Source organism: Catellatospora tritici, from assembly GCF_019083965.1.
Taxonomy (GTDB): Bacteria; Actinomycetota; Actinomycetes; order Mycobacteriales; family Micromonosporaceae; genus Catellatospora; species Catellatospora tritici.
In genome coordinates this window covers 1-57671 of record NZ_JAHRCY010000026.1, presented here as the reverse complement: position 1 = coordinate 57671, position 57671 = coordinate 1, and the positions used below count along the sequence as shown (strand labels likewise).

Here is a 57671-nt window from a genome sequence, read left to right as displayed (position 1 = left end):
AGCGTACGGCGGGAGGTCCAGGTCTTGACCTCGCCGTTGGCGGTGGCCCAGAGCCGGATGCGCTCGGTGTCGCCGTCCTGCTCCACCTGCTCGATGTGCACGGTGGGCGGGAACACCCGGGGCCAGTTGGTCACGTCGGCGAGCAGGTTGTAAACGATCTTCGCGGGGGCGTCGACGGTGATCTCGTGGACGGTGTTGCGTACCTGGTGGGACATGGTGCTCCTTCGACTGTGTCAGTAGTTGCCCAGGCCGCCGCAGACGTTGAGCGCCTGCGCGGTGATGGAGGCCGCGGTCGGCGTGACCAGGTAGCCGACCAGCCCCGCGACCTCCTCCGGGGTCGAGTAGCGGCCGAGCGGGATCTTGGCCTGGAACCGGGTCAAGACGTCGTCGGAGGTGGTGTCCCAGACCTGGGCGTACCCGTCGCGGACCCGCTGGGCCATCGGCGTCTCCACGTAACCCGGGCAGACCGCGTTGACGGTGATGCCCGACTTCGCCAGCTCCAGGCCCAGGGCCTTGGTGAAGCCGACCACCCCGTGCTTGGAGGCCGAGTACGGCGCCCCGAGCACCACACCCTGCTTGCCCCCGGTCGAGGCGATGTTGATGATCCGACCCTTGCCCCGGGCCAGCATCCCGCCGGAGTTGAGCACCTCCCGGGTGACCCGGAAGACGGCGTTGAGGTTGGTCTCCACCACGTCGTTCCACAGTTCGTCGGTGATACCCGCCGTCGCGCCGCCGCCGCTGCGCCCGGCGTTGTTGACCAGGACCGAGATGGGCCCGAACCGCTCCACCGCCGACGCCACCAACCGGCGTACGTCCTCGGGCGAGCGCACATCGGCCTCGGTACCGTCGACGTCCAGGTGCTCGCCGGTCAGCTCCGCCACCGTCTTGGCCACCCGGTCGCCCTCGCGGCCGCAGATGAACACCGCGTGCCTGGACTCGGCGAGGCTGCGCGCGATCGCCAGCCCGATGCCGCTCGTCCCGCCGGTGACCAGGGCCACCTCTCTTCCACCGTGCGTCATCGACACTCCTTGATCTATCGCTGTGCTGACTGCGGACGGATCGAGGGTCACAACCCGGGCTATAGCTGCGTTGGAGCCCTGCTCGACAGTCGCTGGGACGCCGGTCGTGCCGTACCGGCGATCGAGCCGGACCTGAGCGGCTCTCCAGCGGCGCCCGGCACCATCGGCCCCGGGTGGATATCCGAAGGAGGCGCCGATGGGAAGCACCGAACTCGTCGAGCCGCTGCGCGGCGTGGACACGCTCGCGGCGCTGGCCGCCAAGCAGGCGCTCGACGCCGAGGAACGGCGACGGCTGCCCGCCGAGACCGTGGCGGCGCTGGTGGACGCAGGATTCGCCCGGTACTTCGTGCCGCCCGCCTACCTGCCGGTGCCCGAGCGGGACCGTCTGGCGACGTGGGAGCAGCTGGCCCGTGCGGTCGCCGCGGTGGCCGAGGGCTGTGCGTCGACCGCTTGGATCGCCTCGATCCTGGCCAGTGTCGGGCGGATGGCGGCGTACCTGCCGGAGGAGGGGCGCGACGAGTTCTGGGCCACCGGCCCGGACACCGTGGGCGTCGGCGCGCTGGTGCCGACCGGGCGGGCCACGCCCGTCTCCGGTGGCTGGCGAGTGACCGGCGAGTGGGCGCTGACCAGCGGCATCGACCACGCGGACTGGGTGCTGGCCTGCGCGCGGGTGGTCAGTGGCGAGTTGCGGTTCTTCGCCCTGCCCAGCGGCGGCTTCACGATCCTGGACACCTGGTTCAACGTGGGCATGCGCGGCACCGGCAGCAACACCATGGTGGTCGAGGACCTGTTCGTGCCGGAGCACCGGACGTTTCGCCACAGCACGCTGATGGCCGGTCACGATGCCGTACCAGGCGTCCGCGGGTACGACCTGCCGCTGCCGGCGGTCAGTCCGCTGCTGTTCGCCGCGCCTGCGCTGGGCGCCGCCATGGGCCTGCTGCGCTGGTGGACGGCGTGGACGGGCCAGCGTAGTGACCCGTTCGGGGTCGCCCTGCGCGGCAAGCCGGGTCCGCAGCAGCTGCTGGCCCGGGTCGCGGGGGAGCTGGATGCCGCCGCGCTGCTGCTGGACCGGGTGGCGCGTACCGCCGACGGGGGCGGAGTGGACGCGCTGACCGCCGCCCGCAGTGCGCGGGACTGCGCGCTGGCGGTGGAGTCCATCGTGGGCGTGGTCGACCGGCTGTTCCACGCCTGCGGCACCCGCGGCCAGGCGACGAACAGCCCGGCGCAGCGGGTGTGGCGCGACGTGCACAGCATCGCCGCGCATGTCGGCCTGCAGGTCGAGCTGACCGGTGCGGCGTACGCGGCCAAGGTGTGGCCGCCGGCGCCCCCGGGCTGAGGACCGAACCGTCCGCGTCCGCGGGCGGTGGCGAATCGTCCGCGCGCGCGGACAGGAAACAGGAGGATGCGTGCTGCTCAAAGGTAAAGTGGCCGTGATCACCGGGGGCACGCGTGGGCTGGGCCGCCAGATCGCCGCCGCGTTCCTGGCCGAGGGGAGCCAGGTGGTCATCGCCGGGCGCGATCCGGCGCCGGCCCGGGAACTGCTGGACGAGTACGGCGACGCCGTCGCCTTCCAGGAGACCGACGTTCGCCGGGTGGACTCCGTGGCCGAGCTGATGGCCCAGGCCGTGTCCCGGTTTGGCGGGCTGGACATCGTGGTCGCCAACGCGGGCATCAGCAATCCGGGCCAGGCGGCCGCCATCGATCCGCGGAAGTGGTCGGAGACTCTCGACACCAATGTGAACGGGGTCTTCCACTGCACCCACGCGGCGGTTCCGCATCTGGTTCAGCGTGGCGGTGGCAAGATCATAAACTTGTCGTCGGCGCTGGCCACCCGGATCACGCCCGGCGCCTCGGCGTACTGCGCCTCCAAGGCGGCGGTGGAGATGTTCACCCGGGTCACCGCGGTGGAACTGGCGCCGCAGGGCATCACCGCCAACTGCCTGTCACCCGGGCTCATCGACGAGGGTATGGGCAAGGCGCTGGCCGCCAACGAGCCGGTATGGGCTAGATACAAGCCGAAGCTGGCCATGGGTCGGCTGGGCCGACCGGACGAGGTGGTGGGTGCCGCGCTGTTCCTGGCCGGGCCGGACAGCTCCTATGTCAACGGCCACGTGCTGGAGGTCAACGGGGGACTGCAGTGGTGAGCGCGGCCGCGGCGGGACAGGTCACGACGGCACGGCCGGACGTCGCGCTCCACGCCGCGGTGCACGCGTTCTACGCACGGCAGATCCACCTGCTGGATCACGGTGACGTGGACGGGTTCGCCGCCACGTTCACGGCCGACGGCCGGTTCTTCCACCATCCGAACGGGCGGCTGGAGCCGGGGCGGGACAACATCGCCACCGCGATGCGCGGCTTCCTGGCCCGCGCGGCCGCAGCCGGGGTGGTGCGCCACCACTGGTTCGGCATGTTCCAGATCGATCCTGGGGCGGACGGGACCATCGTGGTCACGTACTACTCGCTGGTCAGCCATACCGACGCCGAGCGCAAGGTGACCTTGGAACCGACCGGGGTGGTGCAGGACGTACTGGTCGAGGTCGACGGGGTGCTGCTCAACAGTTCCCGCACGGTCAAGCCGGACACCCTGCGCCTGCGGTGACCGTGCGGCATCGCCGGCCTTCGGCGGGATGGTCCCTCCGAAGGCCGGCGGTCACACCACCTCGAACGTCGACATCATCGCCATGTCCTCGTGTTCGAGGTTGTGGCAGTGCAGGACGTAACGGCCGCGATACCCGGTGAACCGGGCGATGACCGAAACCTTCTCGGCGCCGTTGACGAACACGGTGTCCTTCCAGCCGACGTCGTAGCGGCCGGGCGGTCCGCCGTCGCGGGAGACGACCTGGAAGCTGACCAGGTGCACGTGCACCGGGTGGTGGTAGTCCGAGGTGAACGTCCACAGCTCGGTGTCGCCCAGCTTCGGTGTCGCCTCGGGCTTGGTCGGGTCGAAGAAACGGCCGTTGATGAACCAGCCCTCGTCCCCGGCCCGGTGGAAGTCGAACGACCGCTCCCGGACCGCCTCGGCCGGGTCGATCCGCTCGAAGTCCGACAGCTTGGCGGGCACGCTGCTGTCGTCGGAGGCCGTCCGGGTGACCCGGAACGCCATCACGTTCACGGTGGGGCCGGTGCCCGCCAGGTTGGTCAGCTTCACCAGGTCGCCCGGGCGGTATCGGGAGAAGTCGATGACGACGTCGAAGCGCTGGGCCGGGGCGACCGACAGGGTCCGGTGTGCGACCGGCTCGCCCAGCAGTCCTCCGTCCGAGCCGATCTGGACCAGCGGGACGTCGCCGTCGGGCGCCCGGTCCAGGGCCAGCTCGTACGACCGGGCGTTCGAGGCGTTGAGGATCCGGAACCGGTACCGGACCGCCTCGACCTCCAGCACCGGCCACGGCACCCCGTTGACCAGGATCACGTCCCCCATCACGCCCTGCATGTACGCCTGCTCCACCCCTGGCATCACGGTGAGGCTGGGGTCGAGCGAGGGGTACTTCAGCGAGCCGTCCGCCGCGAACGCGCGGTCGGCGATCATCAGCGGGATCTCCCGGTCGCCGCCGGGCAGGGGCAGCGCGTCCTCGACGTCGTCGCGGACGAGGTGGAACCCGGCCAGACCGCGCCACACGCTCGGGCCGGTGTAGTCCATCCGGTGGTCGTGGTACCACAGCGTCGCCGCCCGCTGGTCCATCGGATAGGTGTAGTCGCGGCTGAGCTTGACGACGTGGGCGGCGGGGTCGGCGACCGGCGCGTGATGGGTCATGCCGGGCGGCATCGGCTTGACCGAGGCCCGCGGGTTCTTGGGGACACGGGTCGGATCGGGCAGCACCAGGTCGGTGGGGAAGCCGTCGCTGCCGGGTGGGGTGTGGCCGCCGTGCAGGTGCACCACCGTGGGCACGGGCAGTTCGTTGCGGTGTCGGACGACCGTCGGCCGACCCCGGCGGGACACGAGGGTCGGCCCGGGAAAGACGCCGTTGTAGCCCCAGATCTCGGTCTGCAGGCCGGGCAGGATCTCCTGCTTGGCGACCTGCTGCACCAATTCGTACGTGTCGGCGCCGCCGCTGGGGACCGGGGTGAGGACCGGCGGGACGACCAGCGGCAGTTTGAAGGGCTGGGGCAGGGCGAGGTCACTGGTGAGCACGTTGATGTTGCTGATCAGGGGATGCTCACCGACGGGCTCGGGCTCGCCCGCGTGGTCGCGCCCCCAGGCGCGGATGGACAGGCCGGCACCGACGGCCACGCCCGCGCCGAGCAGGCCGACCAGGGCCACCCGGCGGTTGACTGTGCGATTCACGTTCTCTCCTCGGCCACAGGGTGAGGGGCTGCCTGGACGACGGTGGCCGGCGCTGCCCAAACGGCGCGGCTGCGGACGGCAGGCGCCGCCCGCAGCCGCGGACTGTGTGGTATCGGTTTCGGCCCGTGACTGCGGACCGGGCGGCGGTCGACCCGACGGCCTTCGATCAGGACTTGATCAGCGTCCCGTTGAGGTTGACCTCGAAGGACTTGGTCTTGTTGCCCTTGAGGTCGTACAGCGTCGAGATGCCCTTGGACGTGTAGGTGCCGTCCTTGAGCGTGGCGGTCTGCTCGCCGCGGATGGTGCCGATGATGTTCTCCTTGGTGGCGTCGGCCAGCGGGATGACCACCTGGAAGGTGATCTTTCCGTCGGTCGACTTCTGCCAGAAGCCGGTGCCCGGGAGGGTGTCGGTCCCGTCCTGGACCAGCGTGCCGTCCGCGTTGAAGGTGATCTTCGCCTCGCCACTGGAGGGCAGGCTGGTCTGCACCTTCGTCTGCCAGGCGCCGACCGGCGACGGGGCTTCCTCCGAACAGGCCGTGGCCAGCGACAACGTGGCCACGACCGCCAGGGCGATCGCCGCGCCACGCCGTGCTCCGTGCCGGAAGGTCTCAATCACAATGCTCATCTCGTACGTCCCTCGTGGATCGTGCGGCTATCCGTGAGTTGTCGGCGGACAGCGTTATCGGGCCCACTCGAATGACGCTCGAGTATCGCTTGAGTCTCGCTTGAGAATCCGTATTCTCCAGGCGCCATGTCCATCCGCGACAGTCGGTGCGGAGACAATCCCGGAACGCGGATTGACGTTCTCGCAATCGGTGTGTTCCCGTATTGGCCAACGCCGTGCGACCGGGGCGCGATCCCTCCGATCCTCTCGCGGACAGTGACGTCAGTCAATCACCGATTAATTGTTCATTTCTTCGATCGTGCTGAATGGAGGACCGGGCAGATGGCGAAGCGAACCGCTGCCGCCCCGGACGCGACAGCGGACCTGGACACCGCCCCGGCGGCGCATCCGCTCGGCGGGACGGACCCCGACGACGTGTCCGGCCTGCCGGTGGCCCGCAACCTGCGTCCCGGGCGGTGGGCCGCCGTCGCGGTGGTCCTGGTGCTGCTGGCGATGGCCGGACACATGCTGGTGACGAATCCGGCCTGGGACTGGCCGATCGTCGGGCAGTACCTGTTCTCCGAGACGGTGGTGGAGGCTGTCTGGCTGACGCTGCGACTGACCGCGCTGGGCCTGGTCCTCGGCTTCGCGCTGGGCACCGTCCTGGCCCTGATGCGGATGTCGGGCAATCCGCTGCTGTCGGGGGCGGCGTGGGGCTACGTGTGGCTGTTCCGCTCGGTGCCGCTGATCCTGCAGCTGCTGTTCTGGTACAACCTGGCGCTGCTCTACAAGCACATCAGTTTCGGCGTTCCGTTCGGCCCGTCGTTCTTCGAGATCGGGACGATGGACCTGATCGGACCGATGACCGCGGCGACCCTCGGGCTCGCCCTGCACCAGGCCGCCTACGCCAGTGAGATCGTCCGCTCCGGACTGATCTCGGTCGACCAGGGCCAGCTGGAGGCGGCCGCCTCGCTCGGCCTGCCCCGGTTCCACCAGCTGCGCCGGATCGTGCTGCCGCAGGCGATGCGCGCGATCATCCCCAACGCCGGAAACGAATTGATCGGCCTGGTCAAGGGCACGTCCGTGGTCTACATCATGGCGCTGCCGGAGCTGTTCTACCAGGTACAGGTGATCTACAACCGCAACGGCCGGGTCATCGCCCTGCTGTTGGTCGCCGCCGTCTGGTATCTGATCCTCACCACCATCCTGTCGATCGTCCAGCACTACATCGAGCGGTTCTACGCCCGGGGCGCGCTGCGCAACCCGCCGCCGACACTGCGGTCGCGGCTGCGGGCGACACTCGCCGGATCCGCGACCGGTGCCCGGACCGCGCTGCCCGGAGGTTCGCGATGACCCGGCCCATGGTGCAGGCACGCGGCATCCACAAGAGTTTCGGCACCCTGGAGGTGCTGCGCGGGGTGGACCTGGAGGTCATGCCCGGCCGGGTGACCGCGATCATCGGACCGTCCGGCTCCGGCAAGTCCACGCTGCTGCGGGTGCTCAACCACCTGGAGCGGGCCGATCACGGCTATGTGCGCATCGACGGCGAGCTGGTCGGCTACCGCAGAGTCGGCGACCGGTTGCGCACCTTGCGGCCGATCCAGATCCTGCGCCAGCGCACCAACATCGGGTTCGTCTTCCAGAACTTCAACCTGTTTCCGCACCTCACCGTGCTCGACAACGTGACCCTGGCGCCGGTGGCGGCACAGGGTCGTCCCCGGACCGAGGTGCGCGAGCTCGCGCTCGAACTGCTCGACCAGGTCGGGCTGGCCGACAAGGTGCACGTCTACCCCCGTCAGCTCTCCGGTGGGCAGCAGCAGCGAGTGGCCATCGCGCGGGCGCTGGCGCTGCGGCCCAAGGTGCTGCTGTTCGACGAGCCCACCTCCGCGCTGGACCCCGAGCTGGTGGGCGAGGTGCTCGACACCATCAACGGCCTGGCCGGGACCGGCACCACGATGATCCTGGTCAGCCATGAGATCGGCTTCGTCCGGGAGGTCGCCGACGCGGTGCTCTTCGTGGACGAGGGGATCGTCGTCGAGCAGGGCCCGCCCGGTCAGGTGCTCGACAACCCGGTCCAGGAGCGCACCCGCGCCTTCCTCAGCAAGGTGCTCTGACCTTCCTTCCCACAGTCCCCCGTGCCGGCGGCGCCGCTGCCGCCCCGGCTCGGCTCCGCACACCCTCGTCCGGCAATACCGATACCCAAGGAGTGAAATCGTGTCTTCGCTTTCGCGCCGGGTCAGACCCGTTCTGGCCGCGCTCTCCATAGCGGTGCTCGCGCTCACCGCCGCCTGCGCCAACCCCGAGGACGGCGGTCGCGCCGCCGACCCCAGCGCCGCCACGAAGATCAATACCGCGCCGGAGCAGAACCGGGTGCGGGCCGAGAGGGTGCAGGCGATCGCGGACCTGGTCCCGGCCGCCATCAGCGGCAAGGGCGAGCTGGCGGTCGGCACGATCAGCAACGGCGTGCCCCCGCTGGCCTTCCTCGCCGACGACGACAAGACCGTGGTCGGCGTCGAGATCGACATTGCGCAGCTGGTCGCCGACACGCTCGGCCTCAAGCTGACGGTGACCCAGTCGTCGTGGGAGAACCTCTTCCTGTCGATCCGCTCCGGCAAGTACGACGTGGGCTTCTCGAACATCACGGTGACCGAGGAGCGCAAGGACATCTACGACTTCGCCACGTACCGGGCGGACAGCCTGACCTGGGAGGTTGCGGCGGACAGCAAGATCACAAAGATCGAGAAGCCGGCCGACGTCGCCGGTCTGACCGTCGGGGTCGGCTCGGGGTCCAACCAGGAGAAGGTACTGCTGGCCTGGCTGGACGAGAACAAGGCGGCCAAGCTGCCCGAGACGAAGATCCAGTACTACCAGACCCAGACCGACTACTGGCTGGCCCTCAAGTCCGGCCGGATCGAGGCGTTCTTCGGGCCGCACTCGCTGTCGGCCTACCACGTGCAGGTGGCCAAGGAGAGCAAGTTGGTCGGCGACTACTACAGCCCCACTCCGGCGCTGATCGGCGCGATGACCGTCAAGGACAACGGACTGATCAAGGCGCTCAACGAGGCCTTGAACTCGATCATCGCCAACGGCAAGTACGCCGAGGTGCTGGCGCGTTGGGGTCTGGACCATGAGAAGGTGACCGGCTCCCTGATCAACCCGCCGGGCACGCCGCGCAAGAAGTGACCTGTCGCGGCGGGTCGACCGGGTGCCGCCGGTCGGCCCGCCCGAGTGTCATCGGCGGGGCTTGAGTTCGCCCGCCTCGACGGCGACGGGCAGCCGGTTCTCCGTCGGCGGCACCGGGCAGGTGGCGTGGTCGGTGAACGCGGCAGGCGGATTCGTCGCCCGGTTGAAGTCGACCAACAGCCGCCCGTCCGGACCGGGGACCGGGATGACCAGCGCCCGCGAGCCCCAGAAGGTGGTGTCTCCGCTGGTCGCGTCGTTGAACAGGATGACCAGGTTCGCTCCGCCCGCGAACGCGGTCAGCCGGTGCTCGACCCCGTCCACCTCGAACCGGACCACGCCGACGGCCGACGCGGGCTGGATCAGCCCCGCGACGACGGCACCCACGGTGACCTGCCGCGGCTCGTCGTAGGGCTCGTACACGCCGGGCACGGCCCAGCGGGGGTCGTAGTCGCGGGTGGGCACGCCGGTGAACCCGGTCAGGGCCGGGGACCGCGGGTCGCGCACCCGGACCGCCCAGCCGATGTTGTGGCCCATCACCTCGACCTGCCTGTCGCCCAGGACGATCTTCGGGGTCGACCGGTCGAGCCGGATCTCGCCGTGCACCGGTGCGCCGTCGGCGGTGAAGCCGTCCTCCGCCCGCGCCCGCAGCGTGACGCCGTCGCCGTCGGCGCTCCAGGAACCGGGCAGGTCGTCGAAGCCGGTCGGCTGGTCCGTCAGCCAGTGCAGTGCGACCGGGCTGAGCCAGCCGTGCGGCTCGCGCAGCGACTCCTCCCGTTCGGTCCGCCACAGCCGCCACTGTTCGACATCGTGCTGTGTCGTGGTTTCCGTCATGTCTCCTCCAGGATGGACCGGCGCGATCAAACGGGCCGCGAGAAAGAAATGAATAGTGGGGAGGCCCATCATCGGGCGGTTATGAACGATCCATTAATGAAATGCGGTCGGTTCGACCGGGATCGTTCTATCGATGCTTATTCTATCCTAACTGGAGGGAAGATTCCGCATGCCGTCGACGGCGTCGTTCGATGGGCAACCGCTGTGTGCTGAAATGAGTTCCGGTCCTCCGCCGAACAGGCGGGCGCCATATCGGTGCGGCCGGACGCCAGGATGCGGTCCGTGGACCACTCGGTGTCATGACAGCGACGGATTCCGGCCCGTGCCGGACCGGTTCGCCGGCACCGGCCGGCCGAGGCCCCGTGGAGCGGCAAGCCGCCGACGGCTGCCTCCCGAGCATCGCCGCCGGCGCGGTCAACCTGGACCGGGTCGAAGCCGCCGCCGTGGACGGGCACGGGGCCGGGGTGGTGGTGCTGCGCCCGGACGGTCAGGCTCGACCGGTGGCCAGCCAGTCGCGGACCCGAGCCGCGGAGTCGCTGCCCGCGTCGCGGGCGAGGTCGGCGATCGTCACCCGCCGCAGCGACTGCCGCCAGGCGTGGTCGGCCTCGTACATGACCCGGGCGATGCCACACGGGGCGGCGCACGACTCCGGCGGGGTGGCCAGCGGGCCGCGCTGCCGCACCTCGGTGCAGACGAACGCCCCGGCGGGTCCTTCGATCGCCTCGACGACGTCGAGCACGGTGATCTCCTCGGCCGGGCGGGTGAGCAGGTAGCCGCCCGCCTTACCCTGCACCGAGCGTACGAGTCCGGCCCGGGACAGTTCCTGCAGTTGCTTGGCCAGGTAGCTGGGGGAGACGTCGTGCAGCTTGGCGAGCCGGACGGCAGGCACCGGTTCAGTGGCCGCGGTCAGCGCGAAACAGCAGTGCAGCGCCCACTCCACGCCCCCGGACAGCTTCATGCGCTCCATGGTACGCATTCCGGATGAAAACTGTCCGAGTACGGGTGCCGTGGGTCACAGCTGGGCGCCACAGCGGGCCGCCATCACCAGTCGGTCGGCCACCCCCTGCCGGACCCGGGCGTACGCGCCGTCGGCGTCGGCGAGCAGGTGGTCCATCCGCAGCGCCGCCATCGTGCGCACGCCGACGAGGGGCTCCCCGCAGTCGGCGGCCGCCACCGGTGAGCGCGGCCAGCTCGGCGGCTCGGCGCTCGGGCCCGGTCGTCGCGTTGTCGGGCAGGATCCGGCCACCGCTACGCGTATCCCATGGCGGGGATGACATCGGCAAGTGTTCGTTCCAGGAACTCTCGGGTGGCAGGATCGAACTGGTCATCGCGACTTTCCAGAAAGCGCGGGCGGAACGTCGACCTGGTTTCGAAGTCGTCCACACCGAGCAGTTCGAACAGGGCGCGGCGCTGCTCGGGCCAGTCGGCCGCGAGATCCTCGGCCTTCACCTCCACATACCGCCTGCCCGTCAGATCGACCGTGGCCTTCCAGGCGAGCCATCGGGCGTAGACCGGTTCGAGCCATGCGAGCGCGCCGTCGACCGTGGGCGGTGCCCAGGGCTGGTCGACGTGTGACGCGACCACCGAGACCGGGTGGCGCTTGATGTGGACGATGGTCGCCTCGGGCACGAGCTCCCACAGGAAGTCCATGTACAGCAGGTTGAACGGTGTCTTCTCGCACCAGGTCGGCTTTCCCGCCTCGGCGGCCGCGCCGCCGAACATCGTGTCGATGGCGCGCCGAAGGATCTCGAGCAGCTCGCGCCGATCGCTGAAGTACCTGGCGATCGTCTGCCGGGCGTGCTGCGGCTCGAACGGCCCGGCAGGCCAGTCGGCGTGCCCGAACCCCGCCGCGGGCACGGACTGGTCGAACGTGCTCGCGACCAGCTCCGACCACAGCCGTCCCACCGCGTCCCAGTAATACCGTTGGCCGATGGCCTGGGGAACGGTATGGCCACGATCCCTGTCGAGCCTGCCGGGCAGTCGCACCGTCAGGATGTCGCTCAGCCTGCGCAGGGCGTCCTCCCCGACGAAAGGGTCATACCGAATCGTGAGCGCGTCCGCCAGGTCCCGCAGGCCACCCGGATCGACGAGGAACCGGGTCTCGATCGGAATTCTGTGGATCTGCGGATGTTCGCCGAGAATGTTCGCGAGCTGCGATGTTCCCGAACGACCCGTACCCGCTACGAAGATCGGTGAGGGGGCTGACATGCCGCACAGCCAAGTCTCAGCACCGCACCAGCGCAACCGATTTATCCCGCTCACCCGATTCGGCCGATGGAGGTGCTGGTCAGCGGGCCGTCCAGCGCTGGGCGCCGGTGCCGTTGCAGGCGTAGAGCTGTACCAGGGTGCCGTTGGCGGTGCCGCTGGAGGTGACGTCGACGCACTTGCCCGAGGCCTGGTGGCGGATGGTGCCGTCGGCGCCGAAGGTGAAGTGCTGCGCGGCGGTGTTGTTGCAGGTCCAGAGCTGGATCCTGGTGCCGTTGGCCGAGCCGTTGGCGTTGACGTCGAGGCAGCGGGCGCCGTAGACGCGCAGTTCGGCGGAGGCGGTGCGGGTCCAGCGCTGGGCGCTGCTGCCGTTGCAGTCGAAGATCTGGAGCTGGGTGCCGTTGACGGTGCTGCTGTTCGGGACGTCCAGGCAGCGGGTCGACTGGGGGTTGTCCAGCAGTGCCGCCGTCCCGACCGGCGGCGTGGCCACCGGGGTGAGGGCGGCGGGGGCCGACTGCAGCGCGCTGTACCAGCGGGCGGCCATCTTGTCGTAGCCGGCGGCGGTGGGATGCGTGCCGTCGGCCAGGTCGGCGGTGGTGAGCACCGCGTGCATGTCCACCAGGTGGGTCAGGGGCCCCTTCTGCGCGACGATGCCGGGGATGGCGGCGTTGAAGGTCTTGATCCGCGCTTCGTACACCGGGTCGGTCTCCGGGGCGATCTGGGCGACGAACAGCTCGACCAGCGGCGCGTTGACACGGATCCGGTCGATGAGCGCGGACAGCCGGGCGGGGGCGTTGGCCAGGTCGTGGTTCTGGTTCACATCGTTGGTGCCGACGTGCAGCAGGATGGTGCGCGGATTGGCGGCGCGGATCCAGCCGACGACACTGGCGTCGATCTGGTCGATACGCCAGCCGGAGTGGCCTTCGTGGTCGTGGTCGCCCAGCGAACTCGGCCCGTTGGCGGCCGAGCCGACGAAGTCCGCGGTGTAGCCGCCCGCGACCAACCGCTGCCACAGTCCGATGCGGTAGCCGCCGGGCACGTTGAAACCGTCGGTGATGGAGGCGCCCAGCGGCATGATCCGCACACCGCCGTTGGACTCGGCCTGCGCGGGCGTCGCCGCGGCCGGTACCAGCGTGGCGGCCAGGACGATGCCGCAAGCGGCGGCCAGCCGCCTGAGGTTGGTACGCATGACTGCTCCTGTCGTTGACACGGGGTGGCGGGTCCCGGCCGTCGGTGTCGGCGCGGGACCCGGGACGGACGTTCATGGCCTCAGCTGCGGAACCACTTCTGGTTCGCGGCTCCGTTACACGTCCAGATCACAAACTGGGTGCCGTTGGCGGTGCCGTGGCCGAGCGCGTCCAGACATTTGCCGGACCCGACCCCGATCACCGAACCGTCGGACCTGATCCGCCACTGCTGCGCGGTCGATCCGTTGCAGTCGTAGATCTGCACCACGGCGCCGTCGGCGGTGCTGCCGCCCGCCACGTCCAGGCACTTGGTGTCGAAGACCTTGAGCTGGTTGGTGGTGGTGGACTCCCACAGCTGGTTGGTGCCGTTGTTGCAGTCCCACAGCGCGGGCCGGGTGCCGTTGGCCTGGTTTGCGGCGGGCACGTCGACGCACTTGTCCGACTCCTGGCCCCTGAGGATGCCCGGGGCCGCGCCGCGCGCGAACTTCTGGTTGACGCCGCCGTTGCAGCCCCAGAGCACCAGGCCGGCGCCGTTGACCACGCCGTGGTTGACCACGTCCAGGCACTTGCCCGAGCCGCCGTTGACCACCGAGCCGTCGGCGTTGACCGTCCACTGCTGGGCGCCACTGCCGTTGCAGTCCCAGATCTGCACGACCGTGCCGTCGGCGGTGCCGCCGGCGTTGGCGTCCAGGCACTTGGTGCCGTACACCGACAGCGTGCCCTGCGGGGTCGCGGTCCACTTCTGGTTGGCGGCGCCGTTGCAGTCCCACAGGTTGACCGCGGTGCCGTTGGTCTGGCTCGCGGCGGGCACGTCGACGCACAGCCCCGACTCCTGGCCCTTGAGGATGCCGGAGACGTTGCCGGGCCCGTTGGGGGTGACGTTCAGGTTGTCGAACATGTTGGTCTGGTAGCCCACCACGCCGATGCCTACCTGGCCGTAGTTGAACGAGCTGTCGGTCACCGTGGCCAGCGTGCCGTTGTCGACCGAGGCGGTGATCTGGTCGCCGGTGAAGCCGAGTTTCAGGCTGTGCCAGGTGTTGAGGCCCAGCGCCGCGCGGGTGCCGGAGGCCAGCACGGTACGCACGCCGCCGGTGCTGTTGCGCTCGATCGACCAGCCGCCGTTGTTGTTGAGCCGCAGCTGGTAGGCGGCCTGCTTGTACTGCGGACGCAGCTGGGTGTTGGCCCGGCCGAGCAGGGTCACCGTCCCGGCCTGCTGCATGTCCACGTCGAGGCTGACCGTGTAGTTCGACCACGCCGGATCACCGACCAGGGTGTACGCGTCGCTGTCGTCCTGCCAGTTGATCGGCCGGATCGGCGCCACCTGCTGCAGGCACCTGCCGGTGTGGCCCGCCACGCAGTTGCGCACCTCGTACGAGCCCTGCATGTCGGAGAAGTACTTCGCCATGCCGCGCACGTTGTAGGACTCGAAGTTGTCCGCGTACGGCAGCGGCAGCGACGAGGTCGCCGGGGACGTCGCCGTGCCCTTGCCGCCGCCGGAGGTGGTGGTCACCGTGTAGATCCGGTTGGGCTGCAGCGTCAGCGTGTACGCCCCGCCCGACGGGAGAATGTCGGCCTGCCTCACCAGGTGGTCGGCGGTGTTGTTCGAGTTCAGGTCCGTCGACCATACGTGCACCGTGCCGGTGCTGAGCCCACCGGAGACGGTCACGTTCACCGTCTGCGTACCGGGCGAGCCCGCGGTTTCGTAGATCGTCGAGTAGTCGACGTTGTTCGGCGACTTCAACGACACGTAGCTGCCGTTGGCCCGGTTGCCGCCGAGGTAGGCGCTGGCCGAGCTGTTCAGGAACTTCCAGCCGGGCTGGGTGAACTGGGTGACGTGCGCGCTGGCCCACAGGTTGCGACCCAGCCGATACGACCCCGACCAGGGCGATCCCGCGTCCATCAGCCCCACCGTCGGGTACGGCAGGTTCGGGGTGAGCGCCGCGATCAGCGGCCAGTTCATGAACCCGACGATCTGGGCGTCCAGGTACCCGCGCGTGAACGTCCGGATGAACGGGGCCGCGCCGGAGTTGTCGTCCTGCGAACCGAACTCGCTGGCCCACAGCGGCTTGCCGGAGTTCGACGCGTTCGCCGTCGACCCGCACGAGGTCGCGTCGGACAGGTAGCCGCAGACGTAGTGGTTGCCCAGCACGCCGACGGCGTTCTTGAGCGTCGGGTCGTTCGCGAACTCGTCGGCCATGCCCCAGCCGGAGTCGTCGCCGATGATCTGTACCGAGCCGTAGCCCCGATTGTTCAGGGCGGTGCGCAGGTTCTTGTACCAGGTGCTGTCGTGGCCGCGCTCGTTCCAGCCGCCGATGTAGTTGATGTTCAGGCCGTGCTGCTTGGCGCAGTCGAGCCAGGAGATGTCGTAGTCGATCATGTCCTGGGACCAGAAGTTGCCGTTGCCGATCCAGCCCGGGGCGGCCCAGGGCAGCGCGACGAGTCTGATGTTGGGGTTGCGGGCCACGGCCTGCTCGCCCAGCCAGAACTCGTAGCCCACGTTGCAGTTGATGTCGCCGCGTACGTGCTGGTGGCTGGGCTCGGAGCCGTCGGTGGAGTTGGCGTCGCCGCCGATCTCCAGCTTCAGCAGCTGCACCGCCGCGCCGTAGTTGGGCTTGAACAGGTAGTCCAGGATCTGCGAGCGCTGTGCGGCCGGGTAGTCGATCAGCAGCCGCGAGTTGCCGCCGCCGCCGCTGATCGCGCCCATGCCGTCGAACGTGCGCCCGACGACACTGCCGTTGATGTTGGCGGTGGTCGTGGCGGCGCTGGCCGGTGACGCGTTCACGGCCACCGCCGCGGTGGTCGCCAGCGACAGTAGCGCCAGCGTGGCGAGACCGCGCAGCCGGAGCCTGCGCAGGGCAGGGGGATGCATGAGATGACACTCCTTCGATCGGGTGAAGGGGGGCCGGTGGGCGGTCCGGTACGCCGGATCTGAACCGCCCACCGGCGGCTCGGGTGGGTCAGGCGATCGGGGCAAGGCCCTGCTCTGGGCGAAGCTGGTGTCGCGGTCCCACAGCACGATCAGTGGGCCATTCCCGGTGCCGTCAGCGATGACAACGTTGTCAGATGTGAGGTGAAGACGCTGCCTTCCTCTTTTCCGTGAAGGTCGACTGTGGACATCTGTTGGCTTGATGTCCATCTACGAGTGATTGCGTTTGAGCTTGAGGGTCCGTTACGGAGATTCGTCGCCCGTGCGAATTCTGTCAACTCTTGACATTCACACAGTTACATGTCTGCAATAAGGTCCGGGTCCGACCGACAGGTCACCATCGCGGCACCGCGGGCTCCATCGGGGCCGCTACGAGGGTTCGGCGGGGCCCGACTCGGCCACACATGATCAACTCAGCCCTATGTCCACATTGACAACGTTGCCAAGATGGCACAGCTCATCGCCATCGATCGATGCGCGTCCCAAGGAAGGAACCAGCTATGCGACGGAACCTCAGGCGGCTCGGTGCCGCCGGGCTTGGGCTGGCGCTCGCCGCCGGGCTGTCACTGGCGCTCGCCGCCCCGGCGCGGGCCGAGTCCAACGGCGGCGTACGGATCATGCCGCTGGGTGACTCGATCACCGACGGATACAACGTGCCTGGCGGGTACCGCATCGGACTGTGGCAGCGCCTGGCGGCAGGCGGCATCCTGACCGACTTCGTCGGCTCAGGGGTCAACGGGCCATCCAATCTCGGCGACCACGACCACGAAGGCCACTCCGGTTGGCGCATCGACCAGCTCGACGCGAACATCGTCGGCTGGATCCAGGCCGCCAATCCCCGCACGATCCTGCTGCACATCGGCACCAACGACATCGGTCAGGGCTATGACGTGCCCAACGCCCCGGCCCGGCTGTCCGCGCTGATCGACAAGATCCGGGCCAACGCGCCGCTGGTCGAGCTGTTCGTGGCTCAGTTGATCCCTCGCAGCGACGCCAACCAGGAAGCCCAGTCGCAGACGTTCAACGCCGCCCTGCCCGGCATCGTCGCGCAGAAGGGGCCGCGTACCCACCTGGTCGACCTGCACTCCGGCTTCACCACCGCCGACCTGGCCGACGGCCTGCACCCCAACGCGGGCGGCTACGACAAGATGGCCGCCCGCTGGTACGCGGCGATGCAGTCGGTGCCCGGCAGCCTGTCGTCGGTGACCACGCCGCCCGTCGACGCCGCCGCGCTGCTGTCCAACCCGCAGTCCAAGCGCTGCCTGGACGTCTCCGGCGGCAGCACCGCCCAGGGCACCCAGGTGCTGCTCTGGGACTGCCACGCCGGCACCAACCAGCGGTGGACCCGCACCGCCGCCGGTGAGCTGCGCGTCTTCGGCGACCGCTGCCTCGACGTCAACGCCAACGGCACCGCGAACGGCACGAAGATCCAGATTTGGCCCTGCAACAACACCGCGGCCCAGCGCTTCACCTTCAACGCCAACGGCACCATCGTCGGTGTCGGATCGGGCAAGTGCGTGGACGTGACCGGCGGCGCCACCGCCAACGGCACCCTGGTCGAGCTGTGGGAGTGCAACGGCACCGGCGCGCAGCGCTGGTCGGCCCGCTAGCCGACCGCCCGGCGGATCAGTCGGCGAGCAGCCCCCGGCGTGGGGCTGCCGCTCCGGCCCGCCCAAAGTCGGTACGGAGACCTCGTTCGGGTACGTCGGCACCACCGTTCGAGAGCCATCCACCGACCGTTGGCGCGGCGGCCCGATGACCGCCGCGCCGTGGGCGCCGGATCGCTGGTACGTCGCGTCAGCCCGCGCTGCAGGAGACCGTCGGCCAGGTCCAGTTGCCGTTGTGCTGGATGGTGACGCCCCAGTTGTTGCCGCTGCCGTTGGGTTTGGCGACCAGTTGCTGGGCGGTGGGATAGCTGGCGGTGATGTTCCAGGTCGACAGGACCTTGGCGGGAGAGGGGACGTTCATCGTCACGGTCCAGTTGGTGGCGCCGCTGACCGAGACGTTGAGGTTGTACCGGTCGCTCCACTGCTGGCCCGCGGACAGGGTCGCGGTGCAGGTGCCTCCTCCGCCGCCTCCGCCACCGCCACCGCCGCCGGTGGTGCCGAGCGTAATGTTGGAGTTTCCGCTGCTCTGGTAGCCCTCGGTCGCCAGGATCATGTAGTTGAAGGCGCCGAGGCTCATGCCCTTGCCCGCCCACGCGTCGAAGTGGTTGCCGGTGGTGATGGTGCCACCGGTCTTCTTCGACTGCCGGACGCTCCAGTACTGGTTGAACGTCTTGGTGCCCTCGATGGACGGGGCGTTGTACCGCGTCGTCTGGTAGATGTCGTACGTGCCGCCGTCGCTGGTGACGGTGCCCTTGTACGTCCCCGTGGGCCGGTAGGTGCCCCAGTTGTCGACGATGTAGTACTCCACCAGCGGGTTCGTGGTCCAGCCGTAGAGGGCCAGGTAGGCGTTGCCGGACGGGTTGAAGCTGCCGGCGTACGTGACGCCGCGGCGCCCGCCGGTGCTCCAGCCCTTGCCCGCGACGAAGTTGCCGGTGTTGCTCCACGAGGTGCTGTAGTTGCCGCCGGAGCCCAGGTCCATGGAGACGGTGCCGGAGCTGTCGGTCCAGAACGAGTAGAAGTACCCGTTGTTGGTGCCGGTCTGGTTGGAGGTCACGGCCGCGTTCGCGGCGCCGGGCAGCATCGTGGCGGCCGCCAGTGCGGCGGCGCAGGCGGCCCCGAGCAGGCGTATGGCGCGGCCGCGCCGCCGGTTGTCGGGGTGAGCGGGTGTGTCGTGCATGTGTGCTCCCTTCTCGGGACGGCCCCGGCCAGGGCGGGCCGGGCAGCGTGCATCGACCCGGTGGGGCGTCCTCGGCCCGGACGGCGGCCGTGGCGCACCGGGTGCGGCGCGATGGGTGCGGGTCGTGCGGTCGGCCGGGGACGGTGGCGGTTCGAACCGACATCGACAGCGGTGGACGTCTGTCGACGACGTCAGTATTGGTTTTGGCCAACTGACCGTCAACAACTATCGGTAATATTTCGGAAATACGATCTTGATACGGCTACCGCCTGATCGCCATCGCTGCTGGCTGTGCAGGGTGACGATATGTCGATAAGCGACGGTCGACCTCGGAGATTCCCGAGGTGCCGAGCATCACCGGCACATCGGAACCGAAACTTCCGGACGTCTTCCGGCTCGCGGTGCGATACGGCAGCCGGTTAAGTCGGTGGCGCGGCGGACGGGGTCTGACTAGGTTGCCCAGCGTGACACATCTGAGCCCGCTGGGATATGTGCTCGGCCTCCAGGGCGCGGCGCTGCTGCGGGCCATGCGCGAGGGCACCGCCGATCGCGAGTTCGTCGAGGCTCGCATCGCCGAGATCCGCGCACTGCTGGACGAGCCGATGCTGCGGTCCGGCGGAGTGGACGCGGTCGCGGGTGCGATCAGCTCCGCCGAGGTCTACCGCGACTGGGCACCCACCTACGACCAGCCCAACACGATGATCGAGCTGGAACAGCCGGTTGTCCGCCGGATCCTGGACGGCCTGCCCGTCGGCGTCGCGCTGGACGCGGCCTGCGGCACCGGTCGGCACGGGGCGTACCTGACCGAACTCGGCCATCGGATCATCGGCGTCGACGAGTCGCCGGAGATGCTGGCCGTGGCCCGCGAGCGCCTGCCCGAAGCCGAGTTGCACCAGGCGCACCTGGCGCGGCTGCCGCTGCCGGACGACGCCGTCGACACCATCGTGTGCGGGCTGGCGCTGGCGTACCTGCCCGACCTGGGTGTGGTGCTGGCGGAGTTCGCGCGGGTGCTGCGCCCCGGTGGGCATCTGGTCGTCTCGGACGCGCACCAGCTGCTGTCGTACCTGCGGCCGACCCTGCCGCGCGAGCCGGGGCCGGACGGCCGCCCGAGCATCCTGGTCGAGTACCACCGGCCGCTGAGCGCGTACCTGGCCGCGGCGCTGCCGCTCGGGTTCCAGGTGCGTGGCTGCGCGGAGCTGGTCCGGCCGATGACGCTGGGCGAGGCACCGCACGAGCTGCCGTCGCACATGAGCTGGGATCTGCAGCACTGGTGCCCGGAGGCGTCCCTGGCCGCGATCAGCGGCGTGCCGTCGGTGGTGGTCTGGCACTTCCAGCTCGACGCGACGCTCGGGTGACCATAGGCCCGGTGGGCAGGAGGGGCTTTCGGATGGATATGGCGGAACCGTCGGCGGCCGTGCGGCAGTGGCTCGCGCGGGCGTGGTCCGCTGCCACCAGAGTCGCGCTGCTGGCGGGTGGCGAGGACGCCCCGCCCGTCGCGAACCGGCCGGTGTTGGCGCGGGTCGACGATCCGGTGGCGCTGGACCGGTTGCGCCGGTTGACCACGACCGGGACCTTCGCCGGCGACGTCTGCCGCTGCCCCGGAGACCTCACCATCGCCCTGTACGGCGAAGACGGCGCCCTGCTCGGCGCGGCGACCGTGCACGGCGACCGGCTGTCGTGGGAGCGCGGGCGCTTCGGCGACGACCTGGTGCTCGCCGACCCGGTGCGGCTCGAACTGTACTTTTCGGAACTGGGGATACGAGGAACGGCCAGGGCGCTGCTCGGCTGGATGATCTCCGCCCTGGACCTGGACGAGGGCGAGATCCAGTTCCGTCCCGCCGGAGACGTCGCGGCGATGGCGGCCAACCGCGTTCCGGCCGCGCTTTCGGCGCAGTTGCTGAACCTGTCGGGACCGGCCGCCGGAGACGCGGCCGAGGACACGGTGGACCGCCTGTTCGATCGGCTGCGGCGGTCGGTTCCGGACCACGCCGTGGCGGCGCGCGCCCTGCTGGGCTGGCTGGGTTCGACGACCTGGCCGGGGGAGGCCCTCTCCGGGGACGGTCTGCTGGCGCGGCGGCTTCTCGCCAGGCTGGACCCGGCCGTGGTCGTGGGCCAGTTCCCGACGCTGGTCGAAGCACCGGAGGTCATGGGCGCGTTGGTGTTCGCGGCGTTCGCCGATGACGACGTCGCGCTCCTGGCGGGGCTGAGACCCGCGATCGTCGGGATTCTGGCGCCGATCCGTTGACCGGGCCCGGGGCCGGTCGGCTCAGTGGTCGGCGGGTGTCGCGGGCAGCGCGGAGACGGCGGCATGCAGTGCGTCCAGGCCGGGATGGCGCAGGGTGCGCCGCCACATCATCGCCCAGGCGAAGACGGCGTCCGGCTCGGCCAGCGGCCGCAGCACCGCGTCGGGCGGCACGGCCGTGGTCGCCAGCGCGAGGATCGGTGCGTCGCGTTCCCGCAGGTGCCGGGCGAGCTCGTCGGCGCCGTACACCTGCGGGTGTGAACTCTGCAGCGACAACCCGACCGGCGCGAGCAGGCGGCTGACCAGGTCGTCCCAGGCCGGGCTGACCTGGCTGCCCGCGCGTACGCACAGCCGGGTGCCCGGCAGCGCGGTCAGCGGGACGGCGTCCAGCCGTGCCAGCGGGTGGTCGGCGGGCAGCAGCACGGCCAGCGGTTCGTGCCACACCGTACGGCCGGCCCACTCGGTGCCGTCGGCCTGCCGCAGTCCGAACCGGACGTCGGCGGGCTCGTGGTGGAACCTGGCGAAGAACTCCACCTGCGGGGCGAGTCCTCGCGCCGCGTCCAGGATCCGGGCGGGCAGCAGGTCCGGCCCGCACACGTCGACGACCAGCGCCGCCCGTTCACCGCGTACCTCGCGCAGCATCCGGTCGTGCAGGGCGACCAGTTCGCGGGCGTAGTCGAGCAGAGTCCGCCCCGCCGGGGTGAGCGCCACCCGCCGGGTGGACCGAACCAGCAGCGGGGTGCCGATCCGGGTCTCGAGCTGCTGCACCTGGCGGCTGAGCACCTGCTGGGCGACGAACAGGCGCTGCGCGGCGCGGGTGAAGTTCAGCTCCTCGGCGACGGCGAGGAAGTGGCGCAGCAACCGGATGTCGAGGTCGATGGACATCCGTCATTGGTAGCAATTTACAACGCGGATGTGTAGATCATGAAGCAACAGGTGTTGGATCTTGCGTTACGTTCGGCGCGAGCATCGACGGTATGGGTCAGCGCACCGTCATCTCGCTCCACTATCTGCTCACCGGGGTGCTCACCGCGCTGTGGGGCGCGACCCTGCCCGCCAACGACGCCCGGCTCGGCCTCGGGCCGGGGCGGATCGGCGCGGTCCTGTTGCTGCTCGGCGTCTGCGGGGTGGTCGCGATGCCGGTGGCGGGGCGGCTGGCGGGCCGCTGGACCGAGCGCCGGATGCTGCGGACCGCCGCGCCCCTGTGCGCGGCCGCACTCGCCGGACCCGGCCTGTCGGGAACGTATCCACTGCTCATGGCGTCGGTCGTGCTGCTCGGCCTGTGCCTGGGCGCGCTCAACGTGATGCTGAGCGTGTACGCCGTGGCGGTGGAGCGCCGCGCGGGTCGCCCGATCATGTCGACGCTGTACGGCGTGTGGACCCTCGGCGCGGTCGGCGGCGGCGCCGCCACGTCGCTGCTGCTGTGGTCCGGAACGGATGTCTCGCCGCTGCTGGTCGCGGCGGCGACGTTGCTGGCTGTGCTGTTCGTCGCGGTGGGGCGCCGGCTGGGTCCCGCCCACGCGGCGGCGGTGGGTTCCGACGCACCTCGGGCGGCAGGCGGGGCCGGAACCGGGATGATCGTCCTGCTCGGGGTGGTCGGCGCGGCGGCGTTCATCACCGAGGGCGCCGCCACCGACTGGGCCGGGCTGCACGCCTCCCGGGTCCTGGGCGCCGACCCGGGCACCGCGTCGCTGGTCTACACGGCGTTCTTCGCGGCGATGACGGTGGCCCGTCTCGCCGGGGACGCGGTCCGCGCGCGGATGGCGGCTCCGGCGCTGCTGCGCCGGGCGGCCCTGGTGACCCTCGGTGGATACGCGCTGGTACTGGCCAGCCCGGCCGCCGACGCGGCTCGGATCGGCCTGGCCATGGCCGGTTGGGCACTGACGGGTGTCGGCATGTCGGTGGTGTGGCCGGTGGTGTCGGCCGCGGCCGGGGCGGCCGGGCTCGCCGACGCGCGACAGCTGTCCCTGGTCACGACGATCGCCTACACCGGCGGCCTGATCGGCCCGGCCGTGATCGGTGCGTTCGCCGCGGCCACCTCGCTGCCGCTCGCGCTGCTGATCCCGGCGCTGCTGGTGCTGGTGGTGGCGGGTTCGGCGCCGCTGCTGGCGCCGGCCCTGTCGCCGCAGGTGGCGGCGTGAGCTGGGCGGTTATCCACAGCCGCGTTTTCCGGTTCGTCAGGGTCGGCACCTAGGATCGACGGGTGCGTGATGCGGCAGAGGTGCTGAGCAGGGTCTTCGGGTACGACAGCTTCCGCGGCGCCCAGGCCGACATCATCGACCATGTCATCGGCGGCGGCGACGCGTTGGTGCTGATGCCCACCGGCGGCGGCAAGTCGCTGTGTTACCAGATCCCGGCCCTGGTCCGTCCAGGCGTCGGCGTGGTGATCTCGCCGCTGATCGCGCTGATGCAGGACCAGGTCGACGCGCTGCGGGCGCTGGGCGTGCGGGCCGGGTTCCTCAACTCGACCCTCGACCTCGACGAGCGCAGGGTGGTCGAGGCGGAGTTCCTGGCCGGGGAGATCGATCTGCTCTACCTCGCGCCCGAGGGCCTGGCCTCCGGCTCGGCGCTGCGGCTGCTGGAGCGCGGCAAGATCTCGCTGTTCGCCATCGACGAGGCGCACTGTGTGTCGCAGTGGGGCCACGACTTCCGGCCCGACTACCTGGCCCTGTCGGTGCTGCACGAGCGGTTCCCGGACGTGCCGCGCATCGCGCTGACCGCGACCGCGACGACGGCCACCCGCGACGAGATCGCGACCCGGCTCAACCTGACCGAGGCCAGGCTGTTCGTCTCCAGCTTCGACCGGCCCAACATCCAGTATCGGATCGTGCCCAAGAACAACCCGGCCAAGCAGCTGTTGGAGCTGCTGCGCGAGGAGCACCCGGGCGACGCGGGCATCGTCTACTGCCTGTCGCGGGCATCGGTGGAGAAGACGGCGCAGTTCCTGGTCGACAACGGCATCCCGGCGCTGCCCTACCACGCGGGGCTGGACGCGCGCACGCGCGCGGCGAACCAGTCACGGTTCCTGCGCGAGGACGGCCTGGTCATGGTCGCCACGATCGCGTTCGGGATGGGCATCGACAAGCCCGACGTGCGGTTCGTGGCCCACCTCGACCTGCCGAAGTCGGTCGAGGGCTACTACCAGGAGACCGGCCGGGCCGGGCGCGACGGGCAGCCGTCCACCGCGTGGCTGGCATACGGGCTGCAGGACGTGGTCCAGCAGCGCAAGATGATCGACAGCTCGGAGGGCGATCTCGCCTACCGGCGCGGGTTGGCCGCGCACCTGGACGCGATGCTGGCCCTGTGCGAGACCGTGCGGTGTCGCCGCGGCCAACTGCTGGCCTACTTCGGTCAGCCCAGTGGTGCGGCCTGCGGCAACTGCGACACCTGCCTGAACCCGCCGCAGACCTGGGACGGCACCGTCCCGGCGCAGAAGTTGCTGTCGACGGTGCTGCGGCTGCAGCGTGAGCGCAACCAGCGGTTCGGCGCCGGACAGTCGATCGACATCCTGCTCGGCCGCGAGACCGACAAGGTGCGCCAGCACCGGCACCAGGAGCTGTCGGTGTTCGGCATCGGCAACGACCTGAGCGAGTCGGAGTGGCGCGCGGTGGTGCGTCAGCTGCTGGCCCAGGGGCTGCTCGCGGTCGAGGGGGAGTACAGCACGCTCGTGCTGACCGACGCCTCGGCCGAGGTGCTGGGGCGCCGCCGCGACGTGCAGATGCGCCGCGAACCGGAGCGGGCGGGCCGCTCCGGTGGCGGTTCGTCGTCGGGGCGCAAGGCCGCCGCGGCCGTGGCCGAGCTGCCCGCGCAGGCGGCGCCGCTGTTCGAGAAGCTGCGCGCCTGGCGGGCAGCCACGGCCAAGGAGCAGGGCGTGCCCGCGTACGTCGTGTTCCACGACGCGACCCTGCGCCAGATCGCCACCGACGTGCCGACCAGCCTCGCCGAGCTGGGCCGCATCAGCGGCGTCGGCGAGAACAAGCTCGCCAAGTACGGCGAGCAGATCCTGCTCGCCCTTACGGAGTGACGGCGATGTTGGTCAGGCCGCTGGTCGCGTTGGTGACGGTGTTGGAGCCGTAGACGACGTTGAGGTTGCCCGCGCACTTCGACGTCGACGTGATCTTGATGGCGTACTGGCCGACTCCGCCGAGGTCGGAGGTGTTGGCGCGCCAGATGTTGCCGCAGCCGTTGAGGAACGACGGGGTGGTGGCCGGATTGTGCGTCTCGTACCCGTTGACGAAGGTGCCCGGCGCGGCGAACGTGCCGGTGTTGCCCTCGATCAGGTAGCCGATGCCCTTGACGTCGATCCAGGAGTCGGCCGAGTTCTGGCCGGAGATGCCCTGGCCGTTGAAGGTGTTGCCGCGGATGATCCCGTCGAAGGTGCCCTCCTTGACGTCGATCAGCTCGGCGGCGACGTTCGGACCGATCCGGTTGTTGAGCACCTGCACCCGGTCGGAGCGGTCGACGCCGCCGGAGTTGCCGTGGCAGTCCCAGTTCGACCCGGCCGACCCGAGGTACACGCCCTCGCCGTAGCCGGGCTGGACCAGGCCGGTGTACTCCACGACCGAGTTGCGCAGGATGCCGTCGGCCGAGGAGCGGCGGAAGTGGATGCCCTCGTCCTCGGTGTGGTGGACGTAGACTCCGTCGATGACGACGTGGTGGGAGTTGTCCAGCACGATGCCCTTCTTCGACTCCGCGACCGTGAACCCGGTGAGGTTCCAGTACGGCGCGCCGTACAGCCACAGGCCGTAGCCGGAGTCCCAGCCCGCGGTGGGCGCGGGGCAGGACGGAGCGGTGCCGCTGGGCCCGTCGTTGATCAGGATCGCGGTGCGCGGCCCGGTCAGCGTGATCGGCGCGGTGGCGGTCCCGGGCCGCTGGGTGGCGAACGCACCCCGGTACGTGCCCGGCGCCAGCCGGATCGTCTGCCCGGGGGTGGCCGCCGCCAGCGCGCTGACCAGCTGCGCCGCCGTGGCGACGTCGACGATCGGCCCGGATGGGCTGGTCGACGGAGACGGGTTGGGCGAGGCCGACGGACTGGCCGACGGCCTGGGGGACGCCGACGGGCTCGGCGACGCAGACGGGCTCGGCGACGCCGACGGGCTCGGAGACGCCGACGGACTCGGGGACGCCGACGGGCTGGGAACGGTGCCGCCGGCGCAGGGCGCGCCATTGACCGTGCAGTTCAGCGGAGTGCCCCGCCCGGCGGCGTTGAAGCCGAACGTCTGCGCCGCCCCGGGGTTGACGGTTCCGTTCCAACTCAGGTTGACGAACTTGTAGTGCTGGCCGGTCTGGGTGCGGGTCGCACTCCACGAGGAGCTGACCGTGGTGCCGGCGGGCAGGTCGAACTCCACCGTCCAGCCGGTGGCGGCCGCGTCACCGCTGTTGCTGACGGCGACGTCGGCACCGTACCCGGTGTCCCACACGCTGACCTGCGTGATCGTCGCGGTCAGCCGGGGTGCCGCAGCGGCCGCCGGGGTGCTCAGCAGGGCCGGTATCACTGCCGCGAGCAGGGTGGCCACCGCACCCGCGGCGGCCAGCAGGGGTCTGCGCATCGACTGGCTCCTTTTAGGAAGGATAGTTTACCGTTACATGGAACCTCCTCGGACCGCCAAAGCCAAGAGTGATCGTCTGACCGCTTCCGCCGCAGGCACGAGGGCGGCACACTTGACGGCGACCGGGTACGGTCATGTTCCAGCTGAGAAGGAGGGCCATGTCTGTGCTGCCCGCGGGCACCGCTGCCGACCTGATGCAGCTGCTGACCCAGGCCGAACGGCTGCTGTCCCGGCACGTCGCGGGCATCCTGCGCGAGGAGGGCTGCTCGGCCGAGGCGTGGCGGGTGCTGCACCTGCTGGCCGAGGGTGGCGGACGGCCGATGACCGAGGTGGCCGACCGTTCCTTCCTGCCCCCGGGCACCCTCACCAAGGTCGTCGACCAGCTCGTCGAGCTGGGCCTGGTGTACCGGCGCATCGACCCGGCCGACCGGCGCCGCATCCGCGCCTTCCTCGCCCCGCGCGGCCGGCAGCTGCACGCGCGCATCGCCGAACGGATCGAGGCCGACGTCGCCGAACTGCCCGTGCCCGGCGCCGACCGGGAGCACCTGGCCGCGCTGCTGCACGCCCTGTCCCAGGCGATGACCACGACGCCGGTGGCGGCGTGAGCACCGCGACCCGGCAGGCCGCCGCCGAGGAGTTCGAGCCGCGGATCACCGACCTGGTCGCGCGGATGACCCCGGCGGAGAAGGCCGCGCTCTGCGCGGGCAGCGACTTCTGGCACCTGTACGGCGTGCCGCGCCTCGACGTCCCGCCGATCATGGTCGCCGACGGGCCATACGGCCTGCGCAAGGAGCACGACGGCAGCGACGTCGACGGCAAGAGCGAACCGGCCACGTGCTTCCCCACCTCCTCGGCGCTGGCCGCGACCTGGAACCCGGACCTGATCGAGCGGATCGGCCAGGCCCTCGGCGACGAGGCCCGCGCGGGCGGCGTCAGCGTCCTGCTCGGCCCCGGCGTCAACATCAAGCGCAGCCCTCTGTGCGGCCGCAACTTCGAGTACTTCTCCGAGGATCCGCTGCTGGCCGGGGTGCTGGGTGCGGCCTGGATCCGGGGCGTGCAGAGCCGGGGCGTCGGCGCCTCGCTCAAGCACTTCGCCGCCAACAACCAGGAGCGGCGCCGGTTCAACATCGACGCCACCGTCGACGAGCGGGCCCTGCACGAGATCTACCTGACCGCGTTCGAGCACGCCGTCACCCAGGCGCGGCCGTGGACGGTGATGTGCGCGTACAACCGGCTCAACGGGGTGCACTGCAGCCAGCACGAACGGCTGCTCACCGGGGTGCTGCGGGAGCGGTGGGGCTTCGACGGGGTGGTCGTGTCCGACTGGGGTGCCGTGGACGAGCGGGTGCCCGCACTGGTCGCGGGCCTGGACGTCGAGATGCCCGGCTACGGCGGCCACAACGACCGGCTCATCCTCGACGCCCTCGCCGACGGCAGCCTGCCCGAGGCGGTCCTGGACCGTGCCGCCGCGCGGGTGCTGACCCTGATCGAACGGACCGCACAGGTCCGGGCGGGTGGGCACGACTACGACCGCGACGCCCACCACACGCTGGCCCGTCGGGCCGCCGCCGAGGGCACGGTGCTGCTCAAGAATGAGGGCGGGCTGCTGCCGCTGGTCCCGCGGGGCAGGATCGCGGTCGTCGGCGCGTTCGCCAAACAGCCCAGATTCCAGGGCGCGGGCAGCGCCGGGATCAACCCGCACCGCGTCGACGACGCGTACACCCGCATCTGCGAGCTGGCGGGGGAGCAGGTGGCGTACGCGCCCGGGTACCACCGCGACCGCGGCGACGTCGACGAGGAACTGCTCGCGCAGGCCCGCGCCACCGCCCGCGACGCCGACGTGGTGCTGGTCTTCGTGGGCCTCACCGAGGGGTACGAGACCGAGGGCCTCGACCGCACCCACCTGGCCCTGCCCGCCGCCCACGACGCCCTCGTGCACGCCGTCACGGCCGTACACGAGCGGGCGGTGGTGGTGCTGGCCAACGGGGCGCCGGTGGAGATGCCCTGGCTGCGCGGCGTGCCCGCCGTGGTCGAGGGCTACCTCGGCGGGCAGGCGGGCGGCAGCGCGGTCGCGGACGTGCTGTTCGGCGCGGCCGAGCCGGGCGGGCGCCTGGCCGAGACGTTCCCGCACCGGTGGGAGGACAACCCCACCCACGCGATCCCCGACGCACCCGCGGTCACCGAGTATCGCGAGAGCGTCTACGTGGGCTACCGCTACTACGACAGCGCGCACGTGGACGTGATGTTCCCGTTCGGGCACGGGCTGTCGTACACGACGTTCGCCTACTCCGGCCTGACGCTGAACGAGACGGTGGTCGAGGCCGGGGAGCCGGTCGAGGTGAGCGTGACCGTCACCAACACCGGCGAGCGCGAGGGCAGCGAGGTCGTGCAGGTGTACGTGCACGACAGCGCGTCCACGGTGTTCCGGCCACGACAGGAGCTGGCCGCCTTCGCCAAGGTGCGGCTGCGCCCCGGCCAGTCCGAGCAGGTCACGATGGTGCTGGACCGGCGCGCGTTCGCCTTCTACGACCCCGCTCGTCGCGACTGGTGCGTCGAGGCGGGGCAGTTCGAGATCCGGGTCGGCTCGTCCTCACGCGACATCCGCGCCGAAGCGCTGGTCGAACTCACCGGCGGCGACCCCGCGCCCGAGCCGGTCAACTACCCGCTGCCCGCGCCGGGGCAGGAGTTCGACCGCGCCGCCTTCGCCCACCTGTACGGCCGCCCGCTGCCGGACAACACCGCCGACCAGCCGGGCGCGTTCACCCTGAACACGCCCCTGGCCGACATGCGTTCCTCGGCGGTGACCCGCACGCTGCAGTATGTCGCCCGCCGCAAGTCCCGCCAGGTGATCGCCGACCCGACCAGCCCGATGGCCTACCTGGTCGCCGCGATGCTGGACGAGATGCCGCTGCGGATGCTGGCCCTGGGCACCCGGGGCGCCGTCGGCCGTCATGTGCAGCAGGGCCTGCTCGACCTGATCAACGGCAAACGGCTGCTTGGGCTGCGCAGATTGTTGGGCTCACGCCGTACCGGCCGACGCTAGGAAGTCCCGGCGCCCGCGGTTCGCGGTGCTCCCGCCCGAGCTGGGGAGCACCGTTCGCGGAAACCGGTCAGGTCAGGTCAGGCACTTCGCGCCGGAGACGCCGATGGCGAGTTCCATGCCGGACTCGGCCAGCACGCTGACGGAGTTGACGTCGCCGGAGTAGGCGACTTCGGCCGCGGCATCGCAGAGCCGCTGGGCAGCGGCGGCGTCATTGTCGCCGAGAGTGGTGGCGACCACGACCGAGGTGCACTGGCCCTGTACGACGACCGATCGGACCTCGGCACTCTTCAGATGATCCTTCACCCGGTCTCCGGCCCCGGCGCAGGAGTCCGGCGGCGATGCCGGTGTCGACCCGCTGGTGACCGCCGACGGCGGCGGGGCGGCGTGCCCGCCACAAGCGGTCAGGCAGGAGGCTGCGCAGAGGAGCAGCGCAGCGAGAAGGGGAGTGGTTCGTCTGCCGATTCTCATGCGGCCACCGTTTCTGGAAGTGTGATGTGTGCGGACTGGAGACCTGATGGCGTCACGGTGCTGTCGCCGTGATGAGCCAGAGCCCAGCCGGTAGCCGGTAGCCGGACTGCGGTTGCCGGAATCGGGCGAGCAGCCCGGCCGTCGCGACCCGGGCGGCCGCCTGCTGCGGCGGCGGTGCCGCCCGGTACGCGGCCCCGGCAGGTCCGATCTCGATCAGCCATTCGGCCACGGTGTCGGGCTCGTCGGGTACGGCCATGACCACGTCATGCGGTTCGACCACGACGGCGTCGAAGCCTGACGCGGTGAGGATCCGGCCTACCCGTGCCGGGTCGGCGAACGCGAACGGGCCGGGTTCGTCGCCGACCGGCAGCGGCGGCAGCGCCGCCACGTGCGGCGCGGCACCGAGCACGGCCAACGGCAGCCACGAGTTGGCCCGGCCGTCCCGGAAGACGGTCGCAGCCAGCCGCCCGCCAGGACGCAGCATCCGCCGGATGTTGGCGCAACCGGCGACCGGGTCGGCCAGCAGCATCAGCGCCATCCGGGAGTACGCCGCGTCGAACGGTGCCCCGGGAAGGTCCTCGACCGTCTCGACGTCGGCGGCGGCGAACCGCAGCACGGGGTGGTGGTCGGGGGGAAACCGGGTGGACGCCGCGGCCACCATGGACTCCGCCAGGTCCACGCCGAGCACCGCGCCGGTCGGCCCCACTGCGGCCGCCAGTTCGGCGGTGGTGCCGCCGCAACCGCAGCCGACGTCGAGGACGTGCTCGCCGGGCCGCGGATTCAGCCGGGTCAGGGCGACGGCGCCGAGCGGGTGCCCGAGGTCATCCTGGCGGTCGGCGTGCCGGATCCAGCCGGGCGCGGCCTGTGTCCAGAACGCGCTGCCGCGGGCGCGCAGCCCGGCGATGTCGGCCATCAGAACGGCAGCTCGGCGCCGTCGACGGTCATCGCCCGGAAGCCGGCGCTCTTGCCCGCGTCGAAGTCCTCAGACTGAGCGGCCAGGCCTGCGGCTCGCATCAGCCGCTCGGCCTGGAAGCGCCGGAAGGCCGCCTCGTCCTGCCAGACGTTGATGATCCGCCAACCGTCCTCGGTGGGCCCGGCGACGTGGGCCAGCAGACCCGGCGGGCGGTCCGGTCCGAGATGCTGCTCGACCAGCTTGTATTCGGCCTCGCTCACGCCAGGCATCTCCTGCAGCACACCGAACGGCATGCGATCACATCCTTTGGATAGAGTTAAGCTCTATCCAATAGAGCACTACAGTGAGGCGGTGGCTGTCAAGAGGCGATACGAGTCGGAGCGGCGACAGGAACAGGCCCGCCAGACCCGGCGCGCGATCCTGGACGCGGCCGGCCGGCTGTTCGTCGAGTCCGGCTACGCGGCAACCCCGCTGACCGCGATCGCCACTGAGGCCGGCGTGGCGGTCCAGACCGTTTACGCGGTGTTCGGCAGCAAGCGCCAACTGCTGTCCGATCTGGTCGACGTCACGATCGCCGGCGACGATGAGCCGGTGGCGCTGCCTGACCGCCCCTTTGTGGCCGAGATCCAGGCTTTGCCCGACCCGCGCGCCAAGCTCATCCGCTTCGCTCGGCATCTCGCCGAGATCCACGAGCGCAACGCCGCTGTGATGGTCGCGCTGGCGGGGGCGGCCACCGCGGATGCCGACGCCGCCGCCATCTGGCGTAAGAACGTCGAGGAACGTCGGCACGGCATGGGCATCTTCGCCGCAGAACTCGTCGCGACAGGCGCGGTACGCCCCGAGCACGACGTCGACAGCGTCGCCGATGTGCTCTGGCTGGCGATGGACGTGCGCAACTACGACTGGCTGGTACGCACGCGCGGCTGGTCGGCCGAACGGTTCCAGCGCTGGTACGTCGACACGGTGAGCGCCGCGGTACTGCGGTGAACCGCGTCGGGCCGCCCCTTGCGGCGCTCAGCCGAACGTGCTCCTTCGGTTCCCGTTCGCGGCCGAAGTAGGTTCCGCGCCCGCACCGGTTCTGTCGGGCCGGGTATTCCACACGCGATGTGAACGGCCGCCGCGAACCATTGTCGATCCTTGTTGCCGGTGGTGTGCCGGTCTGATGCCGACTCCTTTCCTGGTGAAGGGCAGGCGCTTCCTGGAAATTGGAATGCATAAGCGATTCCAATTGAGACAGGAGAAAGCAATGCGACTCCCGACCGGACGGATCACCCGAGTCATCGCCATCGCGCTGATCGCTCTCACCGCATCGACCGCAAGCGCCCTGGGTGCCGCCACACCAGCATCCGCCGGGGAGCTCGGCTACGAGTTCCAGTGGCAGCAGAACGGCTACTACTGCGGCCCGGCCGCGACCCGGATCGCGTTGACCGCCCGCGGCTACTACTACACGCAGGACTACATCGCCAGCCAGCTCGGCACGACCACGAACGGCACCAACTCGGCCGCCGACACCACCCGGGTGCTCAATTCGCTGGGCGGCACGGGTTTCTACGAGACCAAGTGGATTCCCGGCAACTCGGCCACCCAGGCTGAGATCAACCGCCTGCAGTGGGACGTGGTCTACGACATCGACCGCAACTACCCGCTCGTGGTCAACGTCGTCGGCTCCGCCATGGACACCGACGGCGACTGGCACACCTACTCGGGCGGGCACTACCTGGCCGTGACCGGCTACAGCAACGACGGCTGGACGGTGAAGATCGCCGACTCGGCCGACGCCAACGGCTACGGCTGGTACTGGATGTCGACCGACCGCCTCGCGCACTGGATCGCCCTGCGCGGTTACTCCGCCTGACACGCAAGCACCAGCGGCCGCGCAGTCACTGCGCGGCCGCTAAGCCGTGTCCGGCGCCTGATGGTCGCGACCTCCAGCTGGCCGGAGCGCCGATCAGCCAGGCGCATCCGAACGGAACCGCTCCAGCAACTTGCGAGCGCGGGGGTGGCCGCAGTCGGCCAACTCCTGCAGCGCCGAGGCCGCCGCGACGGAGTCGCCAGGCTCGCCGAGAAGCCGCGCAAGGCACCGCAGCGCCAGATCGTCTCCGTCGGCAGCCCGCCTACGCAGGCCGTTTACGTCGTGGTGGTCGAACAGCCACCAGTTGAGCTGCTTGCCGGCGCCCCGGTCCCCCGAGTCCGCCAACCGGCGCAACTCGTCGACGCGATCCGCTTCGCGCAGCACGGACAGGATGCGCGAATGCGCGCCATGCTCATAATCGGGATGTTGGCGAAGGCTATCCAGGACCTCCAGCGCCGCATCCACCCGCCCCTGCCGGACCAGTAGCGCGGCCAGCCAAGACGTCGCCCAGGGAAACTCCACCGACTCCTGCCGCAGCTGCGCCTCGGCCTCGCGCCTCACCAGCAGCTGCATCAAGGTCACGAACGCGCGACCGTCGCCGTCGCGAGCGAGTTCACGCAGATCATCCAGCCGGTGATCGTCGACCAGAATCCCGATCAACCTGACGAACGCGCACAGGTTGCCCCGATCGACCTCCGCGCGAAGCTCGCCCTCACGGTCGGGCTCTGCCAGGCCGGCCAGCAGCAGATCGCAGGCCGCGTACTCCTCGACCGAATCGTGTACGTAGTACCGGCGGTAATACGACCAACCCGCCCACTGGTCAGCTCGCTCCTGATCATCAATATGCAGCGCGGGGATCTCCACCGCCACAGTGTCACCCGTGGCGGTCTACGGAGGTGTCACCGGCCGACGACTGTCGGACCCTTGTCCTCCGCGAACACGGTATGGCCGGTGCCGCGCGGCTCGACGGCGGCCTGATGGCCGACCACGGCGGCGGTGAGGATCAGGGCCTGAGCCGCTACGACGATGCCCGACACCAGGATCAGTTTGCGCTTCATGACGGCTCCCGCGGTGAGTGCGTTTCGGATGGCCTCACGTTCGCGGGCACCGTTCCCGAACCGGTCCCGTCGCATTCCCGAAGTTGCCGGTATCGGCGGGAACGAGCCATCGGCGCAGCTCAGAGCTGCCGTTTGGTTGCCGGTTACGCGGGTCAGGCGGCGGGGCGGCAGGAGAGGATCTGCGGGCGTGCGGCGGTCACCGCGACCACCGTCACCGCCGGACCCGTCTCGTGGCCCAGCTGGTCGAGCCGACCGCGGACCGCGGACCGGATGGAGGCGAGTTCGGCCTCGCCGAGTTCGGCCGGGTGGAGCGTGCCGTCGGGAGTCGTGACGCTGATCGCGACCACCTGGTGCATGCCGTCGGTGGTGGCGGTCTCGACGCGATAGGTGCTCACGTGTGGTCTCCCGGCTCAGGTGCGGAACGCGGCATGCGCGTCTCGACGACACGAAGGCCGACGACGCGTGGTCGTCACCTGCCAGCTTCCCGGGACGACCCGCACCGGACCAGGAAATCGGGCGGCAATCAGGCGGCAGCTCACGCCGAGGTCGGCTGACGGCGACGCCGGTCGCGTGGAATGTCCAGCGACGCGAAGACCGCCTCGGCGTCGACGTTGAAGGCGCCGGCGGCATCGCGATCGCCGAGTTCGTGGGCAGCCGCGGCCATACCCGCCAGCGCGTACGCCTCCTCGACCCGGAACTTGACCGCGACGGCCGTCTCGTACGCCCGGGTGTGCAGGTGCAGTGCCGCCTCGGCGTCCCCACGGGCGAACCGCAGCCGCCCGAGCAGGTTCTCGACCTTGGCGCGCCGGAGCGGGGAGGCGGTCCGGCCCGCGGCTTCGGCCGCCTGCTCGGCGTACCCGGCCGACGCTCGCGGATCGCCACGCCGGTGGGCGACCTCGGCGGACAGCGCCAGTGTCAACGCCACCTGACCGGCCTCCCGGCTCTCGTCACACGACAGCCGGGCTTCGGCCAGGGACAGCTCGGCCAGTTCCACCTCACCCAGGCCCAGCCGTGCCGCGGCCAGGTCGGTCAGCGCGACCAGGGCCGATTCGTGCCTGCCCAGGCCGCGGATGAGCTCGACCGCCTGCGCGGCGGCGTCGGCGGCTTCCGGATAGCGGCCCCACTGCTCGTAGAGTGCGCTCAGCACGGTCAGGCTCTCGGCCGCGGCTCTGGGCGTACGCAGCTCGTGCTCCAGCGCGATCGCCGCGAGCAGGTGCTCCAGGGCGGCGGTGAAGTCGCCCAGCAGGCCCTTGTAGAGCCCGAGGGTTCCCTCACAGTGAGCCTGGGTGCGCTGGTCACCGGCCCGCACCGCCAGTTCGAGGCCCTCGGCGGCGACGGCGACGCCCTCGTCGAAGCGTCCCAGCTTCCAGCAGGCGACCCCGTGGTTGGACAGACTCATCCCCAGGATCCCGGCGTCGCCGAGGTGGCGCGCGGCGGCGACGCCCGTCCGGGCGAGTTCGGCGAACTCGTCGAGGTATCCGCAGGCGTTCAGGTAGAAGGCCACATCCCGGCTCAGGAACACGGCGTGCTGGAAGAGGCTTTCCTTCACCGCCAGGTCGACCACGGAGACGAGCGTGATGTGCTCGCGGCCGAACCACGTCTGTGCCTGGTCCGCGTCGCCGAACCCGGGCGCGGGGGCGGTGGACGCCTCGACACCGGTCGGTCGGTGGCTGCGACCCGGGAACAGGAGGGCGCAGGCCGCCCCCGTCGCCGCCAGATAGTGCGTCACCAGGCGGCGCACCGCCTCGGTGCGGCTGTCGTCGGGCAGTTGCCGCAGGTTGCCGCGCGCGAAGCTGCCGACCAGGTCGTGGTAGGCGTAGCGGGCGAACTCCGGCTGATGCACGAGATGCGCGTCGAGCAGCCGCTCGAGCTGCTCCTCGGCGTCGTCGGGCGCCAGGCCCAGCATGGCGGCGGCGGAGTCGACGTCGATCTCGCGGCCCGGGTGGATGGACAGCAACAGGAACGCGGTGCGGCCCGCCTCGGGCAGCGCCTGGTACGACAGCCACAGCGCGCTGGCCACGCCACGCTCGCCCGAGCTGAGCTCCCGAAGCTTGCGGTCCTCGTCCCGCAGCCGTTCGACCAGATACTGCACGGTCCACAGCCGCCGGTTGCGCAGCCTGGCCGCCGCGATGCGCAGCGCCAGCGGCAGGTGCCCGCACAGTGCGGCCAGCTCGGCGGCGGCCGCGGGCTCGGCCTCGATCCGCTCGGCGCCGAGCAGTTCGGTGAGCAGCGCCAGGCTCTCGTCGGGCGCCAGTACGTCGATCGAGATCCACTCCGCGCTGTCCAGCTCCGTCAGCCTCGCCCGGCTCGTCACCAGGACCAGACAGCCTGCCGATGTCGGCAGCAGTCTGCTCACCACGGCGGGTTCAGCCGCGTTGTCGAGCAGCAGCAGCATCCTTCTGCCCGCGAGGGAGGACTGCCAGAGCAGGTGGCGGCCGACGACATCGTCGGGCATGGCCTCCCGGGGCACGCCGAGCGCCCGCAGCAGTCCCTCCAGCGCCGCGCCGACGTTGACGGGGCGCTCCCCGGGCGTGAACCCGCCCAGGTCGATGTAGAGCTGGCCGTCGGCGTACTCCGCCGTCAGCAGGTATGCGGCCCGCACCGCCAGTGAGGTCTTGCCCGCGCCGGGCATCCCGTCGATCGCGATGACCCGCGTGCGCGATCCGCTCGACCGGGCGCTGGCCAGCAGGTGATCCAACTCCGCCCGACGTCCCACGAACTCGGTGACGTCGAACGGCAGCGTCCGTGGCACGGTGGTCCGCACCTGGCCGGTCGTCGGTGCCGGACGGTCGACGGGATCAGGGCCGACCTGCCGGGAATCGGGTGTGGCGGGGCCGGTCGGGGTGGCCTCGGGCTCGACGGTCCGCACGGCGAGTTCGGGATCCTCCCGCAGGATGCGTTCGTATAGCTTGACCAGGTGCGGGCCGGGATCGACGCCCAGCTCCTCGGCCAGCCGCTCGCGGATCCGGCCATACTCCTCCAGCGCCTCGGCGCGGCGTCCGGTCTGGTAGAGCGCCAGCATCAGCTGACCGCGCAGCGCCTCCTGCAGCGGGTGCCGGTTGATGTGCGCTCGCAGCTCGCCGACGAGGTCGGCCAGTTCGCCGCCGGTCAGGCGGAGGGCGAAGTAGCGTTCGAGGGCGGCCAGGCGGCGTTCCTGCAGGGCGAGCGCCGCGGTCTGCACCAGCAGCCCGCCGACGTCGGCCAGCACCGGGCCGCGCCACAGCGCGTCGGCTTCGCGCAACAGGAGCGTCGCCTCGCGGGTCCGGCCCTGGTCGGCGTGCAGCCTGGCTTCGCGGACCCTGTCGTCGAACTCGGTGACGTCCAGTGGCACGCCGGCGGCGACGGCGTACCCGGGACCTTCGGTGGACAGGACGGACCTGCCGTCGGGGATCCGGCCGCGCAGGTCGGCCACGGCCTTGCGGATCTGGTGCGGGGCGGTCGCGGGCGGCTCCTCGTCCCAGGCCGACTCGACCAGCCGGGAGACGGTGAGCAGCTTGCCGGGCTCCAGCAGCAACGCGGCCAGAACTCGCTTCTGGATGAGGCCGCCGAGTTCCAGCCTTTCGCCGTCGGCCCACACCTCCAACGGCCCGAGGATGTTGAACCGCAGACCGGTCACGCCGACTCACCGCCCGCTGCCTCAATCAGCCGCCCCCGCCGCGACCTGACGCCTGCGCACCGCCTCAAGCCACTGCGCATCATAAGGGTTGATGGCGATGAATGGGAGCGGTGGATGTGTCCCGTCGCGCCGGGATCGCGGCGGTACGGGATCGGGAACGGGCCCGCCGACACTCACCTCCACCGGCCGCCAGGCCACCGCCGTCGTCGTACATGGGGGTAGAAGACCTTGTCCCACAATCTTTTGCTGCGCCTTCGCCTACAGCGCGGTATGACGCAGGAAGAACTCTCCGAGCAGTCCGGCATCAGCGTGCGCACCATCAGGAACTTCGAGCGCGGGTCGATCCAGCATCCCCGTCGCAGTTCGGTCGACATGCTGTTGTCCATCCTGGACCCTGACCTGAAGCAGCGGCTGTGGTCTTCGTCGGTGCCCGCCTCCTGCCCTCCCGCCGACATCATGGCCGAACGGCTGCGGCTGGCGAACCCGGGCGCCGGGTCCTGGCGGGGCGGCCGGTCGCCGCGCACCTCGCTGTTCGGCCGCGATGCCGAGGTCGACCGGCTCGCGGACCTGGTCACCACTCATCAGATGATGGTGCTGACCGGGCCCGGCGGTGTCGGCAAGTCCCGCGTCGCCCAGGCCGTGGCCGAGCGGGCGAGCCACTGGTTCCCCGCCGGTGTCGCCGTCGCCGAACTGGGCCGCGTTCCCGCAGACCGGTACGCGGACGCCGATCGGGTGCTCGACTGCGCGCTGGCGGCGGTGGCGGCGCCGCTGGGTGACGGCGCCAGGTCGGGCGACGACCGGCTGCTGCTGATCCTGGACAACACAGAACACGTGGCGCGCACGATGACGTCCGCCGTACAGCGGTTGCTCGCCGAACGCCCCGGCCTGCACGTACTGATCACCTCCCGCCGCCCGCCGATCCTGCCGGGCGCCGGGATCTGGGAACTGGCGCCACTGGCCGAGGAGGCCGCGGTGGAGCTGCTGCTCGACCGAACACGGACCAGCTGCCCGACCCTCGACCTGGCCGCCGATCGGCCCGCGGCGGTCGAGCTGGTCCGGCGGCTGGACGGCCTGCCGAGGCTGGTGGAGTTCGCGGCCCACCGGCTGCGCCTGGTGCCGCTGACGGCGCTGCTGGCGGACAGCCGGTGGCTGAACCTGCCGGGGTGGGCCGACGGCGCCGTGCTGCCGCACCAGCGCACTCCGGAGGCGAGCCTGTGCTGGAGCCTGGACCTGCTCGACGAACGCCACCGCAGCCTGCTCGTCCGGCTGGCCGCCCGGTGTCGGCCCGACGACCCGTTCAGCTCCTGCGATCTGGAGGCCGAGGACGAACTCGGCGGGCACGCGCAGGAGCTGCTGGCCGACCTCGCCGAGGCGTCACTGCTGCTGGTCGATCGAGGTCGTCGTTACGAGTTCCGCCTGCTGCACCATGTACAGGCGATCCTGGCCGAGGCTCCGGGAGGGTGGGCTGCGACGCAGGAACCGCTGGTCAGCGCGGCGTGACGAGGCTGTGTAGCGGGCAACCTCGACCTGGTATCGCGGTCAGGTTCCGGGCTGCGAGCCCGAAGTGGACCTGTGTGCCTGCTCGTCAGGATCGGCGTGCGGGTCGACGGCACCAAGGAACTGGTCGCGTTGTCCGACGGCTACCGGGAGTCGACCGGGTCGTGAGCTGACCTGCTGCGCGACTGCAAACGCCGGGGCATGCGCGCCCCGGTCCTGGCGGTCGGTGATGGCGCGCTCGGGTTCCGGGGTGCGCTGCACGAGGTGTTCCCGCAGACCCGCCAACAGCCAACCAGCGAGCGGCTGCGATCAGCTGGACTTCTTCTTGTAGAGCGTCACGTCGCGCGTGAACTCCTTGAAGCCAACGCTTTCGTACAGCCGCAGCGCGGCGTTGCCCGGTTCGCCGTCGCACGCGACGGTCGCCTGCGTCGCCCCGGCCTCGCGCGACAGATGCATACCGTGCAGCGCCATGGCCTTCGCGATCCCCAGCCCTCGGTAGCCGGGATGCGTCCCGAACGGCTCGAACTCCACGGACCGGTTGGCCTCGTCCAGCCAGATCATCGTGGTCGCTACCAGCGTCCCGTCCGGGGCCTCTACGACCGGGTGCAGGTCGGCACGGTAGGAAGCGGTGTGCGGCAGGGCTTGGCCAGCACCGATCGAGTACGTTGACGGGTTCCAGGCGTCGATATGCGCCTGGGCCGCAGCCACGGGCCCGACATCGGCCGCGCTCCGGAAGCGGAAGCCTTCCGGCAGGACTGGCGTCGCGATGTCGTCGAGCGTCCGCACACAGAACAGCGTGAACTCGCCGTCCGGCTCGGGACCATAGCCGGCCGCGCCCCACGCCATCAGTGCGCGTGGGTCGCAGGTCTGCAAGACAACGCTCCGGTCCACGTCCACAGCGACCCGCTCGAACCAGCGGACCACCTCCTCGACGAGGTCCGCGTGCTCCGGGTGGACCTGGAACGACAGCGACGCCGACGTGGAGTCCCGAACCGTGCCGTCGGTGAGCTTCACCCGAGTCGGCAGGTGCGCCCGGCCCCACGCGACGAGTTCCTCGCCGGAGCCGGTGTCGACAAACCACAGCCGACACCGCCACGACCTGAAACGTTCCCAGGCCGCGCCCTGGTTCCAGACCCACGCCAGTTCGCCATACGACGCGCCAGCGTTCACCAAGTCGGGCCGCAGGGCGGCAACGCGCTGCGCCAGCCCCTGCATAAGAATGACATCTTCGGCGGTGAGCAGATCTGCATCGGTCACGACCCGATAATGTGACACCCCTCCGCCAGCCGCGCAACGCAATATACTGGCCGTACGGGCCGCGCACACGATCTGCTCCACCTGGCCAAATCGAGCCGCCGATCCACAACTCTCGACAATTACCCAGGCGGGACCCTGGCGGCCCGCAAAAGGGCAGAGCTTACGAACCACCGCGGGATTCCACTACGGCGCGGGCCTCAATCGGCGGGACGGTGTGGAGTGTCCGCCCTCGGTAGCATTCGCGCCGTGCGAACACTGGTGGAGTACGCCGATGCGCTCTCGGATGCGGCCAACGCGCAGGACTTCGAAGCGTACGACGAAGCGCTGAAGGGCATCATCCAGGTCGGCGCTGCCGCGTCACGGGAGCAAGCCGACGCCGCGCTGGGACGCATCCGTCCGCTGGTCGAGACCCTGCCGTTGAGCCTCGCGGCCGGGCTCGCCCGAGTCGCGGCCAACCTGTGCCTCTACGGCAGCGACATCAACGTCCTGGTGCCGGTGTTCGTCGAACGGGCCTGCGTCGCGATGGACAACACGTTCGTGTTCAACATGTCCTGGGACCAGCTCATCGGTCGCCCCTGGCCGCAGCCCGCGCGCGAGCAAGCGGCGATTCCTGACATGCGGCGCTTCGTCGATGTGGCGTGCAGCCGCGGTGTGGACAAGCGCCAGGCGGTCGAGATAGCCGAGGCGTGGGCTTTCGCGGGCGCCTGGGTGCAGCCGGTGCTGTTCCTGGCTCAGTATCAGCAGGTCCGGGCGGCGCTTCCGCAGCGCGAGCGCCTCACCGAGGTCGTCGGCGTGGCCCGGCACCTGTTCGAGCAGGCGCATTTCCTGCACGGTCTGCTACATGTCCTCGACGACGAACCGCTGATCGTGCTGCACCGCCAGACCGGGCGCGGGTTCCGGCTGCGTCTCACCGGCGTCGCCGACCACCGGCAGCTGCACACCCTGCTGGCCGGACTCCTCATCGGACCCGAATCGCCGGGCGGGCTGCCCGGTCGGCGTCCCGCCGACAGCGAACTCGTCGCCGCCACCACGGGCGAGGTCCTCGACCTGGACGAACCCATCACCGGCACGATCATCCTCAACGATGCCGCCGGTGAGTGGGTGTGGAACGGCATCCCCGCCGGCATCGCCACCGTCGACGGGGTGCGGGTGGTGGTCATCGACCCGCCGACAGTGGAACGCACCTGGAAGACCGCCCGCATCTATCCGTACCTGGAGCCCCGCATCGAGTTCGAGGGCGAACTGGCCTCGCACGAGGCCGCCACCTGGCTGAGCCGCTGCGCCCCGCCGAAACGGGTCGACTGAGAGTGGGCGGCGCGGCCGGGTGACTGCTCTCCGGTTCCTGCCCCACCGCGCGCCAGGCGCCCGACCCGGCTGTGGGCCGGTCCGAGGTAGAAGTGAACGCGGACCGGCCCCCCCCCGGGGGGGGGGCGGGGCCTGCGTGCCCTGCCCCCGGCCCCCCCCCCACAGCCGGGCGCCGTGTTACGCGAGCCCGAGACCGCGCTCGATGGCGGCGATGATCTGCGGGCGCAGCTCCTCCGGCCGCACGATCGCGTCCACCGAGCCGACCTCGACCGCGCGCTGGATGCTGTGCACGGCGTCGAACTCGGCCGCGACCTCGCTCAGCTTCTCCGCCCGGACCGTGGCCCGGACGTCGAGCAGCTGGGCGGCCAGCCCGGCCCGCTCGCCGCCGGACGCGGCGGCGATGCGTGCCTGCAGGTCGGCCACGCGCGGGTCCTTGGCGGTGCGCGCGTCGACGTCACCGGAGAACACCACGGCCGCCGCCGGGGCGCCGCCGAGAACCGAAGCGAACGAACCCTCCACGGCCAGCACCGTCATGTTCGGGTTCAGCGCCTTGGAGAACACCACGAACGCACCGCCGTGGTAGCGCGAGATCACGCAGAACACGATCGGGCCGCGGAAGTTGACGATCGCCCGGCCGATCTCGGCGCCGTACTCCAGCTGGAGTTTGCGCATCGACTCCGGCGAGCCGTCGAAGCCGGACAGGTTCGCCAGCACCACCAGCGGCCGGTTGCCGCTGGCCGCGTTGATCGCCCGCGCGGCCTTCTTCGACGACTGCGGGAACAGTGTGCCCGCGGTGTAGGTGTCGGGGCCGTCGGTGGGCGGGAACCCGCGCCGCGGCACCGAGCGGGACTCGATGCCCAGCAGGCAGACCGGGATGCCGCCCAGGTGCACGTCCTGCACGACCGTGGTCTCGGCGTCGGCCATGCCCGCCCAGCGCTCCAGGATCAAGTGGTCCTGGTCGGCCAGGGCGCGCATCACGGTACGGATGTCGAAGGGCTTCTTCCGGTCGGGGTTGCGCTCCCGGGAGAAGATCTCGCCGACGGTGGCGAAGTCGGTGTCGGGCCACGTGTGCGGGAACCCGCTGATGTCGCGGTCGGCCGGGTCGGTGGTGGCCGCCCGGCGCGGTCCGGACTCGCCCGGCGCGACGTAGGTGTGGTCGTAGTGCGCCATCAGCACGTCGCGGGCGGACTGCAGGTCTGGCGCCCAGTACTGGGCCTGGCCGTTGGGGCCCATGACCCGGTCGTAGCCGCCGATGCCGAAGTTGTCCTCGGCCGACACGCCGCCGGAGAAGTCCAGCGACTGCTTGCCGGTCAGCACCATCGCCGACTCCGGGGTCATCACCAGGATGCCCTTGGTGTGCATGAGCATGGTCGCTTCGGCGTTCCAGTACGGCTGCGCGCCGACGGTGATACCGGCGATCACGATGTTGATCTCGCCGCCGTCCTGGGTGAACTCGACGATGCGCTTGAGCGCCGCGGCGACCCAGTCCATGTTCTCGGTGCCGGAGTTCATCGAGATCCGGGCACCGGCCGACAGCGCGAACCAGTCCAGCGGCACCCGCATCCGCTCGGCCAGGTCGAGCGCGGCGATGATCCGCGCGCACTCCGGCTCGGCCAGCGCGCCCAGCGCCTTGGTCGGGTCGCCCAGCAGCACCACGCGGGTGACGCCCTCGGGGTAGCGCTCGGTCGGCGTGCTGATCACACCGGCGACGATGCCCGACTTGTTACGCCCCCGGGGCCGGTCGACCGGCACCAGCACACCGGTGTCGTCCAGGTCGTACTCGGTGAAGGTGCCCTGCTCACCGGCGAGCATGCCGGTCAGCTCGTACGGGTAGGTGGTGCCCCGGCGGCGGGCCGACAGCACCTTCTGCCGGTAGTCGTCGATCGGCTCGATCGGCTCGGTCGTCGGCGCGGTCACCGACATGCGCATGCCCGCATCGAAGCTGACCTCGACCGCGATGTCGGACAGCTCGCCGGTGGCGGTGTCGCGCTGGCGGCCGAGGAACAGCACCTGCTCCAGCCCCGCGCCCGCGGTGAGCGGGAGCATGCGCTGGATGACCAGGTGCAGGTCCTCGATGCTCAGCTCACTCTGCGGCCAGACATACAGGGTGATGCGGTTGGTGTCGAGGCGCTTCTTGGCGGGCCGCTGCGACTGGACCATGCGGATGGCGTCCAGGCACGCGTCCAGCGCGCCCTCCAGCGCGGGCAGCGACAGGATCCGGCCGTCGGTGTCGCGCAGCGGGGTCAGGTCGCGGACCTGCGCCATCGCCGCCAGCCGCTCGTCGGCCGGGTTGTCCGGCGCGACGCACCGGAACACGTAGACCTCCTCGTCCGCCGACGGCAGCCGGGTCAGGTCGAACCGGCTCAGGCGCGGCAGCTGCAGGCGCTCGGCGATCAGCGGGTGCAGCCCGCGGATCACCCGGTCCTCGCCCTGGCCCGGACGGAACGTGAAGTGGTGGTGGTGCATCGCGCTGCCGGTCCGCCCGGCCACCGACACCGTCAGCCGCTGGACGCTGTCCAGCACTCCGGCCCGGTCGACGACCTCACGCAGGACGGTGCCCATCGCCTCGGTGTCGGGCTGGTCGGCCCAGGTCACGTAGACGTCGGCGACCGAGCGCGGTCCGGCCAGCTCGGCGACCTTGGCCAGAGCCGCGGGCAGCTCGGCGAAGTCGGTGGCCGTCGCGACGAGCTGAAAGCGCTCGGCGCCGCGGTCGTACTCGGCGATGAAGAACGAGTGCCCGGACACGTCGAGGCAGCGGATGTCGCTCGCGCCCCGATTGCCGTAGTAGCGGCGGCTGAGCACCTCGAGCATCGGTCCGTGATCGGCGCCGGTCTTGCCGATGCGCTGCCCGAGCAGGCGCACCAGCGGTTCGGGCGAGGCGACCATCTTGGCGATGCGCTCGGGCCGGTCGGCGGCGTCCGGGTTTGCGTCCAGGTGGCGCAGGTGCTCGCGGACCTCGTTGTACACCTCGGCGCGCTTGCGGCGCAGCATCGGCTGGGCGGCCCAGCGGAACACGATGCTGCGGGCGAGGTCGCCGACGACCGGGAAGCGGACCTGGGTGGCCGCGATCAGGTGCTCCAGCGCCTGCCCGACCAGGTCGCGCAGGCCCTCGCCGGGCAGCGGCTCGGTCAGCCACTGCTGCAGCAGCGCGACGATCACCGCGACGTCGGCCGAGGCCCGCTGCTGGGCCAGGAAGATCCGGAACACGGCCTCTTCCAGCTGCGGCGTACGGTCGAAGCCGTCCACGCCGTAGTGCGCCAGCACCCGGCCCAGCCGCTGGCGGAACGTCTCCGACAGACCCGCCCGGTCGACGTCGAGGCTCTGCAGGTAGGTGTGGAAGTACTCGCGCGGGCTGTGCACGCGGGTGTCGGCCTTGGTCTCCTCGCCCGCGGGCCGGTTGCGGCTCAGCTCGGACAGGTCGGCGAACACCTGCAGCAGCTCGACCTCGGCCTCGACCGGGCGGCGGCCGGACTCGGCCCGCCCGGCCAGGTAGTCCGACAGCGCCCGGCGCTCGTCGCGCGGGTCGACGTCGTAGCCCAGCAGCAGGCTGCGCAGGTCGGCGATGCCGCGCGCGATCCGGGCGTCGGCCGACATGCCCGACGGCGCGGCGGGCAGCTCCAGGTCGACGGCCTCGGTCTGGGCGGCCTCGGTCTCGGTGGCGTCGCCGATCGGCTCCAGCCGCAGCATCGGCGCCCCGGTCTCGACCTGGCTGCCGACCAGGACCAGGCACTCGCGGATGCGGGCCTTGACCGGTGCCCGCAGCACCGTCTCCATCTTCATGCTCTCCAGCACGAGCACGGGTGCGCCCGCCTCGACCTCGTCGCCGACCTCGTGCGGCACGGCGACGACCAGCGCGGGAGCGGGGGAGCGCATTACGCCGCCCTCGTCGCGGCTGACGCGGTGGGTGACCCCGTCGACCTCGACCAGGTGGATCGGACCGTGCGTGTCGGTGACCAGCCGGTAGCGGCGGCCGTTGACGACGATCCGGCCGGTGTGCTCGTCGTAGCGCTCCAGCTCGACGTCGACGGTCGGGTTCTCGCCGATGCCGACCCGGTAGCGGCGCGGGCCGACCTGGGCGACGCTGACCCGGTAACCGGAGCCGCGTAGCTTGAGGTCGATCGGGCGGCCGCTCTTGTGCTGGACCTGCGGTCGGCCACCGTGCGCGGTGGACAGCAGCCGCTGCTGCTCGACCTGCGCCTCGTCCTCGTACGCCTCGATCGCGGCGGCGGCCAGGGCGACGCCGGAGTTCTTGGCCGAGATCAGGCGGCCCTCGGCGCGGACCCGGTCGATCCAGCCGGTGTCGGCGCTGGCGTCGATGACCTCGGGCTGGTCGAGCAGGTCGAGCAGGAAGCTCTTGTTGGTGGCGCCGCCCTCGATGATCACGGTGGTTTCGGCGACGGCGCGGCGCAGGCGGGCCAGGGCCTCGTCGCGGGTACGGCCATACGCGATGATCTTGGCGATCATGGAGTCGAAGTCGGCCGGGATGACGTCGCCCTCGCTGACGCCGGTGTCGACGCGCACGCCAGGGCCGCTGGGCAGCGCCAGCCGCACGATCCGGCCCGGCGACGGGGCGAAGTCGCGGTCGGGGTCCTCGGCGTTGAGCCGGGCCTCGACGGCGTGCCCGACCTCGGTCGGGATGCGGTCGCCCAGACGTCCGCCCGAGGCGACGTGGATCTGGGCCTTGACCAGGTCGAAGTCGGTGGTCAGCTCGGTGATCGGGTGCTCGACCTGCAGCCGGGTGTTGACCTCCAGGAAGGCGAACAGCTTCTCGCCCGGGTGGTAGAGGAACTCGACCGTGCCCGCGCCGCGGTAGTCCACCGCCAGTGCCAGCCGCTCCGCCGAGGACTTCAGCTCGGCGGCCTGCTCGGGGGCGAGCACCGGCGAGGCCGACTCCTCGATCACCTTCTGGTTGCGCCGCTGCACCGAGCAGTCGCGCACGCCCAGCGCCCACGCGGTGCCCTGGCCATCGGCGATGACCTGCACCTCGACGTGGCGGGCGCCGGTGACCAGGCGCTCCAGGAAGACGATGCCGCTGCCGAAGGCGCGCTCGGCCTCCAGGCTGGTGCGCTCGTACGCGTCGGTCAGCTCGTCGTCGCTGCGCACCACGCGGATGCCGCGCCCGCCACCACCGGCGGTCGCCTTGAGCATCAGCGGGTAGCCGATCTCGGCGGCCGCTCGCTTGGCCGCCTCCAGGGTCTCGACCGCGCCGCGGCTCCACGGCGCCACCGGCACGCCGACCTGCTCGGCGATCAGCTTCGAGCCGATCTTGTCGCCGAGGCGGCGCATGGCCTCGGGGCTGGGGCCGATGAAGGTGACGCCGATCTTCTCGCACAGCTCGGCGAACGCCGGGTCCTCGGCGACGAAGCCCCAGCCGACCCAGGCCGCGTCCGCGCGCGTCTCGATCAGGGCCCGCTCCAGGACACCGTGGTCGAGGTACGGTCGCGCCGACGCGGGACCGAGGCAGTAGCTGTCGTCCGCCTCGCGGACGAAGGTCGCGGTGCGCTCGGCCTCGGTGTAGAGCGCGATGGTCTCGATCGGCGACGCCCCGCTCTCCGCGTTGAGCTCGCGGACGGCGTGGATCAGCCGCATTGCGGCTTCTCCGCGGTTGACGATGGCGATACGACTGAACACCGGACAAGCCTCCCAAAGAACCGACGGGGACCCCTTCAAGGGCGGGGTCCCCGTCTACCACCTTTGCATCTAGCGTGCGGCAAAAAACCGTGGCTCGCGCCAGGAGTCGACAGCAAATTTTGTGGGGATCCACCAAAGCCAGCCCTGTTTCAACTCGACAAAAGATGTCATTACCGGACAGTTTTCCGTGACATTGCCGAGTTTCAACGTCAGGATCGGGCGGGCCAGTGCCATCGCGGCTCGTCCAACCGACCCTGTCCCTCCACCGTCGTCTGGCCCAGCTCCTTGACCAGTTCGACCGCATTCACGTCGGCCTCGGCCCGATCCAGGGCCGAGATCAGCGCCCGAGAGTGGGACACCAGCACGATCTGGGAGTGGTCGGCGGCTCGGACCACCAGCTGGGCCAGCGCGGGCAGCAGGTCCGGGTGCAGGCTCGTCTCGGGTTCGTTGAGCACCATCAGCTGCGGCGGCCGCGGCGTGAGCAGCGCCGCCGCCAGCAGCAGGTAGCGCAGGGTGCCGTCGGACAGCTCGGCGGCGGTCAGCGGGCGCAGCATGCCGGGCTGCCGCAGGCGCAGTTCGAACCGGCCGCCGTCGGTCCCGATCTCCAGGCGACTGTCGGGAAAGGCGAGGTCGACGGCGGTGTCGAGGGCTTCGTGATCGCCGATCTCCCGGATGGTCTGCAGCGCGGCGGGCAGGTCGGCGCCGTCGTGGGCCAGCACCGCGGTCCGCGTGCCGAGCTGCGGGAGCCGCGCGGGGGCTGCGGCGTCGGTGCGCAGGTGGTCGTAGAAGCGCCAGGCGCGTACGCGTTCGCGCAGCTGCATCAGCTCGGGGGCGTGCCGGGGGTCGGCGAGTTCGCCGAGCATGCTGTCGAAGGGGCGCAGCACCTCCAGCAGGCGGTGCCAACCGCCGTCGGGGTCGCGCAGCTGCACGGTGCTGCCGTGGCGCTGGGCGAGCACGGTCGAGGGCCGCAGTGCCGGTCCGGCCCATACAGCCTCGACCTTTATCTCGGGGTCGAGGGCGAACGCGGACGCCGCCACCGGCCCGTTGGACACCGGCAGGCCCAGGTCTATGGCGTAGCCGAAGTCGTCGGCGCCGAAGCCGAGCTTCAGGCTGGCCGGTCCGGTGGCGACGGTGCCCTGTACCGGGTGGTGGCCCTCGCGGACCGCCCGGCCGATCGTCGGCGGTCCCGCCCACATCGTCGACTGCAGGCCGCCCTCCCGGGCCAGCGCGGCGACGGCCCCGTTGCGGGCGGAGTCGGCCAGCAGACGCAGGGCCCGGTAGAGGCTGGACTTGCCGCTGCCGTTGGCGCCGGTGATCACGTTGAGCCGATCCAGCGGCAGAATCAGCCTGCGCAGCGAGCGGTAGCCCTCGACCGCGAGCACGTTGAGCACGCTGCGAGCGTACGGCGGGCGCCGCGCCCGGGTCGCCGACCGCGCGGGACCAGGCCCCGGCAGGTACTGCCGCCGGCGTCGCCCGCTGCGGAGCGGGTCAGACGAGTGCGGCCGGGGTTGGCGGCGGGCTGGATCCGGGCCTGGACGGGTGCGATCGCCGTGACCGTGTGGCGGTAGTGCTCCAGGCGGGTGCTGACCGCGTACAGCAGTGCGACGCTGCCCAGCATCTGCAGCAGCTCCTCGAGGGAGGCGCCCACCAGGTGCCGCAGGAACGGGCCGCCGGACAGTGCCTGACCGGGCAGGGCGACCGGCACGTGGTAGCCGGTCAGCACGCCGACCGCCTCCATCGCGCCCACCCCGGCGACGTACAGGCCGCCCGCCGCGATGATCAGCATGCGGGTGCGCGCGGGCAGGTGCAGCAGGAACCGCAGGTACGACGCCGCGAAGACCACCACCAGCGGGGCGAGGATCAGCAGCCACGACGAGGCGGCTCCGATCGCGGCGAGGTGGCTGCTGCGCAGCACCTGGTGGGCGTCGGCGAGGTTGTCGACCGACAGCAGCGCGAACACCAGGCTCAGGATCCGCCAGTGCCGCCGGAAGCGGATCTCGCCGGTGGCGGTGACGGCGTTGGCGATCTCCCACAGCACGCACGCGGTCACCAGGAGCACGCCGGAGGCGAACCAGCTCGGCAGGTTCTGCCGGTGGTCCACGTTGACGAACGTCGTGAGCCAGCCGACCAGCCGCTCGCCGTGGCCGACGCCCCAGGCGTGGTAGAGGACGTTGACGGCGAAGCTGGCGAAGTGGAGCGCCGCCACGGCCCAAAGCAGCCGCCGGGCGAGCGCGCGTGATCCGGGCAAGGTGATCGGCATCGGCGTTGCTCCAGTCAGGTCGGACGATCTGGAGTCGGACTCTATTGACCGCTACTTGGCCACAAACTCGGTAACACGCGGTGAAAGCGGCATTGTCATACATATGCAATGTGAGCGTTTTCGCGCCTCGGCCATATCCTATTAATCCGGTAGGAGATGTTGAGTATTGCTTGAGCGGCTGTTAGGTTGCCTTCATGACCCCCGCAGCTGTCCCCACCGACGTGTCCGCATGACGGTCACGGCGCCCTACGGCATCGACCCGCACCTGCTGCTCGGCACGCTGCGGCGGCATGCGACGACAGTCACCGTAGTCACTCTGTCCGGCGGGTCCGGCCTGCCGCCTGTCGGCTTCACCGCCACCTCGTTCACGTCGGTCTCGCTGCGCCCGCAGCTGGTCTCGTTCTGCCTGGACCGCGAGTCGACCAGCTGGCCCGCGGTGCAGCAGGCCCGGCACGTGGCCGTGCACCTGCTCGCGGCGGGGCAGCATGACCTGGCGCGCAACTTCGCGACCAAGGGGATCGACCGGTTCGCCGACCAGACCACGTGGACGCCCGGCCCGTACGGCATGCCGCTGCTGCACGGCGTCCTGGCGACCCTGGTGTGCGAGGTCGACGCCCGGGTGCCCGCGGGCGACCACGCCATCGTGCTGGGGCGGCCGGTGCACGCCGAGCACCGCGACGCCGAGCCGCTGCTCTACCACATGGGCGGCTACCGGCGCCTGGACCGCGAGGCGACGCCGTGACCCTGCCCGAGACCGCGACCGTGCTGCCGGAACCGCTGCAGGACCTGCTGTTCCGCCAGGCCCGCACCGCCCACGCGTTCACCGACGAGCCGGTGACCGACGAGGAGGTCCGCCTGATCCACGACCTCGTCCGGCACGGCCCGACGGCGTTCAACTCGCAGCCGCTGCGGATCGTCCTGGTCCGCTCCGCGGCCGCACGGGCGCGGCTGCTACCGCATCTGAGCAGTGGCAACCGGGCCAAGACCGCCGCGGCGCCGCTGGTGGCGGTGCTGGCCGCCGACACCGAGTTCCCCCGGCGGCTGCCGGAGCTGTTTCCGCACGAACCGCGCGCCGCCGAGTGGTTCGGCGACCAGACTGCCCGGGAGCAGCAGGCCCGACTCAACTCGGCCATGCAGGCCGGTTACTTCCTCATCGCGGTACGCGCCGCGGGGCTGGCCGCCGGTCCGATGAGCGGGTTCGACCCGGCCGGGGTCGACGCCGAGTTCTTCCCCGACGGGAGGCTGCGCTCGTTCCTGCTGGTCAACATCGGTCGACCGGGACCGAACGCGTGGCGGGAACGGCTGCCCCGGCTGGCGTACGACGAGGCGGTCAGCGAGGTGTGACGGGAGGCGGGTTGCGCCAAAGGCGTCCTGCACCGGCACTTCGCCGACTTCCTCGCCGCGTTCGTGCTCGACCGCATCGGGCGGATGGACCCGCAGGCCGCCGCGCTGCTGGCCGCGGCCGGGACCGGGTCGGTGGTCGACAACCTGACCGACGCGCTGACTGCCCTGTTCGGGTGGGCCGCGGTGGCGATGGTCGCCCTGGTGACCTACCGCGACGAGCTGCGCGCCAGGCTGCGAGAGACGTGGCCGGCCGGGGTGCCGGTGCTGACCGACGCGGCGATCCTGATCGGCGGATACCTGGCCGCCGAGCGGGAACTGGGCCGGGTCACGGCCGACGTCGACACGCTCGCGGCGATGCTGATCGGCACCACACATCTGCTGTTCGCCGACCGGACAGGCACCCCGCCTGACCCGGCGAAGGCCCGCCGGGCGGTGGCCGCGGTGGTCACCGGGCACTTCGGCGGCCCGTCCGCGGGGGCCTCTGCTCGGTCGCGGCCGACCCTGATCAGACCCGGCCCTGCCGCCGCCGCACCACGAACAGGCCGCCCGCGCCGAACACAACCGCGAGCCCGACCCCGAGCGCGACGTACCCGAGGCCGGACGGCCCGCTGTCGGAAGCTTTCACCTGGCCCACCTGGTCGGCCGACGCGATCGGCGACGCCTCGACCGCGGGATCTCCGCCGGTGTCGGACGGACTCGGGATCGCGGCGATCCCGGAGGCGGCCGGAGTGGCCGGGTGAGTGGAGCCGGGGGTCTTCGGCTTCGACGGTGCGGGAGCGGCCGTCTTGGCTGGTGGCGACGTTCCCGCCACGGTGATGGTGAACCAGTCGCTCTGCTCCACCACCTCACCGCCCGCGCCGGTCTGGATCTCGCCGTGGATGGACCAGTCGTAGTCGGTGATCCGGGCCCGCAGTCGCCAGTCGCCGCCGACCGCGGTGGGACTGAACTTGACGCGCAGGTTTCGGAACGCCACGCTCTCGGTCGCGAGCTCCATGGGACTGAGCGGAAGCGGATTCCAGTCAGTGAAGTACTGGTACTCGACCGCGGCGGTGTTCGCCTTTGCCCCGGCGGGCGGGACGATGTCGATGGCGATCGACTGCGCGTAGACGAAGTAGGTCCCACCGGACTGGGTGAAGTTGAGCCGGAACTCGACCGGCTCGCCACCCGCGACCGCGGTCTTGGCCCCGGTCATCCAGCTGTGAACCTGCGCGACGTCACCCGCGTGGGCGGGCACCGCCACCGCGAGCAGTGCGATCACGCTCAGGCCCGCCGCGGCACGGGTCAACCATCCATTAGACACGAGCGCCCCTCGCCGAAGCCGACATCGCGCTGGATTAGATCAACGGCGGTCGTGGCAGTCAACCGGTTCCAGGCGGCGGGGTACGGCCGCCTCGACCTGGACCGAGCTGTAGGTCCGAGCCGCGCTCGGCAGGCCCGCCGAACTGCTGCTCGCAGCCGGTCGGCGGGCCTGCTGCGGCGTTTCCGGGCGTGGGTGCGCGGGTACTCGACATGCCATGAAAATCGGGACGAGGCGGTGCGGCTGGCGCACCGGCCGTGGCCGACGTCCGGGCTGAGCGGCCGCCGGTTTCGGCGAACTGTTCGTCGCGTCGTCGGACCGCACTACGCCGACATGATCGACATGTATCGCAAGGAGATCCTGTCCCAGGCAATGAGCACGATTACCGCGAACTCCCCGCAAACATGTGTACGCAGCGGATATGCGGGTAATGGTAAACGTGTCATCGCAAAAGGAGGCACTCCAATGGCTCAGGCAACCAAAGCGGGTACGCGTCAGGGAGAGTCCTCGACGGGCGCACGCAAATCGACGACCGCCGCCGCCCGCTCGTCCTCGACGGGCAAGACGAGCGCGTCGGCGAAGAAGTCGATCGGCGCTGCGGCGTCGACGGGCATGGACGCGATCGCACTGCTCAAAGCCGACCACAAGGTCGTCGAGGGTCTGTTCAAGCAGTTCGAGAAGGCCGGCGACAACGCGCACGCGGCCAAGCGCAAGATCGTGGATCAGGTGATCACCGAGCTGACCACGCACGCCTACATCGAAGAGACGATCTTCTACCCGACCGCGCGCAAGGCCGCCCCGGACACCGGCGAGCACGTCCTGGAGAGCGTCGAGGAGCACCACGTGGTCGCGTGGATGCTGTCGGAACTGCGCGGCATGGACCCCACCGATGAGCGTTTCGACGCCAAGATGACGGTGCTGATGGAGAACGTGCGCCACCACGTCGAGGAAGAGGAGAAGGAGTGGTTCCCGGAGGTCCGCAAAGCCATCGGCCGGGCTGACCTGCGAGAACTCGCCGAGCGTATGGAGGCGGCCAAGGCCGACGCGCCGGCTGACCCGCTCTCGCTCAGCAGCGCGCAAGCCTGATCGGTTTCGCGAAGGGGTGCGGCCCGTGGGGCCGCACCCCCTGACGTTGTGACGCGCGCCATGTTTGAGCGCTCACCGTCATTGAGTGACTACCTAGAGTGAAAAAATCTTGGCTTAACCCTGGACGCCGCAGGTCAGAGACCGTAACTTGGGTTCCAGTGATGCAGCGCTCGACGAAGCCCTCGCCGAAACGTGAGGGACGGCTCGGGCGGAGAGATCCGCCGCGCGGCACCGAGCAGCATCACCGGGGGATGGGTGGACAGACGCCGTTGGGGGACGGCGTCCACCCGGACAGAGAAGGCCGGCGGTCGCCAACGGGGGTGGGCGACCGCCGGCCGCTGTCTGCGCCCCTGCGGCTCTTCATTCCTCGGGTCTCCGCGACTCGTCATTCGTCGGCCGGGACCAGGACGCCCTCCCGCAGCAACCTTCGCGCCAGGACGAGACGCGACTCGAGGTCGTCCAGGCCGGGCAGGTCCTTCACCCCGACGGCCGGACCGGCCAACGCGGCTTGCAGTGCACTCTGGCATCCCGGGGGGAAGGTCAGGACCCGGCCGGGAAGTTCCAGCCGACCGTCGACGCAGCTGAAGCGAAGTCCCGGGCGCAGCCGTACGCGGCTGGCCCCGGTCAGCGAGTCGGCGAAGGCGGCCTGCGCGACCGGGCGGACCGGCGCGGGCCGGTGTGCGGTCCACTGACCGGCACGCAGGTGCCGGGCGATCTCGGCCGGATCGGCCTTGCGCATCGCGTCGTGCAGCGCCTCGACCGTGGCGGCCAGGTGCGGAGCCAGCTGCGCCGGATCGGTCAGGTCCAGCCCGAGCGGCACCCCGGAGCGGACCTGAGGGTCGGCGCCGGCGAGGTCGAGCAGCGCCTGGGCGATCGTGTACCGGGTCGGGCGGCGCAAGCCGAGGGTGACGTGCAGGCTGGTGGCCTCGACGGCGGAGGCGGCGTGCAGCCACCCGCGCGGCAGGTACAGCAGCTCGCCCGGGGACAGCACATGGTCCAGGTACGCGGGTCCGGTCGCGGTGGCGGCGACCTCGTCGGCCCGGCCGCCCCACGGCTGACGCTCCAGCGGGTCCGGATGGACCGGCTCGTGCACGCGCCAATGCTTGGTGCCCGCGATCTGCAACACGAACACGTCGTGCGTGTCGTAGTGCGTGGCGAAGCCGGTGTTTCCCGCCGGGGTCAGATAGGCGTTGGCCTGTACCGCGCAGCCCAGCGCACCGGCCAGGTCGAGGCAGAACGCCTGCAGCGGCGGCCAGATCCGGTGCAAGCCCTGCAGTACCAGCGTCGCCCCGCCCGCGAGCAGGTCCAGCACGCGATCGTCGCGTACCTGGTCGGAGATCTCGGCACCGAGGCCGCCGCCGCCGGTGAACCGCTCGGCGGGGACGAGTTTGCCGTCGTGGGCCACCCGCAGGAAAGGCGTGCGCAGCCCGCGGACGCTCAGCAGCTCGTCGACCGCCTCGAGGTCCAGCAGGTCGCCGCAGTCGCCGGTGGGTCGCAGCATCGGTCGGCGACCCCAGTGCTCGTCGGCGAACGCGGCCGGGTCGCCGACGCAGCGGCGCAGCGCCGAACCCGACGGGTCCGGCGCTGCGTGGTGCCCGAGCTGGTCAGGCACTGCCGTCGGCTCCGCCGTCGTGCTCGTCGGGCGCCACGGTCTCGCCCGCGCCCGCGTCGGCCGGGCCTTCGGTGTCCGCACCGCCGTCCGCGCCGCCGTCGTGCTCGCGCGGGTCGACGTTCTCGCTGGCACCCGCGTCGGCGGGCCCTTCGCCGCCGGCCCCGGTCGAAGCGACGATGTCGTCATCGTTGAGTCGCATGGTGTCCTCCAGAGGTCGCGTGTAAGACCTTTTTCTCCTGATACGCGAACCTGTAAACCCGATCACACCGCCCGGCCGGAGTCGGCGTCCTGCGGGACGGCGGCGCGGGCAGAACGAGGTATGGCCCGCCGTGAGACGGCGGGCCATACCTCGAATCGGGCTCAGCGCTGGGACCGGGTCGCGACCTCGTCCTCGTCCTCGTCGCGGCCGCGGATCGCGTCGCGGATATCGTCACCGGCCTGGTTGATCTTCGCCTTGGCCTGGTCGGCGATGCCCTCAGCCTGCAGGGAGTGGTTGTCGGTGGCGTCACCGATCTTCTCCTTGGCCTTGCCCAGCAACTCCTGGCCCTCGTGCTTCGCCTCGTCCAACGCGCCCACGGTCGCTCCCTCCGTCTGTATCGATCCACTGCCAAATGCCTGCCCGCGGCGGACACCCGCGAAACGCCATCGGGGCGTCGGTCAGTCCGGGGGTTCGCCGACCGAGTCGGGCTCCTCGCGGGCGAGTCGGTCGTCCAGCGTGTCGCCACGCCGCCGGCCACCGGCAGTGGTCCCCTGGTCGTCCATGCCCAGGGGCGGAGTGTCCCGGTCGGCCGGCAACGCCTGCGGGTCGCGCCCCGGCTCGTCGCCGGTCGAGACGTCGCGGTCCTGCGCGTTCACCTGGTCGTCGGCGTACTCGGGGAGGTCCCCGTCGGCCGGTTCGGGTAGCGGCTGCACCGGTGCCTCGTCGCCCGGTGGTTCGAAATCCTCGGCGGGCGGGGTGAAGTTCGGTTCGCTCATGATCGGGCAGTACCCGTCGACGACCGAGGCCACACCTGGTGCGCTGGTCGACGGCGGCTTCGCCGGATCACCCGGCCGGTTGCGGCGCGGCCGGGTCGGCCTGCTCGACGAGGGCGGCGACCTCGGCGTCCTGGGGGACCGGGTCGGTCGGGTACCCCGGCGGGGGCACCGGGGCGCGCAGCTCGGCGATCACGGCCTTGACCGTGGCCGCGATCGGAATGGCCATCAGCGCGCCGATCAGGCCCAGCATGGCCGCCCCCACCAGGCCCGCGAGCAGGACGGCCAGCGACGGCATGTCCAGGCTCCGCCGCATCACCCGGGGCACGATCCAGTAGTTCTCGACCTGCTGGTACACCAGCAGCCACACCACGATCGCGATCGCGGCCGGCCACAGGCCGGAGGCGATCGCGGCCACCACGCCGCAGACCGCCATGCCCAGCGTCGCCCCCACCAGTGGGATCAGGTCGGTTATCGCGACGATCAACGCGAGCGGAAGCGCGAACGGGACGCCCAGGATCAGCAGGCCCGCGTAGGCGACCACCCCGGCGATCACCGACACGATCAGGTTGCCGATCATGTACGAGCCGACCTTGTCGACGGCCGTGTCCACGATGCGGCGTACTCGCTCGCGGTGTCGGTCGGGCGCCATGAGCTGGGCCCGGCGGCGCAGCCGGGGCAGGTCGGCCAGGAAGTACAGCGACAGGACCACCACGGTCAGCGTGGTGGCCAGCCCGTCCAGGAAGGTCTGGAACAGGCCCGGCAGGCTGGCGCCGATCCAGGTCGGGATCGAGGCGGCCAGGTCGTTGAGCCGGTGCCCGACCCCGTAGCGGGCGCTGAGGTCGCGGAACACCGGCGACCGTTCGTCCAGCCCGGCGATGTAGCCCGGCAGATCCTTCACCAGCGCCCCGGCCTGGCGCACCAGCGGCGGCCCGACACCGATGACCAATGCGGCCGTCGAGCCCAGGGCGAGCCCCAGGATGACGGTGACGGCGTAGGGGCGCCGGACGCGGTGGCGCACCAGCCAGCGGACCGCGGGGTCCAGGCTCACCGCCACGAACAGCGCGACCAGTACGAGGACCAGCACCTCCCGCACCGTCCAGATCGCCATCAGCCCCAGCCCCACCGCGGCCACGCCGCACGCGGCCGCCGCCGACCACCGGAACACGTCGGCGGAGGTGATACGTCCTCTCTTCACCCGCTGCGGATCCCCGCAATCCGAGCGGGCAAACATGCCAATCGTGGTGCGAGTGTCCAGATCGGAACCTGGGCCGACCTCGGCGAAACGAGTACGCGGATCGGTGGGCGAGCCGCGTCCGGCGGATGTGGGTTCGTACTTTCAGACGATAGGCGGTATGGTTCGTCTGCCCGGCATGCGTGTCGGGTCGGCCCCACAAGCCGTTCACGACGCTCAAGAAGCGGGTGTCGACGCCGAACAGAGGACCGCGGCCGAGTGCGCAGGGCGCACCGGTTCCGACGCGGTTCACTGCGGTGAAGGAACTGCAATGTCTGTCAGCACCACGACCCTCGTCGAGACCCCCGTCGACTCCGTTAGCACCAGCGACGACCTCGACGCCTCCGTGGCCGAGGCGGCTCTGCTCCGCCTGGCCGAGACGAGCCCGGACGACCCGGCTCGCGAACATGTGCG

At 70.8% G+C, this 57671-nt stretch carries 50 protein-coding genes and 2 pseudogenes (1 of these 52 running past the window's edge); 21 read left to right on the top strand and 31 right to left on the bottom strand.

Going from position 1 to position 57671, the window contains the following annotated elements:
• Both KUA19_RS36220 and fabG read right to left on the bottom strand, forming a co-directional pair.
• Positions 1 to 215, bottom strand: the 5' portion of a protein-coding gene (locus tag KUA19_RS36220; RefSeq protein WP_217403467.1) for an aromatase/cyclase. The gene continues 724 nt to the left of window position 1, outside the view; only the first 215 of its 939 coding nucleotides appear in the window; its start codon is at positions 213 to 215; its stop codon lies beyond the left edge, outside the window.
• An 18-nt stretch (positions 216 to 233) separates the two neighbouring features.
• Positions 234 to 1019, bottom strand: coding sequence for a 3-oxoacyl-ACP reductase FabG (gene fabG, locus KUA19_RS36215; protein WP_217403466.1), 786 nt, complete (start codon positions 1017 to 1019; stop codon positions 234 to 236).
• Between the two features lie 196 nt (positions 1020 to 1215).
• On the opposite strand from fabG, the gene KUA19_RS36210 reads away from it, so the two are divergent.
• The 3 genes from KUA19_RS36210 (at position 1216) to KUA19_RS36200 (ending at position 3618) form a co-directional block, all read left to right on the top strand.
• Entirely contained in the window at positions 1216 to 2355 is a 1140-nt protein-coding gene (locus tag KUA19_RS36210) for an acyl-CoA dehydrogenase family protein (RefSeq protein WP_217403465.1), read from the top strand.
• 70 nt (positions 2356 to 2425) lie between these two features.
• Entirely contained in the window at positions 2426 to 3163 is a 738-nt protein-coding gene (locus KUA19_RS36205; RefSeq protein WP_217403464.1) for an SDR family NAD(P)-dependent oxidoreductase, read from the top strand.
• Positions 3160 to 3618 carry a nuclear transport factor 2 family protein gene (locus KUA19_RS36200; protein WP_217403463.1) on the top strand — a complete coding sequence of 153 codons (459 nt, stop codon included), beginning with the start codon at positions 3160 to 3162 and terminating at the stop codon, positions 3616 to 3618. The genes KUA19_RS36205 and KUA19_RS36200 overlap by 4 nt, the downstream gene beginning before the upstream one ends.
• 51 nt (positions 3619 to 3669) lie before the next feature.
• On the opposite strand, the gene KUA19_RS36195 is transcribed toward KUA19_RS36200, so the two are convergent.
• A complete protein-coding gene (locus KUA19_RS36195; protein ID WP_308167845.1) occupies positions 3670 to 5301 on the bottom strand; it encodes a multicopper oxidase family protein in 1632 nt (543 codons plus the stop codon).
• A 166-nt stretch (positions 5302 to 5467) separates the two neighbouring features.
• Positions 5468 to 5926, bottom strand: coding sequence for a hypothetical protein (locus tag KUA19_RS36190; RefSeq protein WP_217403462.1), 459 nt, complete (start codon positions 5924 to 5926; stop codon positions 5468 to 5470).
• A gap of 321 nt (positions 5927 to 6247) precedes the next feature.
• On the opposite strand from KUA19_RS36190, the gene KUA19_RS36185 reads away from it, so the two are divergent.
• From KUA19_RS36185 to KUA19_RS36175, 3 genes are all read left to right on the top strand, one after another.
• Positions 6248 to 7258 carry an amino acid ABC transporter permease gene (locus KUA19_RS36185; protein ID WP_217403461.1) on the top strand — a complete coding sequence of 337 codons (1011 nt, stop codon included), beginning with the start codon at positions 6248 to 6250 and terminating at the stop codon, positions 7256 to 7258.
• Positions 7255 to 8019, top strand: coding sequence for an amino acid ABC transporter ATP-binding protein (locus KUA19_RS36180; protein ID WP_302563548.1), 765 nt, complete (start codon positions 7255 to 7257; stop codon positions 8017 to 8019). Before KUA19_RS36185 ends, KUA19_RS36180 begins: the two co-directional genes overlap by 4 nt.
• A 100-nt stretch (positions 8020 to 8119) precedes the next feature.
• A complete protein-coding gene (locus tag KUA19_RS36175) occupies positions 8120 to 9088 on the top strand; it encodes an ABC transporter substrate-binding protein (RefSeq protein WP_217403460.1) in 969 nt (322 codons plus the stop codon).
• Positions 9089 to 9136: 48 nt separating this feature from the next.
• Here KUA19_RS36175 and KUA19_RS36170 read toward each other — a convergent pair whose 3' ends face one another.
• The 6 genes from KUA19_RS36170 to KUA19_RS36150 all read right to left on the bottom strand — a co-directional run bounded on the left by KUA19_RS36170 (position 9137) and on the right by KUA19_RS36150 (position 16180).
• Positions 9137 to 9919 (bottom strand): DUF1684 domain-containing protein, encoded by a 783-nt coding sequence (locus tag KUA19_RS36170; RefSeq protein ID WP_217403458.1) that lies wholly within the window; start codon positions 9917 to 9919, stop codon positions 9137 to 9139.
• Positions 9920 to 10406: 487 nt separating this feature from the next.
• A complete protein-coding gene (locus tag KUA19_RS36165) occupies positions 10407 to 10877 on the bottom strand; it encodes an RrF2 family transcriptional regulator (RefSeq protein ID WP_217403456.1) in 471 nt (156 codons plus the stop codon).
• A gap of 54 nt (positions 10878 to 10931) precedes the next feature.
• Positions 10932 to 11057 (bottom strand): hypothetical protein, encoded by a 126-nt coding sequence (locus tag KUA19_RS44245; protein WP_302563545.1) that lies wholly within the window; start codon positions 11055 to 11057, stop codon positions 10932 to 10934.
• A gap of 110 nt (positions 11058 to 11167) precedes the next feature.
• Complete coding sequence (locus KUA19_RS36160; protein WP_217403454.1) at positions 11168 to 12127, bottom strand: sulfotransferase family protein; 960 nt, start codon at positions 12125 to 12127, stop codon at positions 11168 to 11170.
• Between the two features lie 79 nt (positions 12128 to 12206).
• The gene (locus tag KUA19_RS36155; RefSeq protein WP_217403452.1) at positions 12207 to 13313 is read right to left on the bottom strand and encodes an RICIN domain-containing protein; all 1107 of its coding nucleotides are present in this window, start codon (positions 13311 to 13313) and stop codon (positions 12207 to 12209) included.
• Positions 13314 to 13393: 80 nt separating this feature from the next.
• A complete protein-coding gene (locus KUA19_RS36150) occupies positions 13394 to 16180 on the bottom strand; it encodes a ricin-type beta-trefoil lectin domain protein (protein ID WP_254550660.1) in 2787 nt (928 codons plus the stop codon).
• 557 nt (positions 16181 to 16737) lie between these two features.
• Between KUA19_RS36150 and KUA19_RS36145 the strand changes: the two genes are divergently transcribed.
• Positions 16738 to 17847, top strand: a complete 1110-nt coding sequence (locus KUA19_RS36145; protein ID WP_217403450.1) for an RICIN domain-containing protein — start codon at positions 16738 to 16740, stop codon at positions 17845 to 17847.
• Between the two features lie 187 nt (positions 17848 to 18034).
• Here KUA19_RS36145 and xynA read toward each other — a convergent pair whose 3' ends face one another.
• Entirely contained in the window at positions 18035 to 19021 is a 987-nt protein-coding gene (gene xynA / locus KUA19_RS36140) for an endo-1,4-beta-xylanase XynA (RefSeq protein WP_217403448.1), read from the bottom strand.
• A 464-nt stretch (positions 19022 to 19485) separates the two neighbouring features.
• Between xynA and KUA19_RS36135 the strand changes: the two genes are divergently transcribed.
• Positions 19486 to 20376, top strand: a complete 891-nt coding sequence (locus tag KUA19_RS36135; protein ID WP_217403446.1) for a class I SAM-dependent methyltransferase — start codon at positions 19486 to 19488, stop codon at positions 20374 to 20376.
• A gap of 32 nt (positions 20377 to 20408) precedes the next feature.
• Positions 20409 to 21266, top strand: a complete 858-nt coding sequence (locus KUA19_RS36130; protein WP_217403444.1) for a hypothetical protein — start codon at positions 20409 to 20411, stop codon at positions 21264 to 21266.
• 21 nt (positions 21267 to 21287) lie between these two features.
• Here KUA19_RS36130 and KUA19_RS36125 read toward each other — a convergent pair whose 3' ends face one another.
• On the bottom strand, positions 21288 to 22148 hold the full coding sequence (locus KUA19_RS36125; protein WP_217403442.1) for a LysR family transcriptional regulator: 861 nt from the start codon (positions 22146 to 22148) through the stop codon (positions 21288 to 21290).
• Positions 22149 to 22240: 92 nt separating this feature from the next.
• Between KUA19_RS36125 and KUA19_RS36120 the strand changes: the two genes are divergently transcribed.
• Both KUA19_RS36120 and recQ read left to right on the top strand, forming a co-directional pair.
• Complete coding sequence (locus KUA19_RS36120; RefSeq protein WP_217403440.1) at positions 22241 to 23404, top strand: MFS transporter; 1164 nt, start codon at positions 22241 to 22243, stop codon at positions 23402 to 23404.
• A 62-nt stretch (positions 23405 to 23466) separates the two neighbouring features.
• Entirely contained in the window at positions 23467 to 25287 is a 1821-nt protein-coding gene (gene recQ, locus KUA19_RS36115) for a DNA helicase RecQ (RefSeq protein WP_217403438.1), read from the top strand.
• On the opposite strand, the gene KUA19_RS36110 is transcribed toward recQ, so the two are convergent.
• The gene (locus KUA19_RS36110; RefSeq protein WP_217403437.1) at positions 25277 to 26812 is read right to left on the bottom strand and encodes a cellulose binding domain-containing protein; all 1536 of its coding nucleotides are present in this window, start codon (positions 26810 to 26812) and stop codon (positions 25277 to 25279) included. The two genes, recQ and KUA19_RS36110, sit on opposite strands and share 11 nt — an antisense overlap.
• 158 nt (positions 26813 to 26970) lie before the next feature.
• Between KUA19_RS36110 and KUA19_RS36105 the strand changes: the two genes are divergently transcribed.
• Together KUA19_RS36105 and KUA19_RS36100 are read left to right on the top strand one after the other, a co-directional pair.
• Positions 26971 to 27417 (top strand): MarR family winged helix-turn-helix transcriptional regulator, encoded by a 447-nt coding sequence (locus KUA19_RS36105; RefSeq protein WP_217403435.1) that lies wholly within the window; start codon positions 26971 to 26973, stop codon positions 27415 to 27417.
• Entirely contained in the window at positions 27414 to 29855 is a 2442-nt protein-coding gene (locus KUA19_RS36100; protein ID WP_217403434.1) for a glycoside hydrolase family 3 C-terminal domain-containing protein, read from the top strand. The genes KUA19_RS36105 and KUA19_RS36100 overlap by 4 nt, the downstream gene beginning before the upstream one ends.
• Before the next feature lie 72 nt (positions 29856 to 29927).
• Here KUA19_RS36100 and KUA19_RS36095 read toward each other — a convergent pair whose 3' ends face one another.
• From KUA19_RS36095 to KUA19_RS36085, 3 genes are all read right to left on the bottom strand, one after another.
• The gene (locus KUA19_RS36095; RefSeq protein ID WP_217403433.1) at positions 29928 to 30158 is read right to left on the bottom strand and encodes a hypothetical protein; all 231 of its coding nucleotides are present in this window, start codon (positions 30156 to 30158) and stop codon (positions 29928 to 29930) included.
• Between the two features lie 217 nt (positions 30159 to 30375).
• Positions 30376 to 31236, bottom strand: a complete 861-nt coding sequence (locus KUA19_RS36090) for a methyltransferase domain-containing protein (protein ID WP_217403432.1) — start codon at positions 31234 to 31236, stop codon at positions 30376 to 30378.
• Positions 31236 to 31496, bottom strand: a complete 261-nt coding sequence (locus KUA19_RS36085) for a hypothetical protein (protein WP_217403431.1) — start codon at positions 31494 to 31496, stop codon at positions 31236 to 31238. Before KUA19_RS36085 ends, KUA19_RS36090 begins: the two co-directional genes overlap by 1 nt.
• Positions 31497 to 31527: 31 nt before the next feature.
• Here KUA19_RS36085 and KUA19_RS36080 point away from each other — a divergent pair, with 31 nt between their 5' ends.
• Both KUA19_RS36080 and KUA19_RS36075 read left to right on the top strand, forming a co-directional pair.
• Positions 31528 to 32223, top strand: coding sequence for a TetR/AcrR family transcriptional regulator (locus tag KUA19_RS36080; RefSeq protein ID WP_217403430.1), 696 nt, complete (start codon positions 31528 to 31530; stop codon positions 32221 to 32223).
• Positions 32224 to 32482: 259 nt separating this feature from the next.
• On the top strand, positions 32483 to 33091 hold the full coding sequence (locus tag KUA19_RS36075; RefSeq protein WP_217403428.1) for a C39 family peptidase: 609 nt from the start codon (positions 32483 to 32485) through the stop codon (positions 33089 to 33091).
• Between the two features lie 93 nt (positions 33092 to 33184).
• Here the strand turns inward: KUA19_RS36075 and KUA19_RS36070 are convergent, their stop codons facing one another.
• The 4 genes from KUA19_RS36070 to KUA19_RS36055 form a co-directional block, all read right to left on the bottom strand.
• Positions 33185 to 33958 (bottom strand): tetratricopeptide repeat protein, encoded by a 774-nt coding sequence (locus KUA19_RS36070; RefSeq protein ID WP_217403426.1) that lies wholly within the window; start codon positions 33956 to 33958, stop codon positions 33185 to 33187.
• A gap of 29 nt (positions 33959 to 33987) precedes the next feature.
• Positions 33988 to 34146, bottom strand: a complete 159-nt coding sequence (locus KUA19_RS36065) for a hypothetical protein (protein ID WP_217403424.1) — start codon at positions 34144 to 34146, stop codon at positions 33988 to 33990.
• Between the two features lie 152 nt (positions 34147 to 34298).
• Positions 34299 to 34541 carry a hypothetical protein gene (locus KUA19_RS36060; protein WP_217403422.1) on the bottom strand — a complete coding sequence of 81 codons (243 nt, stop codon included), beginning with the start codon at positions 34539 to 34541 and terminating at the stop codon, positions 34299 to 34301.
• Positions 34542 to 34681: 140 nt separating this feature from the next.
• The gene (locus KUA19_RS36055; protein WP_217403420.1) at positions 34682 to 37762 is read right to left on the bottom strand and encodes an AfsR/SARP family transcriptional regulator; all 3081 of its coding nucleotides are present in this window, start codon (positions 37760 to 37762) and stop codon (positions 34682 to 34684) included.
• A gap of 228 nt (positions 37763 to 37990) precedes the next feature.
• Here KUA19_RS36055 and KUA19_RS36050 point away from each other — a divergent pair, with 228 nt between their 5' ends.
• Together KUA19_RS36050 and KUA19_RS36045 are read left to right on the top strand one after the other, a co-directional pair.
• The gene (locus tag KUA19_RS36050; protein ID WP_308167844.1) at positions 37991 to 39262 is read left to right on the top strand and encodes a helix-turn-helix domain-containing protein; all 1272 of its coding nucleotides are present in this window, start codon (positions 37991 to 37993) and stop codon (positions 39260 to 39262) included.
• A gap of 72 nt (positions 39263 to 39334) precedes the next feature.
• Positions 39335 to 39547: pseudogene (locus tag KUA19_RS36045) on the top strand (transposase); the annotation flags it as partial.
• Positions 39548 to 39568: 21 nt separating this feature from the next.
• On the opposite strand, the gene KUA19_RS44240 reads toward KUA19_RS36045, so the two are convergent.
• The gene (locus KUA19_RS44240) at positions 39569 to 40516 is read right to left on the bottom strand and encodes a GNAT family N-acetyltransferase (RefSeq protein ID WP_308167843.1); all 948 of its coding nucleotides are present in this window, start codon (positions 40514 to 40516) and stop codon (positions 39569 to 39571) included.
• A gap of 246 nt (positions 40517 to 40762) precedes the next feature.
• Here KUA19_RS44240 and KUA19_RS36035 point away from each other — a divergent pair, with 246 nt between their 5' ends.
• Positions 40763 to 41821 (top strand): hypothetical protein, encoded by a 1059-nt coding sequence (locus KUA19_RS36035; protein ID WP_217403416.1) that lies wholly within the window; start codon positions 40763 to 40765, stop codon positions 41819 to 41821.
• 177 nt (positions 41822 to 41998) lie between these two features.
• Here the strand turns inward: KUA19_RS36035 and KUA19_RS36030 are convergent, their stop codons facing one another.
• The 3 genes from KUA19_RS36030 to KUA19_RS36020 all read right to left on the bottom strand — a co-directional run bounded on the left by KUA19_RS36030 (position 41999) and on the right by KUA19_RS36020 (position 49712).
• Positions 41999 to 47452 (bottom strand): ATP-binding protein, encoded by a 5454-nt coding sequence (locus KUA19_RS36030; RefSeq protein WP_217403414.1) that lies wholly within the window; start codon positions 47450 to 47452, stop codon positions 41999 to 42001.
• A gap of 209 nt (positions 47453 to 47661) precedes the next feature.
• A complete protein-coding gene (locus KUA19_RS36025) occupies positions 47662 to 48843 on the bottom strand; it encodes an AAA family ATPase (RefSeq protein ID WP_217403413.1) in 1182 nt (393 codons plus the stop codon).
• Positions 48795 to 49712 carry a DUF8692 domain-containing protein gene (locus KUA19_RS36020; protein ID WP_217403412.1) on the bottom strand — a complete coding sequence of 306 codons (918 nt, stop codon included), beginning with the start codon at positions 49710 to 49712 and terminating at the stop codon, positions 48795 to 48797. Before KUA19_RS36020 ends, KUA19_RS36025 begins: the two co-directional genes overlap by 49 nt.
• Before the next feature lie 229 nt (positions 49713 to 49941).
• Here KUA19_RS36020 and KUA19_RS36015 point away from each other — a divergent pair, with 229 nt between their 5' ends.
• A complete protein-coding gene (locus KUA19_RS36015) occupies positions 49942 to 50454 on the top strand; it encodes a flavin reductase family protein (protein WP_217403411.1) in 513 nt (170 codons plus the stop codon).
• The gene (locus KUA19_RS36010) at positions 50451 to 51056 is read left to right on the top strand and encodes a malonic semialdehyde reductase (RefSeq protein ID WP_217403410.1); all 606 of its coding nucleotides are present in this window, start codon (positions 50451 to 50453) and stop codon (positions 51054 to 51056) included. The genes KUA19_RS36015 and KUA19_RS36010 overlap by 4 nt, the downstream gene beginning before the upstream one ends.
• A gap of 206 nt (positions 51057 to 51262) precedes the next feature.
• On the opposite strand, the gene KUA19_RS36005 is transcribed toward KUA19_RS36010, so the two are convergent.
• Together KUA19_RS36005 and KUA19_RS36000 are read right to left on the bottom strand one after the other, a co-directional pair.
• Positions 51263 to 51424 carry a hypothetical protein gene (locus KUA19_RS36005; protein ID WP_217403409.1) on the bottom strand — a complete coding sequence of 54 codons (162 nt, stop codon included), beginning with the start codon at positions 51422 to 51424 and terminating at the stop codon, positions 51263 to 51265.
• A 137-nt stretch (positions 51425 to 51561) separates the two neighbouring features.
• On the bottom strand, positions 51562 to 52341 hold the full coding sequence (locus KUA19_RS36000) for a hypothetical protein (protein ID WP_217403407.1): 780 nt from the start codon (positions 52339 to 52341) through the stop codon (positions 51562 to 51564).
• 345 nt (positions 52342 to 52686) lie between these two features.
• On the opposite strand from KUA19_RS36000, the gene KUA19_RS43440 reads away from it, so the two are divergent.
• Complete coding sequence (locus KUA19_RS43440) at positions 52687 to 53439, top strand: hemerythrin domain-containing protein (protein ID WP_254550658.1); 753 nt, start codon at positions 52687 to 52689, stop codon at positions 53437 to 53439.
• Positions 53440 to 53824: 385 nt separating this feature from the next.
• Here KUA19_RS43440 and KUA19_RS35990 read toward each other — a convergent pair whose 3' ends face one another.
• The 5 genes and pseudogenes from KUA19_RS35990 to KUA19_RS35970 form a co-directional block, all read right to left on the bottom strand.
• A complete protein-coding gene (locus KUA19_RS35990) occupies positions 53825 to 55051 on the bottom strand; it encodes a cupin domain-containing protein (RefSeq protein ID WP_308167842.1) in 1227 nt (408 codons plus the stop codon).
• Positions 55047 to 55250: pseudogene (locus KUA19_RS35985) on the bottom strand (hypothetical protein); the annotation flags it as partial. The pseudogene KUA19_RS35985 and the gene KUA19_RS35990, both read right to left, overlap by 5 nt.
• A gap of 161 nt (positions 55251 to 55411) precedes the next feature.
• A complete protein-coding gene (locus KUA19_RS35980) occupies positions 55412 to 55627 on the bottom strand; it encodes a CsbD family protein (protein ID WP_217403403.1) in 216 nt (71 codons plus the stop codon).
• An 81-nt stretch (positions 55628 to 55708) separates the two neighbouring features.
• Complete coding sequence (locus KUA19_RS35975) at positions 55709 to 56026, bottom strand: hypothetical protein (protein ID WP_217403400.1); 318 nt, start codon at positions 56024 to 56026, stop codon at positions 55709 to 55711.
• Positions 56027 to 56093: 67 nt separating this feature from the next.
• Positions 56094 to 57221, bottom strand: a complete 1128-nt coding sequence (locus KUA19_RS35970; RefSeq protein ID WP_217403398.1) for an AI-2E family transporter — start codon at positions 57219 to 57221, stop codon at positions 56094 to 56096.
• Positions 57222 to 57671 lie beyond the last annotated feature (450 nt).

Coding starts and splice junctions, on each gene's coding strand:
- fabG (WP_217403466.1), bottom strand. CDS start 1,019: ATGACGCACGGTGGAAGAGAGGTGGCCCTGGTCACCGGCGGGACGAGC.
- KUA19_RS36210 (WP_217403465.1), top strand. CDS start 1,216: ATGGGAAGCACCGAACTCGTCGAGCCGCTGCGCGGCGTGGACACGCTC.
- KUA19_RS36190 (WP_217403462.1), bottom strand. CDS start 5,926: ATGAGCATTGTGATTGAGACCTTCCGGCACGGAGCACGGCGTGGCGCG.
- KUA19_RS36185 (WP_217403461.1), top strand. CDS start 6,248: ATGGCGAAGCGAACCGCTGCCGCCCCGGACGCGACAGCGGACCTGGAC.
- KUA19_RS36180 (WP_302563548.1), top strand. CDS start 7,255: ATGACCCGGCCCATGGTGCAGGCACGCGGCATCCACAAGAGTTTCGGC.
- KUA19_RS36170 (WP_217403458.1), bottom strand. CDS start 9,919: ATGACGGAAACCACGACACAGCACGATGTCGAACAGTGGCGGCTGTGG.
- KUA19_RS36165 (WP_217403456.1), bottom strand. CDS start 10,877: ATGAAGCTGTCCGGGGGCGTGGAGTGGGCGCTGCACTGCTGTTTCGCG.
- KUA19_RS36160 (WP_217403454.1), bottom strand. CDS start 12,127: ATGTCAGCCCCCTCACCGATCTTCGTAGCGGGTACGGGTCGTTCGGGA.
- KUA19_RS36155 (WP_217403452.1), bottom strand. CDS start 13,313: ATGCGTACCAACCTCAGGCGGCTGGCCGCCGCTTGCGGCATCGTCCTG.
- KUA19_RS36150 (WP_254550660.1), bottom strand. CDS start 16,180: ATGCATCCCCCTGCCCTGCGCAGGCTCCGGCTGCGCGGTCTCGCCACG.
- KUA19_RS36145 (WP_217403450.1), top strand. CDS start 16,738: ATGCGACGGAACCTCAGGCGGCTCGGTGCCGCCGGGCTTGGGCTGGCG.
- xynA (WP_217403448.1), bottom strand. CDS start 19,021: ATGCACGACACACCCGCTCACCCCGACAACCGGCGGCGCGGCCGCGCC.
- KUA19_RS36130 (WP_217403444.1), top strand. CDS start 20,409: ATGGATATGGCGGAACCGTCGGCGGCCGTGCGGCAGTGGCTCGCGCGG.
- KUA19_RS36125 (WP_217403442.1), bottom strand. CDS start 22,148: ATGTCCATCGACCTCGACATCCGGTTGCTGCGCCACTTCCTCGCCGTC.
- KUA19_RS36120 (WP_217403440.1), top strand. CDS start 22,241: ATGGGTCAGCGCACCGTCATCTCGCTCCACTATCTGCTCACCGGGGTG.
- KUA19_RS36110 (WP_217403437.1), bottom strand. CDS start 26,812: ATGCGCAGACCCCTGCTGGCCGCCGCGGGTGCGGTGGCCACCCTGCTC.
- KUA19_RS36105 (WP_217403435.1), top strand. CDS start 26,971: ATGTCTGTGCTGCCCGCGGGCACCGCTGCCGACCTGATGCAGCTGCTG.
- KUA19_RS36090 (WP_217403432.1), bottom strand. CDS start 31,236: ATGGCCGACATCGCCGGGCTGCGCGCCCGCGGCAGCGCGTTCTGGACA.
- KUA19_RS36080 (WP_217403430.1), top strand. CDS start 31,528: ATGCGATCACATCCTTTGGATAGAGTTAAGCTCTATCCAATAGAGCAC.
- KUA19_RS36075 (WP_217403428.1), top strand. CDS start 32,483: ATGCGACTCCCGACCGGACGGATCACCCGAGTCATCGCCATCGCGCTG.
- KUA19_RS36065 (WP_217403424.1), bottom strand. CDS start 34,146: ATGAAGCGCAAACTGATCCTGGTGTCGGGCATCGTCGTAGCGGCTCAG.
- KUA19_RS36020 (WP_217403412.1), bottom strand. CDS start 49,712: ATGCCGATCACCTTGCCCGGATCACGCGCGCTCGCCCGGCGGCTGCTT.
- KUA19_RS36015 (WP_217403411.1), top strand. CDS start 49,942: ATGACGGTCACGGCGCCCTACGGCATCGACCCGCACCTGCTGCTCGGC.
- KUA19_RS43440 (WP_254550658.1), top strand. CDS start 52,687: ATGATCGACATGTATCGCAAGGAGATCCTGTCCCAGGCAATGAGCACG.
- KUA19_RS35975 (WP_217403400.1), bottom strand. CDS start 56,026: ATGAGCGAACCGAACTTCACCCCGCCCGCCGAGGATTTCGAACCACCG.